Annotated in this window: 63 protein-coding genes, 1 pseudogene and 1 riboswitch (2 of these 65 running past the window's edge); of the genes and pseudogenes, 36 read left to right on the top strand and 28 right to left on the bottom strand. The window is 70.7% G+C overall.

Annotated elements, in window-relative coordinates; all coding sequences use genetic code 11:
• The 3 genes in view from NAG42_RS33940 to NAG42_RS33930 are tightly spaced (each overlapping or abutting the next) and all read right to left on the bottom strand, a layout consistent with a single transcriptional unit that may run on beyond the window.
• Positions 1-1637, bottom strand: partial view of a helicase HerA domain-containing protein gene (locus NAG42_RS33940; RefSeq protein ID WP_250036072.1) — the 5' portion only. The gene continues 1891 nt to the left of window position 1, outside the view; only the first 1637 of its 3528 coding nucleotides appear in the window; it begins with the start codon at positions 1635-1637; its stop codon lies off the left edge, out of view.
• Positions 1637-2275, bottom strand: a complete 639-nt coding sequence (locus NAG42_RS33935; RefSeq protein WP_250036070.1) for a hypothetical protein — start codon at positions 2273-2275, stop codon at positions 1637-1639. The genes NAG42_RS33940 and NAG42_RS33935 overlap by 1 nt, the downstream gene beginning before the upstream one ends.
• Entirely contained in the window at positions 2262-3329 is a 1068-nt protein-coding gene (locus NAG42_RS33930) for a DUF559 domain-containing protein (RefSeq protein WP_250036068.1), read from the bottom strand. The genes NAG42_RS33935 and NAG42_RS33930 overlap by 14 nt, the downstream gene beginning before the upstream one ends.
• A 557-nt stretch (positions 3330-3886) precedes the next feature.
• Between NAG42_RS33930 and NAG42_RS33925 the strand changes: the two genes are divergently transcribed.
• The 12 genes from NAG42_RS33925 to NAG42_RS33870 all read left to right on the top strand — a co-directional run bounded on the left by NAG42_RS33925 (position 3887) and on the right by NAG42_RS33870 (position 10561).
• Positions 3887-4372 (top strand): hypothetical protein, encoded by a 486-nt coding sequence (locus NAG42_RS33925; RefSeq protein ID WP_250036067.1) that lies wholly within the window; start codon positions 3887-3889, stop codon positions 4370-4372.
• 4 nt (positions 4373-4376) lie between these two features.
• Positions 4377-4733 (top strand): hypothetical protein, encoded by a 357-nt coding sequence (locus tag NAG42_RS33920; protein ID WP_250036066.1) that lies wholly within the window; start codon positions 4377-4379, stop codon positions 4731-4733.
• Between the two features lie 27 nt (positions 4734-4760).
• Positions 4761-5087: a hypothetical protein gene (locus NAG42_RS33915; protein ID WP_250036065.1), complete on the top strand. Its 327-nt coding sequence runs from the start codon at positions 4761-4763 to the stop codon at positions 5085-5087.
• Positions 5088-5113: 26 nt separating this feature from the next.
• Positions 5114-5488: a YbaB/EbfC family nucleoid-associated protein gene (locus NAG42_RS33910; protein WP_250036064.1), complete on the top strand. Its 375-nt coding sequence runs from the start codon at positions 5114-5116 to the stop codon at positions 5486-5488.
• Positions 5481-5795, top strand: a complete 315-nt coding sequence (locus NAG42_RS33905) for a type VII secretion target (RefSeq protein WP_250036063.1) — start codon at positions 5481-5483, stop codon at positions 5793-5795. Before NAG42_RS33910 ends, NAG42_RS33905 begins: the two co-directional genes overlap by 8 nt.
• On the top strand, positions 5792-6484 hold the full coding sequence (locus NAG42_RS33900; RefSeq protein ID WP_250036062.1) for a WXG100 family type VII secretion target: 693 nt from the start codon (positions 5792-5794) through the stop codon (positions 6482-6484). The genes NAG42_RS33905 and NAG42_RS33900 overlap by 4 nt, the downstream gene beginning before the upstream one ends.
• 64 nt (positions 6485-6548) lie before the next feature.
• Entirely contained in the window at positions 6549-6860 is a 312-nt protein-coding gene (locus NAG42_RS33895; protein ID WP_250036061.1) for a hypothetical protein, read from the top strand.
• Positions 6861-6940: 80 nt separating this feature from the next.
• A complete protein-coding gene (locus tag NAG42_RS33890; RefSeq protein WP_250036059.1) occupies positions 6941-8527 on the top strand; it encodes a Ycf46 family AAA ATPase in 1587 nt (528 codons plus the stop codon).
• Complete coding sequence (locus tag NAG42_RS33885) at positions 8524-8970, top strand: hypothetical protein (RefSeq protein ID WP_250036057.1); 447 nt, start codon at positions 8524-8526, stop codon at positions 8968-8970. Before NAG42_RS33890 ends, NAG42_RS33885 begins: the two co-directional genes overlap by 4 nt.
• Entirely contained in the window at positions 8967-9182 is a 216-nt protein-coding gene (locus NAG42_RS33880; RefSeq protein WP_250036055.1) for a DUF2997 domain-containing protein, read from the top strand. The genes NAG42_RS33885 and NAG42_RS33880 overlap by 4 nt, the downstream gene beginning before the upstream one ends.
• Positions 9163-9915 (top strand): ComEA family DNA-binding protein, encoded by a 753-nt coding sequence (locus tag NAG42_RS45165; protein WP_250036053.1) that lies wholly within the window; start codon positions 9163-9165, stop codon positions 9913-9915. The genes NAG42_RS33880 and NAG42_RS45165 overlap by 20 nt, the downstream gene beginning before the upstream one ends.
• Positions 9908-10561, top strand: a complete 654-nt coding sequence (locus NAG42_RS33870; protein WP_250036051.1) for a 4Fe-4S single cluster domain-containing protein — start codon at positions 9908-9910, stop codon at positions 10559-10561. Before NAG42_RS45165 ends, NAG42_RS33870 begins: the two co-directional genes overlap by 8 nt.
• 24 nt (positions 10562-10585) lie before the next feature.
• Here the strand turns inward: NAG42_RS33870 and NAG42_RS33865 are convergent, their stop codons facing one another.
• The 13 genes from NAG42_RS33865 to NAG42_RS33805 form a co-directional block, all read right to left on the bottom strand.
• Positions 10586-11770 (bottom strand): Gfo/Idh/MocA family protein, encoded by a 1185-nt coding sequence (locus NAG42_RS33865; protein ID WP_250036050.1) that lies wholly within the window; start codon positions 11768-11770, stop codon positions 10586-10588.
• A gap of 42 nt (positions 11771-11812) precedes the next feature.
• Complete coding sequence (locus NAG42_RS33860) at positions 11813-12859, bottom strand: substrate-binding domain-containing protein (protein WP_250036049.1); 1047 nt, start codon at positions 12857-12859, stop codon at positions 11813-11815.
• Between the two features lie 51 nt (positions 12860-12910).
• Complete coding sequence (locus NAG42_RS33855) at positions 12911-13927, bottom strand: ABC transporter permease (protein ID WP_250036048.1); 1017 nt, start codon at positions 13925-13927, stop codon at positions 12911-12913.
• Positions 13924-15441 carry a sugar ABC transporter ATP-binding protein gene (locus NAG42_RS33850; RefSeq protein WP_250036310.1) on the bottom strand — a complete coding sequence of 506 codons (1518 nt, stop codon included), beginning with the start codon at positions 15439-15441 and terminating at the stop codon, positions 13924-13926. Before NAG42_RS33850 ends, NAG42_RS33855 begins: the two co-directional genes overlap by 4 nt.
• A gap of 113 nt (positions 15442-15554) precedes the next feature.
• Positions 15555-16802, bottom strand: coding sequence for an ROK family transcriptional regulator (locus NAG42_RS33845; RefSeq protein ID WP_250036047.1), 1248 nt, complete (start codon positions 16800-16802; stop codon positions 15555-15557).
• A 243-nt stretch (positions 16803-17045) separates the two neighbouring features.
• Positions 17046-18149: a YihY/virulence factor BrkB family protein gene (locus NAG42_RS33840; RefSeq protein ID WP_250036046.1), complete on the bottom strand. Its 1104-nt coding sequence runs from the start codon at positions 18147-18149 to the stop codon at positions 17046-17048.
• A 247-nt stretch (positions 18150-18396) separates the two neighbouring features.
• The gene (locus NAG42_RS33835) at positions 18397-19206 is read right to left on the bottom strand and encodes an ABC transporter permease (RefSeq protein WP_250036045.1); all 810 of its coding nucleotides are present in this window, start codon (positions 19204-19206) and stop codon (positions 18397-18399) included.
• Positions 19207-19208: 2 nt separating this feature from the next.
• Positions 19209-19967, bottom strand: coding sequence for an ABC transporter permease (locus tag NAG42_RS33830; protein WP_250036044.1), 759 nt, complete (start codon positions 19965-19967; stop codon positions 19209-19211).
• Position 19968: 1 nt separating this feature from the next.
• Entirely contained in the window at positions 19969-20892 is a 924-nt protein-coding gene (locus NAG42_RS33825; RefSeq protein ID WP_250036043.1) for an ABC transporter ATP-binding protein, read from the bottom strand.
• A 34-nt stretch (positions 20893-20926) separates the two neighbouring features.
• On the bottom strand, positions 20927-21457 hold the full coding sequence (locus NAG42_RS33820) for a hypothetical protein (RefSeq protein WP_250036041.1): 531 nt from the start codon (positions 21455-21457) through the stop codon (positions 20927-20929).
• A gap of 2 nt (positions 21458-21459) precedes the next feature.
• A complete protein-coding gene (gene dnaG / locus NAG42_RS33815; protein WP_250036039.1) occupies positions 21460-23316 on the bottom strand; it encodes a DNA primase in 1857 nt (618 codons plus the stop codon).
• 11 nt (positions 23317-23327) lie between these two features.
• Positions 23328-24542 (bottom strand): deoxyguanosinetriphosphate triphosphohydrolase, encoded by a 1215-nt coding sequence (locus NAG42_RS33810; RefSeq protein WP_250036037.1) that lies wholly within the window; start codon positions 24540-24542, stop codon positions 23328-23330.
• A gap of 29 nt (positions 24543-24571) precedes the next feature.
• Positions 24572-24925 carry a VOC family protein gene (locus tag NAG42_RS33805; RefSeq protein WP_250036036.1) on the bottom strand — a complete coding sequence of 118 codons (354 nt, stop codon included), beginning with the start codon at positions 24923-24925 and terminating at the stop codon, positions 24572-24574.
• 325 nt (positions 24926-25250) lie between these two features.
• Between NAG42_RS33805 and NAG42_RS33800 the strand changes: the two genes are divergently transcribed.
• The 6 genes from NAG42_RS33800 to NAG42_RS33775 all read left to right on the top strand — a co-directional run bounded on the left by NAG42_RS33800 (position 25251) and on the right by NAG42_RS33775 (position 29958).
• Positions 25251-25598 carry a hypothetical protein gene (locus NAG42_RS33800; protein WP_250036035.1) on the top strand — a complete coding sequence of 116 codons (348 nt, stop codon included), beginning with the start codon at positions 25251-25253 and terminating at the stop codon, positions 25596-25598.
• Between the two features lie 10 nt (positions 25599-25608).
• Positions 25609-26703, top strand: a complete 1095-nt coding sequence (locus NAG42_RS33795; protein WP_250036034.1) for a DUF4388 domain-containing protein — start codon at positions 25609-25611, stop codon at positions 26701-26703.
• A gap of 36 nt (positions 26704-26739) precedes the next feature.
• Positions 26740-27228 carry a roadblock/LC7 domain-containing protein gene (locus NAG42_RS33790; protein ID WP_250036033.1) on the top strand — a complete coding sequence of 163 codons (489 nt, stop codon included), beginning with the start codon at positions 26740-26742 and terminating at the stop codon, positions 27226-27228.
• 71 nt (positions 27229-27299) lie between these two features.
• Positions 27300-27671: a hypothetical protein gene (locus NAG42_RS33785; protein WP_250036032.1), complete on the top strand. Its 372-nt coding sequence runs from the start codon at positions 27300-27302 to the stop codon at positions 27669-27671.
• 70 nt (positions 27672-27741) lie between these two features.
• Positions 27742-28824: a DUF2786 domain-containing protein gene (locus NAG42_RS33780; RefSeq protein ID WP_250036031.1), complete on the top strand. Its 1083-nt coding sequence runs from the start codon at positions 27742-27744 to the stop codon at positions 28822-28824.
• A gap of 57 nt (positions 28825-28881) precedes the next feature.
• Entirely contained in the window at positions 28882-29958 is a 1077-nt protein-coding gene (locus NAG42_RS33775; RefSeq protein ID WP_250036030.1) for an MFS transporter, read from the top strand.
• On the opposite strand, the gene dusB is transcribed toward NAG42_RS33775, so the two are convergent.
• Positions 29959-31077 carry a tRNA dihydrouridine synthase DusB gene (gene dusB / locus NAG42_RS33770; protein ID WP_250036309.1) on the bottom strand — a complete coding sequence of 373 codons (1119 nt, stop codon included), beginning with the start codon at positions 31075-31077 and terminating at the stop codon, positions 29959-29961.
• Positions 31078-31132: 55 nt separating this feature from the next.
• On the opposite strand from dusB, the gene NAG42_RS33765 reads away from it, so the two are divergent.
• Positions 31133-31597 carry a hypothetical protein gene (locus NAG42_RS33765; protein WP_250036029.1) on the top strand — a complete coding sequence of 155 codons (465 nt, stop codon included), beginning with the start codon at positions 31133-31135 and terminating at the stop codon, positions 31595-31597.
• A gap of 11 nt (positions 31598-31608) precedes the next feature.
• Here NAG42_RS33765 and NAG42_RS33760 read toward each other — a convergent pair whose 3' ends face one another.
• Positions 31609-32232 (bottom strand): Abi family protein, encoded by a 624-nt coding sequence (locus NAG42_RS33760; RefSeq protein ID WP_250036028.1) that lies wholly within the window; start codon positions 32230-32232, stop codon positions 31609-31611.
• 222 nt (positions 32233-32454) lie between these two features.
• On the opposite strand from NAG42_RS33760, the gene NAG42_RS33755 reads away from it, so the two are divergent.
• A complete protein-coding gene (locus NAG42_RS33755) occupies positions 32455-32940 on the top strand; it encodes an XdhC family protein (protein ID WP_250036027.1) in 486 nt (161 codons plus the stop codon).
• Here the strand turns inward: NAG42_RS33755 and NAG42_RS33750 are convergent.
• The 3 genes from NAG42_RS33750 to NAG42_RS33740 all read right to left on the bottom strand — a co-directional run bounded on the left by NAG42_RS33750 (position 32937) and on the right by NAG42_RS33740 (position 35241).
• Positions 32937-34316 (bottom strand): glycine--tRNA ligase, encoded by a 1380-nt coding sequence (locus NAG42_RS33750; RefSeq protein WP_250036025.1) that lies wholly within the window; start codon positions 34314-34316, stop codon positions 32937-32939. The genes NAG42_RS33755 and NAG42_RS33750 overlap by 4 nt on opposite strands.
• A gap of 71 nt (positions 34317-34387) precedes the next feature.
• Positions 34388-34882 carry a hypothetical protein gene (locus tag NAG42_RS33745; protein WP_250036024.1) on the bottom strand — a complete coding sequence of 165 codons (495 nt, stop codon included), beginning with the start codon at positions 34880-34882 and terminating at the stop codon, positions 34388-34390.
• Positions 34883-34899: 17 nt separating this feature from the next.
• Positions 34900-35241, bottom strand: a complete 342-nt coding sequence (locus NAG42_RS33740) for an antibiotic biosynthesis monooxygenase family protein (RefSeq protein WP_250036023.1) — start codon at positions 35239-35241, stop codon at positions 34900-34902.
• A gap of 34 nt (positions 35242-35275) precedes the next feature.
• Between NAG42_RS33740 and NAG42_RS33735 the strand changes: the two genes are divergently transcribed.
• The 7 genes from NAG42_RS33735 to NAG42_RS33705 are packed head-to-tail and all read left to right on the top strand — an operon-like array spanning position 35276 to position 39538.
• Entirely contained in the window at positions 35276-35536 is a 261-nt protein-coding gene (locus NAG42_RS33735) for a DUF6703 family protein (RefSeq protein ID WP_250036022.1), read from the top strand.
• Between the two features lie 48 nt (positions 35537-35584).
• Entirely contained in the window at positions 35585-36496 is a 912-nt protein-coding gene (locus tag NAG42_RS33730) for a metal ABC transporter substrate-binding protein (RefSeq protein WP_250036021.1), read from the top strand.
• Positions 36496-37275 (top strand): metal ABC transporter ATP-binding protein, encoded by a 780-nt coding sequence (locus NAG42_RS33725; protein ID WP_250036020.1) that lies wholly within the window; start codon positions 36496-36498, stop codon positions 37273-37275. Before NAG42_RS33730 ends, NAG42_RS33725 begins: the two co-directional genes overlap by 1 nt.
• Positions 37275-38144, top strand: a complete 870-nt coding sequence (locus tag NAG42_RS33720) for a metal ABC transporter permease (RefSeq protein WP_250036019.1) — start codon at positions 37275-37277, stop codon at positions 38142-38144. Before NAG42_RS33725 ends, NAG42_RS33720 begins: the two co-directional genes overlap by 1 nt.
• Positions 38145-38150: 6 nt before the next feature.
• Positions 38151-38498, top strand: a complete 348-nt coding sequence (locus NAG42_RS33715) for an ArsR/SmtB family transcription factor (RefSeq protein ID WP_250036018.1) — start codon at positions 38151-38153, stop codon at positions 38496-38498.
• Complete coding sequence (locus NAG42_RS33710; RefSeq protein WP_250036017.1) at positions 38495-38902, top strand: Fur family transcriptional regulator; 408 nt, start codon at positions 38495-38497, stop codon at positions 38900-38902. The genes NAG42_RS33715 and NAG42_RS33710 overlap by 4 nt, the downstream gene beginning before the upstream one ends.
• A 27-nt stretch (positions 38903-38929) precedes the next feature.
• Positions 38930-39538: a hypothetical protein gene (locus NAG42_RS33705; RefSeq protein ID WP_250036016.1), complete on the top strand. Its 609-nt coding sequence runs from the start codon at positions 38930-38932 to the stop codon at positions 39536-39538.
• Here the strand turns inward: NAG42_RS33705 and NAG42_RS33700 are convergent.
• The gene (locus tag NAG42_RS33700; RefSeq protein WP_250036015.1) at positions 39504-40055 is read right to left on the bottom strand and encodes a DUF6328 family protein; all 552 of its coding nucleotides are present in this window, start codon (positions 40053-40055) and stop codon (positions 39504-39506) included. The two genes, NAG42_RS33705 and NAG42_RS33700, sit on opposite strands and share 35 nt — an antisense overlap.
• Before the next feature lie 31 nt (positions 40056-40086).
• A complete protein-coding gene (locus NAG42_RS33695) occupies positions 40087-40908 on the bottom strand; it encodes an alpha/beta fold hydrolase (protein WP_250036014.1) in 822 nt (273 codons plus the stop codon).
• Between the two features lie 111 nt (positions 40909-41019).
• Positions 41020-41122: riboswitch (TPP riboswitch) on the top strand.
• Positions 41123-41193: 71 nt separating this feature from the next.
• On the opposite strand from NAG42_RS33695, the gene NAG42_RS33690 reads away from it, so the two are divergent.
• From NAG42_RS33690 to NAG42_RS33680, 3 genes are read left to right on the top strand one after another with little or no spacing between them, the layout of a single operon-like run.
• Entirely contained in the window at positions 41194-41778 is a 585-nt protein-coding gene (locus NAG42_RS33690; RefSeq protein WP_250036012.1) for an ECF transporter S component, read from the top strand.
• Between the two features lie 17 nt (positions 41779-41795).
• Positions 41796-43247, top strand: a complete 1452-nt coding sequence (locus tag NAG42_RS33685) for an ABC transporter ATP-binding protein (RefSeq protein ID WP_250036011.1) — start codon at positions 41796-41798, stop codon at positions 43245-43247.
• On the top strand, positions 43244-44044 hold the full coding sequence (locus NAG42_RS33680; RefSeq protein WP_250036010.1) for an energy-coupling factor transporter transmembrane component T family protein: 801 nt from the start codon (positions 43244-43246) through the stop codon (positions 44042-44044). The genes NAG42_RS33685 and NAG42_RS33680 overlap by 4 nt, the downstream gene beginning before the upstream one ends.
• Positions 44045-44062: 18 nt before the next feature.
• On the opposite strand, the gene NAG42_RS33675 is transcribed toward NAG42_RS33680, so the two are convergent.
• Both NAG42_RS33675 and NAG42_RS33670 read right to left on the bottom strand, forming a co-directional pair.
• Complete coding sequence (locus tag NAG42_RS33675) at positions 44063-45058, bottom strand: alcohol dehydrogenase catalytic domain-containing protein (RefSeq protein ID WP_250036009.1); 996 nt, start codon at positions 45056-45058, stop codon at positions 44063-44065.
• 68 nt (positions 45059-45126) lie between these two features.
• Positions 45127-45450 carry a DUF1330 domain-containing protein gene (locus tag NAG42_RS33670; protein ID WP_250036008.1) on the bottom strand — a complete coding sequence of 108 codons (324 nt, stop codon included), beginning with the start codon at positions 45448-45450 and terminating at the stop codon, positions 45127-45129.
• A 151-nt stretch (positions 45451-45601) separates the two neighbouring features.
• Between NAG42_RS33670 and NAG42_RS33665 the strand changes: the two genes are divergently transcribed.
• The 3 genes from NAG42_RS33665 to NAG42_RS33655 all read left to right on the top strand — a co-directional run bounded on the left by NAG42_RS33665 (position 45602) and on the right by NAG42_RS33655 (position 48347).
• Entirely contained in the window at positions 45602-46213 is a 612-nt protein-coding gene (locus NAG42_RS33665) for a TetR/AcrR family transcriptional regulator (RefSeq protein WP_250036007.1), read from the top strand.
• 80 nt (positions 46214-46293) lie between these two features.
• Positions 46294-47706, top strand: a complete 1413-nt coding sequence (locus NAG42_RS33660) for a sensor histidine kinase (RefSeq protein ID WP_250036006.1) — start codon at positions 46294-46296, stop codon at positions 47704-47706.
• Positions 47703-48347: a response regulator transcription factor gene (locus tag NAG42_RS33655; RefSeq protein WP_308201222.1), complete on the top strand. Its 645-nt coding sequence runs from the start codon at positions 47703-47705 to the stop codon at positions 48345-48347. The genes NAG42_RS33660 and NAG42_RS33655 overlap by 4 nt, the downstream gene beginning before the upstream one ends.
• Here the strand turns inward: NAG42_RS33655 and NAG42_RS33650 are convergent, their stop codons facing one another.
• Both NAG42_RS33650 and NAG42_RS33645 read right to left on the bottom strand, forming a co-directional pair.
• The gene (locus NAG42_RS33650) at positions 48348-49103 is read right to left on the bottom strand and encodes an ABC transporter permease (protein ID WP_250036005.1); all 756 of its coding nucleotides are present in this window, start codon (positions 49101-49103) and stop codon (positions 48348-48350) included.
• 56 nt (positions 49104-49159) lie between these two features.
• Positions 49160-49807 (bottom strand): annotated as a pseudogene (locus tag NAG42_RS33645) (ABC transporter ATP-binding protein); the annotation flags it as partial.
• Positions 49808-49960: 153 nt separating this feature from the next.
• Between NAG42_RS33645 and NAG42_RS33640 the strand changes: the two are divergent.
• The 3 genes from NAG42_RS33640 to NAG42_RS33630 are packed head-to-tail and all read left to right on the top strand — an operon-like array spanning position 49961 to position 53175.
• Entirely contained in the window at positions 49961-51670 is a 1710-nt protein-coding gene (locus tag NAG42_RS33640) for a CehA/McbA family metallohydrolase domain-containing protein (RefSeq protein ID WP_250036003.1), read from the top strand.
• On the top strand, positions 51667-52167 hold the full coding sequence (locus NAG42_RS33635) for a hypothetical protein (protein WP_250036002.1): 501 nt from the start codon (positions 51667-51669) through the stop codon (positions 52165-52167). Before NAG42_RS33640 ends, NAG42_RS33635 begins: the two co-directional genes overlap by 4 nt.
• 21 nt (positions 52168-52188) lie before the next feature.
• The gene (locus tag NAG42_RS33630) at positions 52189-53175 is read left to right on the top strand and encodes a 5,10-methylenetetrahydrofolate reductase (RefSeq protein WP_250036001.1); all 987 of its coding nucleotides are present in this window, start codon (positions 52189-52191) and stop codon (positions 53173-53175) included.
• Here the strand turns inward: NAG42_RS33630 and NAG42_RS33625 are convergent.
• On the bottom strand, positions 53145-53961 hold the 3' portion of the coding sequence (locus NAG42_RS33625) for a hypothetical protein (protein ID WP_250036000.1). It continues 422 nt past the right edge of the window; only the last 817 of its 1239 coding nucleotides appear in the window; its start codon lies off the right edge, out of view; the stop codon is at positions 53145-53147. The genes NAG42_RS33630 and NAG42_RS33625 overlap by 31 nt on opposite strands.

Raw genomic sequence — 53961 nt, 5'->3', positions numbered from 1 at the left:
CGCTCCCCCTCCGACCATTTGGCGTTGCGCAGCAGCACGAGCCGGCGCTTCGGCGTGCCCGCGTCGACGGCGGCGGCCATCGAAGCCTTGCGGATGCGGGAGAGCGCCGCGCTGTGGTGGTGCTCGTCGCTGATCGCCCGGAAGGACCAGTGCGCCTGATCCTCCGTCTGCTCGTTCAGCACGAGGCGCAACCGGGCGTGCAGTGCCGGGTCGTTGCTGGGCGGCGGGTCGACGCTGAACGCGTCACCCACCTCGCCGCGCTCGAGGATCCAGGCGGTGAGACCGGCGGCGAGCAGCGGCGGCATGACCCGGTCCTCGGTGTCCCGGGCGAGCGGCGTACGGATGTCGGCCTTGGCCCTCAGCTCGGCGAATCTCCGGTCGTACGCCTGAAGGTCGCTCTCCGGCACGACGGGCGGCGCGATCGGCTCGGCGGACCGCGGCTCACCCAGGTGCTCGAGCAGGCGCACCTCGTCGTCGGCGAGACAGGCCCGTACGTGATTGTCGATCTCGATCAGCAGCTGGCGCGGCGTGAAATCGCCGGCCTGGGCGAACGCGCTTCCGGCCACCGGCCAGGTCGGGAACGGCGGCTCGAACCCGGCCTCCTGGTAGCGCGGCTGGAAGCGCTTCTCGACGATCGCCCGGGCCAGGTCGGCCTGGCGGATCGGGGCCAGCGGGGCGGGAGTCCGGAACCGGTCGGACACCGTGTCGGTGGCGGCGGTCGAAATGATCGTCCACGAGTGCGGGATGCAGGCCAGGACCGTCAGCGTGCGCCGGGTCAGCTGCCGCAGCGTCATGAGCCCGTCGGCCATGCGCGCCAGCATCAATGCCTGTTCCGGGTCGACCACCGCCGCGGCGGCCAGCTGGGAGTCGCTCTGGATGGCCACCTGGGCGATCAGCGTGTCGATCTGGTCGATGGCGATCACCGACGGTCCGGTGAGCGCGAGAAGCCAGGACAGATCCTGGACGATCAGCTGCGCGGCCCGCGGTGCCCGGCGCATGCCCCAGACGTTGCGCTCGCCGGGCACGCTCTCCTCACCGGAGATGAAGTAGTTCTCGGCGAGGTCGCGGTGAGCCACGTCCTCCGAGGCGCTCAGGGCCAGCGCGCGGGCGGTCTCCTGGCTCGACCGGGCCACCTGCCGGTCGAACTCCCCCAGCCCCTCGATGAACGCGTCCAGGTCGGCCCGGGTCAGCTCGGTGTCGCCCATGACCGCGCGCCGAGATTTGCGGGGCGCGCCCACCATCGCCGACAGCCGGCGCAGCAGCACGGTCAGCTGGGTCTGGCCGGTGCCGGGCACCGGGCGCGACAGACCGTCGAGCATCGCGGCGAGCACACTGTCCCAGAAGCTGCCCGCGTCGAGCAGGCTGACCAGGAAGAAATAGCCGCCCTGGTCCTGCACCTGCTGACGCACCCAGCCCAGCAGGTGGGTCTTGCCGGAGCCGCGCTGACCGCGGACGACCAGGCCGATCGGGCTCGCGTCGGCGCTGGTCCGGGCATCGGCGTAGCCGTCGGAGATCTCCCGGAGGACGGGCACGTGCAGCCCGTCGACGTGGAACGGCAGGGGCCGCCAGATGTCGTCCGGCACCGGCGCCCAGTTGAATCGCAGGGACGCCAGCGCCGCGCGTTGCGCCTCGTTCATCACGCCTCGATCGCGAGCAGGTGCTTCTCCTGGCCGCCGACGTGCAGCGCCGCTTCGTGGTCGGCCGCGGTGAGGGTCTTCTGGTTGGACTCGGGGACCAGGGTCACGCCGTCCCGCCGGCTCAGCTCGCGCAGAGCCTCGTCGAGGTCGTCGCGACCCACGTCGGCGAAGAACGGGCGCAGGCGGGTCAGGCTCACCCAGTCGCCGGGCCGGTCGGCGAGGGCCTGATAGGCACTGACCACCCGCGGACCGAGGTCGGCTCCGCCCACCGGGACAGCCCTCATCTCGGACTGGGCGAACAGCTCGGTGAGGTTGGCGGCGCCGCTGCGCTCGAGGATCCGGTCGCGCAGGTTGGCGTGCAGGGCGGTCAGTGCCGCCCCCAAGGCCCGGGCGCCGCGCGCGTCGAAGTCGAAGTCGCTCTGCATCCGGACCCAGCCCTTGTCGTCCAGCTGCATCGCCACGGTGCGCCCGCTGCGGCGGCTCGACACGTAGTGCAGGCGGGCCAGCTTGTCGCGCTGCACCTTGCGGACGTCGAGCCCGTACCGCTGTTTGAGCTCGGTGTTGAGGACCTCGCGCGCCTCGACCATCAGGACCATGAGGATCGCGCCCTCGGTGGGGGTCAGGTCATCGCCGGCCATGGTGGTGTCCTTCCGCTGTATCGCGACGCCGGGCCCGCACACAGATGCCGATCTGGTGAACCACGGCGCCGACGTCATGAATGATCCGGGCATTGGTGAAGCGCAGAACGGCATGACCGTCCAGAGTCAATTGCACGTCGCGCCGCCGGTCCTGCTCATAGCGCACCGGATGACAGTGCTCAGGCCCATCGATCTCGACGACGCACCGCTCCCGCGGCCACCAGAGATCCAACCGTACGGCCGGGGTGAGCGCATTCGACCGGTAGTCCTGATTCCACCGCCGTCCGGCCGCCCACGCCTCTTTCGCCAGCGCGCACTCCAGCGCAGCCTCCACCGTGCTCGCCGGATGCGGCCGCCCGACCTCCGCCACGCTGCCCGCACCCGCGGCATCTCCCTCACCGCCGGTCAGCCCACGATCAGCGGCACTACCTCCACCGGCGGGGGATTCGAGACCGGCCGCGCCGCTGTCAGAGGGCAGGGTGCCGCTTTCAAGAGCGAGCCGGAGCCGTACGGCGGGAAGACGCTCATTTCTGGTGCCGAGCAACCACACGGCCGGCCCACCGACGCTCACCAGCCACTCGGCGCCGGCCACCACCGCGTCACCGCCCGGCCCGTCGACCAGCAGGACCGTGCGGCGCCGACCGAACGCCGCGGCGACCAGCCGGGCCAGCTCGCGGGCGCGGACCCGCAGCGGCGGTGCCGCCGGCGCCCGGTGGCCGGTCAGCGCGAGAACGGCGAGATCGATCAGGAACGTACGCGGGTAGCGGCCGGCCACGGCGAGCTCGGCGGCCAGCAGGCGAGCCGCGGCGAGCCCACCCACGTCGGCCCGGCCGTCACTCACGCCGGGCAACCAGGCCGGCAGGAGCGCGACAGCCGCCCGCTCGAGCTCGGCCACCGCGGCCTCGGCGAAGGCACCCGGGCTCGCACAGGAATCCGGCGCGCGGGTGACCAGGGGCGCCAGATCACCCGGCCCGGCCAGCACCCGAGCGAGATCACCGACGGCCACATCGGGAAGCGAGACCACCCGGTCGACCGGCACCTCAGCCACGATCATGCGGCGGCCGAATGATCCGGGAGAGCCGCGGTGATCAGTGTTCTCCACCCTTTCCAGCCGGTCCCCGGTACGTCCCGAACAGCCTACGAATCACCACCGGCCGGCGCCATAGCGCAGACAGCTGATTGCCGTGACCGACGTCCCATCATCGACTGCCGCGAGTCACCTTTCCGACTGTTTTCCTCCTCTTGATTCGACTGGATCATATTTGGCCGGAGAACGCCCCAAGAACAATACGGAGGTCAAATAGATTGCCGTCTCTTGTTACGCTGCGCGCGACCGACGACCTCCCGCGCCGAACGGACCGGCCCTTGCCGACGCGCCCGCGAAGTCCCGGCGGCTCCGGCGGCGGCACCCCGGACCCGCCATCCCACGGCGGCTCCCGGCCCCACGGCGCAAGCAGCGGGCGCGGGGCCGGCACCATTGCCGCTGCCCAGCAGTCGACACAGTCGGTGGCCCGACGCGGCCGAGCAGGCGCAGGGCACAACACCCCCGTCGACGGCTCTCAGCCCGGGCGGCCCGCGCCGTCGGCTGACGACCTCGCGCTCAGCGCGATCATGCGGACCTACGACCAACTGGGCGACACCCCGCCGCCGTTCAACCTCGCCCGCAACGACGACGCGTTCAGCACCAACGGCGCGCACACAGTCGAACGGCACGGACCCGATCTCACGATGAGGCGGGATCCGAGCACGCGAACCGTCGAAGGACGCATCTACGGTGACCCGCCGTGGCCAAGCAGGGAGTCCCGGTCGTTCAAGTGGACGGACCACACGACCATGAACCGCGAGGTCAACCGCTACGTGCAGGAGAACTGGGAAACCATTCGCAGTGACCTGGCGGCGAACGGAACCCACAAGGGCGGTTTCGACGCCCATCATCGCGTCGGCGAGGGCTACTACAACAAGGGCATGTACGGCGCTGGTCCCCCTCAAGCCGAATACGGAACGACCAGCCTGGTCAGTGTTCGCATCAAGCTCGTGCCCGGGTCGGATCCACCACAGCCGTTCATCGTCACCGCCTTCCCGACGGGGGTACTTTGAGCCCGTGGACCTGAGTCAGCTCCCCGAGCCCCTCCGCGCCCGCATGGCCGAGCGGGATGCTCGCCCTGCTCTGCGGAAGGTGCGCGACTTTCTTCAGACCTATGTCATGGATGCCGTCGACCTCGACGAGATGCGCGCGGATCTCTCGGACACGGCGGGTTACAGCACCCGGTCCCTGCACCAGGATCTCGAGGCCCTGGAGTGGGTTCTTACGGCCGAGCTTCCTACGGGCACATTGCTCCACCTGGTCGAGGACGACGCCAACTTCGGCCTGGACGAGGATCCGACCGATGCCGGCGCCACGGTGTTCCTGCGGCGGGTCGTCGACATCCTCCGTGAGGTGCTCGAGTCGGCGAGGTAAGGAATGCAGGGACCCCTGCACGCACGCATGGCCGAACAGGACGCATGGTCTTCGGCCGAGTGGGTCGGATGGCTGCTGCGGGGGCACGTCGCCGACACGGACGGCGATGATGAGATCCGCGATGAGCTGATGACGACCGCCCGGCACAGCACACGCTCCCTTCGCCGCGCGGTAGTTGCCGTCGACGTCGTGCTGGCCGAACAGCAACCACCGGGCACCTTGATCTTCATGGTCGCGGACGACGGCGGCCGGGCATTGGACGACCCGACCGACCGCGGAGCCGCCGAGTTTCTGCGGCGGCTGGCCGACTGGACCCGTGCCGCTGTCGAAGCCGCCGAGGCGGGACATCGATGATTGACGTGGCGCGGTAGAAAGAAGTGGTGACTGAGCCACTGCTGGATCCGGACAGTTCGCGGGAATACCTGCGGGACTGGAAAGGGCGTGTCGACCGGGCCGCGGCCGCCACTCAGGCCATGGCCGAGCGGCTCGGGGACCTGCGGATCAGCGCGGTCGACGGCAACGAGCTGGCCGAGGTGACGATCGACTCGAACGGCGTTCTCGTCGACGTGCGGTTCACCGAGCGGATCCACCGGGTCACCCCCGACGCGGTGTCGCGGGCCGTGCTCACCGCCCAGGGCATCGCGCGGCGGAAGGTGGCCGAGCTCAGCCGGCAGATCATCGACGAGACGATGGGGCCGGGCTCGACGGCCGGCCGGGTGATCGAGCAGCGGCTGCGGGGAGCGGCGGATGAGTGATGGGTTCCAGGTCGACGCGCAGCAGATCCGGGCGCACGCCACCAAGGTCGACGCGATCCAGCAGCGCTTCGCGGCCGTGCGGTCGGCGAGCACGGCCATCGTTCAGGACGACGCCGCGTACGGCCTGCTCTGCGGCTGGATGGCCGGCATTCTCGAGGCCCGGCACACCAAGCAGGACGAGCTTTACACGTACGTCGAGGAGAACCTCCGCCTGGCCTCGGACGCTCTCATCCGGACGAGTCAGGACTACGAGCGCGCCGACGACGACGCGGCCGACCGGTTGCGCCGGGCCGGTGGTCTCGGATGACCAATCTGATCGCCGTCGCGTCGACCGGGCCGGGCACCTCGGGCGCCTCGCTGGTCGACAGCTTCCAGGGGCTGCAGCAGTCGATCTCCGGCGGCGGCTGGGTCGACCAGGCGCTGGCCGGTGGGGCGTTCGCGCTCGAGGCCGCGTCGGCCGTGCTCGACCCGTTCAGCACGCTGCTGGCCAACGGCCTGGGCTGGGCGATGGAGTATTTCGAGCCGCTGCGCGAGGTTCTCGACAAGCTGGCGGGCATCCCCGAGCGGGTGGCCGCGCACGCCGCCACCTGGGAGAACATGGCCCGCGAGCTGTCCGCCATGGCCGGTGACCTGCAGGGCGCGCTGGCCGCCGACGTGCCCGACTGGACCGGCCCGGCCGCGATGACCTATCAGAGCCTGATGGCCAACAACGTCGACGCCCTGGGCGGGCTCTCGTCGCTGGCCGCCACCATGTCGGCGTCCACCCAGGCGGCCGGCAATCTGGTGATGTTCACCCGGGATCTCGTCCGGGATCTGATCGCCGACCTGGTGGCTCGGGTGATCGTCTGGGCCGCCGAGGCCTTGCTCGTCGTGACCATCCCGATCGTCGCCGCCCAGATCGCCTCGGCGGTGCTGAAGTGGGCGGGCCGCATCTTCGGCTACACGACCGCGCTGGTCACGAGCCTGACCAACCTGAGCCGCCTCGTGAACGGGTGACCGCGTCACTCCGCCGGGTCACACCGGTCGTCACGTCGCCGGGTGGCCGTGTCATGGTTCGGTGGTGAAAGATCAGCGTCGGGAGCCGGCCTACCTCGACGAGATGCGCGAGCTCATGCGTCAGGTGATCGCGGCCGACGACCCGTCGGTCCCCGCCGCCGCCATCCTGGCCGCCCTGCACGACCACCTGGAGACCGAGGACTTCGCGACCAGCCTCTATCTGGTGTGGGGCTGCCTGGGCGAGAGCGAGTGGGAGCCGGACCGGGCGGCCGACGCGGCCCGCGAGTGGCTGGCCCTGGACCACCACGACCGCGACGCGGTGCGCCGCCACTACGATCACTGGCTCTATCAGGTCTGTGGATACCAACGCCCTTGACGCACGCCGGTCCGCCCGGTCGAGGCGTGGCGTAATGTCGGCGCGGTGCGACGTACGGTGAGGCAGTGGGGAGGGCCGGGGTGACCAGGTCGTTCACCGAGACGCTGGCGCAGTTGTTGAAGGCCCGCTTCCCGGTTCTCTATCTGGAGACGTACGAGGAACAGCGCGCCCTGCATCAGGTGGCGGCCGTCGCCGGTGACGCCGCGCTGGTGCGCGTGCCCCGCGCCGTGTGGACCTGGTCGGTGACCGGCGGCCTGATCCAGCCCGACGGGAAGGCTCGCCCGGGTGCCGAGCGGGCCGTCGATGCCCTGCAGGCGATCCAGCGCGTCGACGAGCCGGCGATCTTCGTCTTCCGGGACCTGCACCCGCTGCACCAGGACGGGCAGTACCCGCAGAACATGGAGCTCGTGCGGCTGCTGCGCGATGTCGCTCAGGCTTTCCGCGGCGGCCGCAGCCCGCGCTGCCTGGTGCTGGTCTCACCGGTGCTGCACATCCCGGCCGAGCTCAGCAAGGACGTGACGATCGTCGACTTCCCGCTGCCCGGTCCGGCCGAGCTCCGCGGTCTGCTGGAGGCCATGATCCGGTCGAACACCGCGTCGGGTCGCCTGCGGATCGCCTTGGACGAGGCGCAACGGGAGCGCTTCGTGGCCGCGGCGCTCGGGCTGACCATGCAGGAGGCCGAGAACGCGTACGCCCGGGCCATGGTGAACGACGCGGTGCTCGACCTGGCCGACCTGGAGATCGTCCACGAGGAGAAGAGCCAGACCGTCCGCAAATCGGGCGTGCTCGAGTTTGTCGGCACCGGCATCCTGCTCGACGACGTCGGCGGTCTTCAGAAGCTCAAGAGCTGGCTGGTCAAGCGGAACGGGTCGTGGCTGGCCGAGGCGGCCGAGTACGGTCTACCGGCCCCGCGCGGCGTGCTGATCACCGGCGTGCCCGGCTGCGGCAAGTCGCTCACCGCCAAGGCGATGGCCACCGCGTGGGGGCTCCCGCTGCTGCGCTTCGACATCGGGCGGGTCTTCTCCGGGCTGGTCGGCTCGAGCGAGCACAACATGCGGACCGCGCTGCGCACCGCCGAGGCGGTGGCGCCCTGCGTGCTGTGGGTCGACGAGATCGAGAAGGGGTTCGCGGGCGGCACCGGCGGCGATTCCGGCACCGGGGCCCGGGTCTTCGGCACCTTCCTGACCTGGATGCAGGAGAAGAGCGCGCCGGTCTTCGTGATCGCGACCGCCAACGATTTCGAGGGGCTGCCGCCCGAGTTGCTGCGCAAAGGACGGTTCGACGAGACGTTCTTCGTCGACCTGCCCAGCCGGTCGGAACGCGTCGCGGTGTGGCGGGTGCACCTGGGCCGGGCCCTGAGCCACCGCCGCGCGGCCGGCGGGCTGGAGGCCGGCGGCGAAATGCTGACCGAGCTGGCCGGGTTGACCGGCGGATACTCGGGCGCCGAGATCGAGCAGGCCGTCACGGCGGCCCTCTTCGACGCGTTCTCGGAGCGCCGGCCGCTGAGCCGCGACGACCTCGTCCGCGCGGTGATGAGCATCGTGCCGCTCAGCGTCACCCAGGCCGAGCGCATCGAGGCCCTGCGCGGGTGGGCGAGCAACCGCGCGGTGTCGGCGACGGCGAACGACGACTGGGATCTCAGCAACAACACCGGGAGCTCATGGTGAGTGTGTCTTTGTTATTGGTGCCACTGGCGATGGCCGGGGTGGCCGCCGTGCAGGCTGCGGCGGCTCGCTCGGCCGACGGCCGGACGGTCCAGGTGCAGACCCGGATGCGAGACGTCACCCTGCTTTCGGCCGCGCTGCGGGACGCGGGCGGATCAGTCAGCACGCACGGTGACACGGTCACCGCCACGTTCGGTCCGGCCACGGCCGGCTTCACGCGCGGGGCCGACGGCATCTGGGCCGCGCACGTCGAGGGCATGGATCAGCAGCGGGCGGTCGAGCTCGTGCTGGCCGTCGACGCCGCCTACGGGCGTCAGGTGCAGCAGGCCGTCCTGACCCGGCTGCGCGCGCAGGCACCCGCGGCCGGGCTGCGGCTCGAATCGGAATCGGTGAACGAGGACGCGAGCGTGCGGCTGGTCTTCGAGGTCGGGCAGGAGCGAAGGTGACCCGCCCCCGTATCGTCGTGACGGTGAGCGGTGACGGCCGGGTCACCGCCGAGACCGTCGACATCCTGGGCGACCGCTGCCTCGACTACATCGCCGTCCTCGAGGATCTCGTGGACGGCCAAGTCAGCGCGAGCGCCTTCACCGCCGACTACACCCGGCAGACCGAGCACGCGCAGGAACAGCAGGTGAACCGTGACGTGGACCCCGCCTGACCCGGGCTATCAGCCGCCGCCTCCACCGGCCGGGCCGGCCAAACTGTCCTGGCGGCTCGGGCACAGCGCCTGGGTGCTGGCGCCGATCCTCAGCTTCGGCTGCCTGGCCGCGGCCGGCTTCCTCTATGTGGGCATCCGCGCCCGCAAGCCGTCATGGTGGATCCCCGGCGTCGCCTACAGCGTGGTGGCCTGGGTCTTCTTCATCCTCGGCGGCGAGGCGGCGGACGGCTCCACCATGGAGGACGTCTCGTACGGGGTGTTCTTCGCGTTGTGGGCGGCCAGTGTCGTCCACGCGCTGATCATCAACCCGTCCTGGCTGCGCTGGCGGGCGGGCCACCGGCCGTGGTATTCGCAGCCCCCGGCACCCCCGGTGGCCTGGGCCCCGCCGCCGCCCCCGGCTCCGCTGCCCCCGCAGATGCACGGCCTCGTTCCCGGGCCGCAGCAGTACTACGCGGGTCCGGTCGACGTGAACACCGCCGACGGGCCACAGCTGGCCACCCTGCCCGGTTTCGGCCCCGACCGCATCGCTCACGTGCTGGCTGTGCGGCAGGCGCGGGGTGGCTTCATCAATCTCCACGACTTCGCCGCGGCCGCGGGTCTGGCCCCGCACGAACTGGTCGCCGTCCGCGACCGGGTCGTCGTCAGCCCACCGCCGCCGGCCCCCGACCGGCCCGGACCCGGCCCGACCGGGGAAGGCCCGCCCGGACCGTACGGCCGCATCGTCGATGTCTGAGCCGCCACCCGTGCGGCTGGCCCGGTTTCTCGACCGCACCACCGCCGAGGGGCCGGGGGAACGCACCGCCATCTGGGTGCAGGGCTGCACCATTCGCTGTGCGGGGTGCTTCAACCCGCATTTGTTCGGCCCGCACGGCGGCGTGCTCGTGCCGCCGGCTGAGCTGGTCGAGCGGGTGCTGGCGACGGGCACCGACGGGCTCACCCTGCTCGGCGGCGAGCCGTTCGAGCAGGCGACCGCCTTGGCCGCGGTGGCCGCCGGCGTCCGGCGGGCCGGGCGCACGGTGATGACCTTCACCGGTTACGAGTACGAGGATCTGCGGCGCCGGGACGACGCGACGGCCCTGCTGGCGGCCACCGACCTGCTGGTCGCCGGCCCGTTCCGGCGCGAGTTGCTCGACCGGGAGTGGCCGTGGGTGGGGTCGGCCAACCAGCGGTTCCTGCACCTGAGCAACCGGATGCGCGAGGCGGCCGCCTCGCCCGACCGGCTCGAGGTGACGGTGACCGCGTCGGGCGAGGTCGCGGTCAACGGATGGGCCGACTCGGAGACGCTCGACGCGCTCCTGGCCGGCGGGCTCCGTCACGGGCCGGCCGGCGCGGGGCGCAACCGCGCCATCCCTCACCGGCCCGCGACGGAGGTCTCCTGAGGCGGGCCCCGCCTTTCGGGCGTGTCAGACGCGCTCGAGAGCCGGCTCCACCGTGGTCCACTGGGCCGACTCGGCCGAGCGGCTCACCGCGTCGAGCACGAGCTGCACCTGCAGGGCGTCGGCGAACGACGGGGTGGGCTGCTGACCGGTGGCGATCGCCTCGATCAGGTCGCGGACCTCGTGGGTGAAAGTGTGCTCGTAGCCGATGCCGTGACCCGGCGGCCACCACGCCGCGATGTACGGGTGGTCGGCCTCGGTCACCAGGATGCGGCTGAAGCCCTGCTCGGTGCTGGGCAGCGCGCCGTCGTAGAACTCGAGTTCGTTCTGCCGTTCGAAGTCGAACGCCAGCGAGCCGAGCGAGCCGTTCAGCTCGACCCGCAACGCGTTCTTGCGGCCGGTGGCGAAACGCGTGGCCTCGTACGTCCCCACCGCTCCCCCGTCGAGCCGGGCCAGGAACAGGGCCGCGTCGTCGACCGTCACGTCGCCCAGGCCGGTGCCGTCGGCCGCGGCCGAGAGGCCGGCCGAGGCACCGGGCAGCGGCCGCTGCTTGACGAAGGTCTCGGTCAGCGCCGACACCGAGCTGATCGACTGCCCGGTCACGAACTGGGTCAGGTCGATGATGTGGGCACCGATGTCGCCCAGCGCGCCCGAGCCCGCCAGTTCCTTGCGCAGGCGCCAGACCAGCGGGAACTCCGGGTCGACGATCCAGTCCTGCAGGTAGCTGGCCCGGACGTGCCGGATCGTGCCGATGCGGCCGTCCTGCACGAACTTGCGCATGAGCGCCACGGCGGGCACCCGGCGGTAGTTGAAGGCGCACATGGCGCGTACGCCGGAGGAAGCGGCCTGGGCCGCGGCCGCCGCCATCTCGCGGGCCTCGGCCACCGTGTTGGCCAGGGGTTTCTCGCACAGCACGTGCTTGCCCGCGGCCAGCGCGGCCAGCGCGATCTCGGCGTGCGTGTCACCGGGGGTGCAGATGTCGATCAGGTCGATGTCGTCCCGATCGATCAGCGTGCGCCAGTCGGTGGTGTGCCCCTCCCAGCCGAGCTTCGCGGCGGCGGCCGCCACCCCTTCCGGGGAACGGCCGCTCACCGCGGTCATCCGTGCCGACAGCGGCAGGTCGAACGCGTGGTTGACGGTGCGCCAGGCCACCGAGTGGGTGGCGCCCATGAACGCGTAGCCGACCATGCCGACCCGCAGCTGCTCCGACATCGAATCTCCTCCGGTTCCGATTAGCTCCGTCGAACGCCCAGCTCAGAAACCGAGCTTGGCGTACTGCGCGGCGTTGTCCTTGGTGATCGTCTCGGAGGCGAGAGTGATCTCCTGGGGCACCTGCAGCTCGACCAGGTCGCTCATGCCCTTGCCCTGCCCGATGAGCCGGGCCAGCGAGATGGCCGAGGACGCCATCGACGGGCTGTAGGTCACGGTCGCCTTGAGCACCGAGTCGTCCTTGGTGATCGCGTCGATCGCGGCCTTCGAGCCCGCGCCGCCGACCATGAAGAACTCGCTGCGGCTGGTCTGCTTGATCGCCGCGAGCACGCCGATGCCCTGGTCGTCGTCGTGGTTCCAGAGCGCGTCCATCTTGGGCAGCGCCTGCAGCAGGGCGGTCGCGGCGGCCTGGCCGGAGTCGGCGGTGAACTCCGCCGGGCGCCGGTTGGCGACCTTGAACCCGAACTCGGCCAGGGCGATCTTGAAGCCCTCGCTGCGCTCCTGGGTGAGCTCGAGCGAGTCGATGCCCGGGATCTCACCGATGATCGGGTTGGTCACGCCCTTGGCCTTGAGCTGCTGACCGATGTAGTGACCGGCCGCGGTGCCCATGCCGAAGTTGTCGCCCTTGATCTGCAGGCGGAAGGCGGCCCGCGACGGGAACGCGCGGTCGAGGTTGATCACCGGGATGCCGGCCTTCATCGCCTCGAGGCCGGCCGCGTCGAGCTCCTTGCCGTCGGCCGGCAGCATCACCAGCACGGTGGGCTTCTGCGCGATGAGCGTCGAGATCGCGGCGCGCTGGGCGGCCGCGTCGGTGCCCGACTCGACGGCCTTGAACTCCACGTCGGAGTACGCCGCGGCCTGAGCCTTGGCGTTGTTGGTGATCGCGGCGAGCCAGCCGTGGTCGGCGGCCGGGGCCGAGAAGCCGATGATGACCTTCTCGCCGGCGGCCGCGTTCGGGTTGGCGCTGGCGTCCGTGTTGGTGTTCACCTGCGCGGAGTTGTCGGGCTCATTGCTCGTGCAGGCGGTCAGAAGGGCGCCGGCACCGACGGCCGCGCCGCCGAACAGAATGCGCCTACGGGACAAAGCGGACATGATTCCTCCCAAGGGGGTACCCGGACGAGCGAACCGGGCGAGAAAAGAAAATCAGCGCTTGAACAATTGCGTGAGGGACTTGTAGCGGAACTGCTGGATCAGGACGGCGGCCACGATGATCGCGCCCTTCACCATGTTCTGGACCTCGGTGGAGAGGTTGTTGATGGCGAACAGGTTGGTGATGGTGGAGAAGACCAGAACCCCGAAGAGGGCGCCGATAATGGTGCCGCGGCCGCCGCTGAGCAGCGTGCCACCGATGATGGCGGCGGCGATCGCGTCCAGCTCGTAGAGGTTGGCCATGGCCGCCTGGGCACTGGTCGCCTGCGAGGTGAGCATGATCGCGCCGATGCCGCAGCACAGACCGGAGAGCGCGTAGAGCAGCATCGTGTGCCGCTTGACGTTGATGCCGGCGAGCCGGGCCGCCTCGGGGTTGCCGCCGACCGCGACCGTGCGCCGGCCGAAGGTGGTGCGGTTGAGCAACACCCAGCCCGCCGCGACGACGAGACCGAGGATCCAGACCAGCAGCGGGATGCCGAGCAACCGCTCGCTGGCCAGGCTGTTGATCGTGTCGTTGGCCGACACCTGGGTCTGCTTGCCGGAGATCTGAGCGGCCAGGCCCCGGGCCGCGACCAGCATCGCCAGGGTGGCGATGAAGGGCACGAGCTTCCCGTACGAGATGAGGACTCCGTTGACGAGGCCGACCGCGATGCCGACGACCAGCGCCGTGAAGATCATGCCGCCGGCGCCGTAACTCTGGGTCGCCAGCGTGGTGGCCCAGACCCCGGCCAGGGCGATGATCGCACCGACCGACAGGTCGATGCCGCCCCCGATGATCACGAAGGTCATACCGACCGTGACCACGCCGATCGCCGACGCCTGCTGCAGGATCGTCAGGAAGTTGTTCTTGACCCAGGTCGGGTCGCTGTAGAGGTCGGGCTTGGTGATGATGCCCACCACGATCAGGAGGACCAGCACGCCGACGAGCCCCAGATTGCGCAGGGTGTTCTCGTCGAGCTTGCGACGTTGCTGCTTGGCGGGCGCCTCCGGGGGCGCCGTCTGGGTAGTCATGCTGGCTCCCCTTCCAGAATGGACTCAGTTGTGAGCGATCCGGCCATGATCAGGTCGAGGACGGCGTCCTCGTCGATGTCCCCGGCCGGGGCCTCGTGGATGATCCGGCCCTCGCGCATCACCAGCACCCGGTCGGCCAGGCCGAGCACCTCGGGTACCTCGCTCGAGACCAGCAGCACCCCGACGCCGCGTTCGGCGAGGTCGTGGATGACCTGGTAGAGCTCGGCCCGGGCGCCGACGTCGACGCCGCGGGTGGGTTCGTCGAGCAGCAGCAGCTTGGTGTCGTCGAGCAGCCACCGGCCGACCACGACCTTCTGCTGGTTGCCGCCCGAGAGCGTGCGGATCGGGCGGTTGACGTCGCGCGGCCGCAGTTCGAGTGCCTCGGCGGTGCGCTCCGCGGCCTTGCGCTCGCCGTTCGTGTCGGTGAAGCCGGCCTTGGCGAAACCGGAGAACGAGGCGAGAGTCATGTTCTTGTAGACCGGCTCGTCGAGCAGCAGCGCCTGGCTCTTGCGCTCCTCGGGCGCCATGCCCATGCCCCGGCGCACGGCGCCGCCGACGCTGGTGATCCGCTTGCCGTCGAGGGTGACGGTGCCGGCATCCGCACGGCGCGCGCCGAAGATGGTCTCGAGCAGCTCGGACCGGCCCGACCCGACCAGGCCGGCGATGCCGACGATCTCGCCCGGCCCGACGGTGAGGTTGGCGTCGGCGAACTCGCCGGTGCGGCCCAGCCCTTCGACGACCAGCAGCGGGTCGCGCTGCTCGGCCGGGCGGCGGGGCGGGAAGACGTATTCGATGGTGCGGCCGGTCATCCGGCTGACCAGATCGCGGGTCGGCGTCGAGCGGGCCGGCAGGTTGGCCGCCGTGGTGCGGCCGTCCTTGAGCACGGTGACCCGGTCGCCGATCTCGCGGATCTCCTCCAGCCGGTGGGAGATGTAGATGACCGCGATGCCCTGCGCCGTGAGCTCCCGGATGATGCGGAACAGGTTCTCCACCTCATCATGAGCGAGCACAGCGCTGGGCTCGTCCATGACGATCAGCCGGGCGTCGTGCGAGAGCGCACGGGCCATGCTGACGACCTGCTTGCCGGCCGCGGGCAGGGATCGCACCGCCTGCTGCGGCGGGATCTCGGCGTGGCCGAGGCGAGAGAGGATCTCCCGGGTCCGGACGGCCGTGGAGCGCCGGCGGGTGAAGCCGAGCCGGCTGTCCTCGTGGCCCAGGAACGCGTTCTCGGCGACGGAGAGATCGTCGACGAGGTCGAGCTCCTGATAGATCGTGGCGATGCCGGCGCGCATGGCGGCCTGCGGGGTGGCGGGCGCGAACGGCTCGCCCAGCCAGGTGATCTCGCCGCCGTCGGCGTGGTGCACGCCGGCCAGCGTCTTGATCAGGGTGGACTTGCCGGCGCCGTTCTGCCCGAGCAGGCAGTGCACCTCGCCGGCGCGCACCTCGAGCTGCACGCCGTCGAGGGCGCGCACGCCCGGGAAGGTTTTGACCACATCGGTCAGCCGCAGAACCACGTCGCCGGGGCCTTCGCCCCGGTCGTCGACCGGCGGGCCCGGCACCTGGTCATCGGTCTTGAGGGCGGTGGAGGCGTCGGCCGAAGCGCCGTCGCGCGGAGAGGGAATGGTCATCACGCCTGCTCGAAAGCCGTGTCGCTGGCCAGCACGGCGGCGCCGGTGACGCCGGCCCGGCTGCCCAGCTCCGAAAGGACAACAGGGAGGTTGCCGGTGGCCAGAGGAAGCGACCGGCGGTAGACCACGCTGCGGATCTCGGCGAGCAGCACGTGACCCAGCAGGGCCAGGCCGCCACCGATGACGATCATCGAAGGGTTGGAGAAGGACACCAGCGTGGCCAGCACGCCACCGACGCGACGGCCGCCCTCGCGGATCAGGCGGATGCAGGTGACGTCACCCTCGGCGGCGCCGTCGGCGACGTCGCGGGCGGTGATGGTGATGACCGGCTCCGGACGATCGCCGTCCGGCCCGGCGCCACCCGGCTCCTCGGCCGCCTGGTTGGCGGCGGCCTGATAGGCGGCCAGGCGGTCGGCCAGCGCCGGGGACTCCCCGGAACGGGCGGCCGCGAGAGCCTCCCGGGCCAGGGCGAACCCACTGAACAACGCCTCCAGGCAGCCGGTGTTGCCGCACGAGCAGACCGGGCCGTTGGGGTCGACCTGGATGTGGCCGATGTCGCCCGCGCAGCCGTCGACCCCGCGATAGACCGTGCCGCCCAGGTGTATTCCGCAGCCGATGCCCGTACCGATCTTGACGAACAGGAAGTCGTCGACCGAGTGGGCGACGCCGCCGTGCCGCTCGCCGATCGCCATGATGTTCACGTCGTTGTCGACCACGGCCGGGCAGCCGTGTTCGCGAGCGAGAAGTTCCCGTACGGGATAGCGGTCCCACCCCGGCATGATCGGGGGTGACACCGGGACGCCGTCACGAAAGCTGACCGGGCCCGGAACGCCGATGCCGACCGCGTCGAGCCGGTCGTAGGCGCCGTCGGTGCGAGCCTTGTGCAGCAGCTCGTTGACCCGTAGCAGTATCTGCCGCGGCCCCGAGCGGATGTCGGCCGGCTCGCGGTAGGTCGCCACCGGCTCCAGCCGCCCGTTGGTCACCTCGATGTCGATCGAGCTGGCGCCCAGGTCGACCGCGGCGAATCGCAGCCGCGGGTGCAGCTCGACGAGCGTCGAACGGCGCCCGCCGCGCGACGCCGCCATGCCCGCCTCGGCGATGAGACCGGCCGCGACGAGTCGCTCGACCTCGGCCAGCAGCCGGGGCCGGGTGAGCTCCAGACGGTCCCCCAGCTCGGCTCGGGACACTGGTCCCTCGTCGCGCAGCAGGCGCAGGACCCGCAAGTGGGGAGCATCGGCCACGTGCACGAAAGACCTCCGGAGACGCTTAACACCGGGGTAACCCCTCGGTGTTGTGCTGGTCACAGTAGGCACGTTGGCCTTCGGAGTCCATACCTTCTCGAAGATCAATCCTAACTTTTGTCTATTGGAGCAAAAGTTCGGTTCGTTACCGGTCGTTTACCTCGCTCTGCTTGTCCGTACTCGTCACCCCGGTGCGCCCACGAGAAGACCCCCGGCCGAGGGTCACGGCCGGGGGTCTTTCGTCTCGGGTCAGTTGGTACTGAGGCCCTGTTCACTGCCCTTCTTGAGCTTGCGGTCGTCGCGCAGCTCGAGGAACGGCTCGTCCGACGGGTCGTGGCCGGCCGCGATCGCCCGGCCCCGTTCGAGCTCGGCGTCGAGCTCGGCACCGAGCAGGATCGCGATGTTCGAGATCCACAGCCAGACCAGGAAGGCGATGACACCACCCAGAGTCCCGTACGTCTTGCTGTAGTTGGCGAAGTTGGCCAGGTAGATGGCGAACGCGCCGGACGCGACCAGCCACAGCACGACGGCGAAGATGCCACCCGGGCTGACCCAGCGGAACCCACCGGTCTTGGCGTTCGGCGAGGCCCAGTAGAGGATCGCGAACATCAGGCTGACCAGCAGGATCAGCACCGGCCACTTGGCGATGCTCCAGACCGTCACGGCGACCCCGCCCAGGCCGATCTGCTCACCGACGACCCGGGCCAGATCCCCGGTGAAGACGACGATCACGGCCGAGAGGATGAGCATGATGCCGATGACCGCGGTCACGCCGACCCGGATGGGCAGCGTCTTCCAGATCGGGCGGCCCTCGGGCACGTCGTAGACGGCGTTGGAGGCGCGCATGAAGGCGGCCACGTATCCGGAGGCCGACCAGAACGCCAGAACCAGACCGATGATGGCCGCGAAGCCCGCCGTGCCGGTGTCCTTGACCTGGCTCAGGACGGTGTTGACCAGCTCCTCGATCTGCTGGTTGTTGGCGATCTCGCCCACCGTGTCCTGCACGGTCTGCTGGCCGTTGTCGCTCAGCAGCCCGAGGATCGACACCAGCACCAGCGCGCCGGGGAAGATCGACAGCACGCCGTAGTAGGTCAGCGCGGCCGCCCAGTCGGAGACGTTGTCCTCCGAGAACTGCTTGAAGGTCCGCTTCACCGCGGCCATCAGGCCCTTGCCCTTGAGCTCGGTCGGGCTGTCCGGACCGGCGTCGGGCGACGGCGCCGACAGGTCGTTGGCCTTGTCCTCGCCAGTTTTCGTGGTCGCGACGTCGTAGTCCTTTTGACCCTTCGACCGGGCGCTCTCCGCGTCAGGCGAGGTGGCCGCCTTCTCGTCGTCGTGCTTGTGACCCAGTTTCATCGTCTTCCTCCGGCGCCCAGCGTCTTTGTGGCGGATCGTCCCGCTCGTCGCCGCCACACCGCGGGTGAAGTGCGCTGACGACCCATAGGCGTGATGCCCGCCACCGTGGGCCCTTAATCCCCCTTCACCCCGACGACCATTTCCATCACGGATCAAAAACCGCACGTCAACGCCCCGCCCGGCGGCCCCAGCGCGTTTCCTGCACACCACACGGCCGCCGCACGTGGCCGGTTGCGCTGCGGCCGCGTCACTTGCAGAGCTGCTTCTCCATCCGGCGGCCCGCGACGGTCACCCCGAGGGCCAGCAGAACGAGCAGATAGGCCACGTCGAGGAGCTGGAGCCAGCCCGTCGTGCCGGTGCTCAGCGCCCGGATCAGGTCGACCGAGCGGCACAGCGGGGTCGCCTCGATCAGCCAGCGCACCGCCTCGGGATAGGCCGTCGGCGGGACGAAGGTGCCGGAGAACAGAAACAACGCGAACTGGCCGCCGGCGATGAGGTCGAAATCCTGCCAGCTGCGGATGATCGTGGAGACCGCCATGCCCAGAGCACCGAAGGCCAGACCGACCAGGAAGGTCGCGGGCATCATCACGGCCGCCCGGGCCCAGGTGGTCAGGTCCATCAGCGTCATGATCACCACGAAGGCCGCCGAATAGATCACGCCGCGCACCATCGCCCAGGCCAGCTCGCCGAGCGCGATCTCGATCGGCCGCACGGGCGTGGCCAGGATGCCCTCGTAGAGCCGGACGAACTTCATCTTGCCGAAGAAGTTGAACGTCGTCTCGGACAGCGCCCCGGTCATCGCCGACGCGGCGAGCATGGCCGGCGCCACGAACTCGGCATAACCCACCACCTCGCCGCCGGGCAGCGTGATGTCGCCGATCAGCGCGCCCACGCCGATGCCGATCGAGAACAGATAGAGCACCGGCTCGAGGAAGCCGGACACCATGACCACCCAGTAGGCCGAACGCAGCGTCGAGATGTTGCGCTCGGTCACCGAGGCAGCCCGCCGGCCCGTCCCCTCGAACGAGATCAGCCGGGGCATCACCAGCGTCACCATGATCAGATCACCAGCCTGCGACGGAAGCGGGAGTGGGCGAGGAGCGAACCGGCGGCGCACCAGGCCACCAGACAGGCCGCGTGGAGCACGCCCACCCAGCCCGGGCTGGTGCCCAGAGTCGCGTCGCGGCTCAGCTCGACGCCGTGCCACAGCGGCAACACGTAGGCCACCCAGCGCAGCAGCTCGGGCAACGACTCGACCGGGAAGAACACCCCGGAGAACAGCGACATGGGCAGCACCGCGAACCGGATCAGGATGATCAGATAGCTGTCGCTGGTGATGCTGGCCGCGTAGGCCACCGTGGGCGCGGCCACGGCCAGGCCGACGAACAGCGAGACGACCAGGGTGAGCGGCGCCCACCAGGAGTGGAGCGTGCCGAAGGCGGCCGCCACGGCGAGAAAGGCGACCGAGGTGATCAGGATGCGGAACAGCATGAAGGCGAGGTGGCCGGCGAGGATGTCGGCCACCCGCAGCGGCGCCGCGGCCTGCGCGAAATAGACCTTGAGCCACTCGAAGTAGCTGAGCACCGGCCAGGTGGCCTCGCCGACCGCCGCCTGCAGGGCGGTCGAGGCGATCAGGCCCGGGATGATCCAGTCGAGATAGGGCACGCCGTCGACGCCGGACGACACGTAGGCCCCCACGCCGACCCCGAAGCCGAGCACGGTGAGCAGCGGCATGACCAGCGTCGAGAGCGCGCTGGACTGCCAGGTGCGCCGGTAGTTGACGAGGTGGTATTCCAGAACGGAGAACACGGCGGTCATCTCAGTCGACCAGCGTCCGGCCGGTGAGGTGCAGGAAGACGTCCTCGAGGCCGGCCCGCCGCACGAGCACGCCGGCCGGGCTCAGCGAGCGCCGCTGCACCTCGGCCGTCGCCGCGTCACCGTCGGCCACGTAGAGCAGGATGCGGTCGGGCAGCACCTCGAGCCGCTCGCCGATGCCGGCCAGCTTCTCCGCATACGCCCCCTGGCCCTCGGCGTCGAAGCGCAGCTCGACCACCTCGCGCGTGGAATATCGCTCGATCAGCGCCCGGGGCGAGCCCTCGGCGACGATGCGGCCGCCGTCCATCACCACGAGCCGGTCGCAGAGCTGCTCCGCCTCATCCATGTAATGGGTGGTCAGCACCAGCGTCACGCCCTGCTGCTTGAGCCGGAACAGCCGCTCCCACACCAGATGCCGGGCCTGCGGGTCGAGACCGGTGGTGGGCTCGTCGAGCAGCACCATCTCGGGCTGGTTGACCATCGCGCGGGCGATCGTGAGCCGGCGTTTCATACCGCCGGAGAGCGGCTCGACCTTGCTGTCGGCCCGCTCGGTGAGCTGCACGAACTCGAGCAGCTCGTCGGCCCGGTGGCGGGCCTGTTTGCGCGAGATGCCGAAGAAGCGGGCGTAGGTGGTGAGATTTTCCCGGACGGTCAGCTCGATGTCGAGGTTGTCGAGCTGGGGGCAGACGCCGAGCTTGGCCCGGATGCGGGGGCCGTCGCGCCGCGGATCCATCCCGAGGATCTCGAGGACACCCTCGCTCGGCGGGGAGACACACCCGATCATGCGCATGGTCGAACTCTTGCCCGCGCCGTTGGGCCCGAGGAAGCCGAACGCCTCGCCCCGGCGCACGTCGACGTCGATGCCGTCGACCGCCGTGAAGTCACCGAACCGCTTGATCAGGCCCCGGGCGTGAATGAGGGATTCCACGCCCACGACCCTAAAGACGGGGTACGACAAAAACTCAGTCGGGCGCGGCCATCGTGCTCTGGGCCGTGGCCACCAACTGGTCGGTCAGCTCGAGCACGGCGGCCAGCTCCACCGGCGTGCCCGAGTCGTACCGGACCGCCCAGGTGAGCCCGTTGCGCCCGGCCACCCGGCGGCCCACGACGCGCACTCCGCCCGCGCCGGAGGGCAGCGGATGGTGGATCGTGTAGGCCACCGACTTGGTCACCCGGGTGCGCACCTGGTCGGGCAGGTCACCCGGATCCAGCAGCAGGAAGGTCAGGATCGGCCCGTCGACGAAGACCGTGTAGCCCTCGCGCTCCTCGGCGATCTCGGCCGGCGTGATCCGCAGCTCGCGCCCCGACCAGGCCGCCTTGTGGATGTCGTGCCAGCCGAGGAACTGCGGCGAGCCGGGCAGCCAGAGACCGTGGTTGGTCGCCACCACCGCCTGCTCGTCGGAGACCAGCGCCCAGGCCACGACCCGCTCCTCGGGAGAGAGCCGGGGCTTGAGCGCGGCGGGAAGGGACGGCCGTCGCCGGAGGAAGTTCACAGTTAACCTGCCGCTTGTTCGCGCAGGGCACGAGCCTGCTGTTCGAGCGAGAAGAGCTCGCCGGCCAGGGCCAGATAGGCGTCCTTGTTGGCCACCGGGTTCATCCGCTGCACCTTGGACTTGAGATCACGGATCCGGGTCGTCACCGCACCCCACTGCAGCCGGGCCAGCGTCTTGCGGACATAGACCGGGTCGACCGCGCCGTCGACCCGCAACGGCTCGACCGCCAGCTCGGAGATCAGCCCCTGCCCGGCCAGGTCGGTGCACGTGTCGCGCACCTTCTCGATCCAGACCACGCCGCCCGACGACACCGAGGACGCCCCGCCGGCCTCGTCGACCGCCACCCGGATCGACTGGTAGACCGGGTCGGCGTAGTTCTCGGCGCCGACCACGTCGAACATCGGGCCGGCCAGCACCGGCTCCTGCAGGGCCAGCTTGAGCGCCTCACGCTCGACCAGCCGCTGCGGGGCCTCGACGGCCGGGCGGGCCGGCGCTCCGGACGCGGCCGCGGCGTCACCGCGGATGGCCGAGTTGACCGCCCGCTGCACCGGCTCGAGGTCCATCCCGAGATCACCGGCGAGCTTGCGCGCGTACTCGGGCCTTTTCTCCCGGTCCTTGATCTTGGCGACCAGCGGGGCGGTGCGGCGCATCGCCTCGACCCGGCCCTCGACCGTGTCGAGATCGAACCGCTTGAGCGTCTGGCGCAGCGCGAAGTCGACCAGCGGCTCGCGGCCGGCGATCATGTCGCGCACGGCGAGATCGCCCCGGGCCAGCCGCAGCTCGCACGGGTCCATGTTGTCGGGGCTGACCGCGATGAACGTGCGCCCGACGAAACGCTGATCCTCCTCGAAGGCGCGCAGCGCGGCCTTCTGCCCGGCGGCGTCGCCGTCGAACGTGTAGATGATCTCGCCGGTGAAGCTGTCGCTGTCCATCAGCAGCCGCCGCAGGACGCCGATGTGGTCGATGCCGAACGCGGTGCCGCAGGTGGCCACGGCGGTCGGCTCGCCGGCCTCGTGACAGGCCATCACGTCGGTGTAGCCCTCGACGATCACCGCCCGGCCGCGCTTGGCGATCTCGCGCTTGGCGTGGTCGATGCCGTAGAGCACGTGCGACTTCTTGTAGAGCGGGGTCTCGGGCGTGTTCAGGTATTTCGGCCCGTCGTCGTCGTCGAAGAGCTTGCGCGCGCCGAAGCCGATCACGTCGCCCGACAGATCGCGGATCGGCCACAGCAGACGGCGGCGGAACCGGTCGATCAGCGAGCCCGAGCGGGCCGGTTTGGTGAGCCCGGCCGCGTTCAGCTCCTCGGCGGTGTAACCCTTCTGCCGCAGGTGCTTGGCCAGCGCGTCCCACGAGTCAGGGGCGAAACCGCAGCCGTAGCGCTCGGCGGCGTCGCGCCCGAAGCCCCGCTGGGCCAGGAACTCGCGAGCCTTGCGCGCCCCCGGGGTGCCGAGCTGGTCGCGATAGAAGTCGGCCGCGTCGGCGTGCGCCGCGAGCAGCCGCTGGCGCTGACCGGTCTGGGGCCGCGGGCCGCTCGGCGCACCGTCGGTCTCGTAGCGGAGCTGGATGCCGGACCGGGAGGCCAGCCGCTCGATCGACTCGATGAACGAGAGGTGCTCGGCGTCCATCAGGAACTTGATCGCGTCACCGCCGGCCCCGCAGCCGTGGCAGTAATAGACGCCGCGGGCGGGCGCGACGGTGAACGACGGCGTCTTCTCGTCGTGGAAGGGACACAGCCCCTTCAGATTGCCGCCGCCCGCGGAGCGCAACGTCACCGACTCGCTGATGATGTCGGCGATCGACGTGCGGTCGCGGACGAGCGCGATGTCTTCGTCCTTGACCCGGCCCGCCACGGCATACATCCTGCCTCGCCTCAGGGCCGGGCTGCCACCAGGGTCCCGTGCCAGGTCACCGCGGCCGTGTCGGTGAGCGACGCCACCTGGTCGATCACCACCCGGAGTGCCGCGGCATCACTCTCCGCTTCCTGGTAGAGAGGTCGGAAGATCGGATCAAGAGCTTCCGGCGTACGCAGGAGGGCCGCCACCAGCTCGACCAGGATGACCCGCTGCTGCTCGTACCACCCCTCGGCCGCGCGCGTCCTCATCACGTAGCGCAACGCCATGCCCTTGAGCAGGGCGCACTGCTTACGAACAGTGCGCGGCACGATCAGATCGGCGTCGTACCGGCGGACCGGATCGGTCCCGTACCGGCTCTGCGTCGCGCCGACCGCCGAGGCGACAAAACGGCCGGTCAGCACGCTGGTCATCCGTTTGAGGGCGACCTGTGCGCGGTAGCTGCCGTCGTATCGGGCGACCTCGATCACCACCGGGTCGGCCAGCAGCTGGTCGAGGGCGGCGGCCAGTTCGTCGGCCGGCTCGTCGGAATAGGTGGCGGCGACGTCGGCGCACAGGGCGGCCCGCTCGCCGGCGTCGTCGAGCAGCGGCCGCAGCTTGATGTACTCGCCGTGCACCCCGTCCTCGACGTCGTGCACCGAATAGGCCACGTCGTCGGCCCAGTCCATGACCTGCGCCTCCAGGCAGCGCCGCTCGCCCAGCTCGGCCGGCCGCACCCAGTCGAAGACCGGCCGGTCGTCGGCGTAGACCCCGAACTTGCGGCGGCCCGGCCCGAGCGGCCACGGGTATTTGCAGCTGGCGTCGAGCGAGGCCCGGGTCAGGTTGAGCCCGGCGCCGGGCACCTTGGCCTCGAGCCGGGTGAGCACCCGCAGCGTCTGGGCGTTGCCCTCGAAGCCGCCGCACGACTCGGCCACCTGGTGCAGCGCGTGCTCGCCGTTGTGCCCGAACGGCGGGTGGCCCAGGTCGTGGGCGAGACCGGCCACGTCGACCACGTCCGGGTCGCAGCCGAGGCGCTCGCCCATCTCGCGGGAGATCTGTGCCACCTCGAGCGAGTGCGTGAGCCTGGTCCGCAGGAAGTCGTCGGAGCCCGCCGTGTGTACCTGGGTCTTGGCCGCCAACCGGCGGAACCCGGCGGAGTGCAGCACCCGGGCCCGGTCGCGCTGATAGGGCGTACGCCCGTAGCCGCTGTCCTTGGCGGGCTCGGGGATCCAGCGCTGGGCCTCGAACGCCGTCATGGGATCAAGCCTAGGCGGCGACGGCCGGCCTATTCGCGCTTCGACGACAGCACGCAGAACTCGTTGCCCTCGGGGTCGGCCAGCACCACCCAGCTCACCTCGCCCTGGCCGACGTCGACGTGCCGGGCGCCCATGTTGACGAGGCGCTCGACCTCGGCCTCCTGGTCGTCGGGGCGCAGGTCGATGTGCAGCCGGTTCTTCACCGTCTTGGCCTCCGGGGCCACGCCGAAGAGCAGGCCGGGCAGTTCCTCGCGGCTGCGGCGGATCTCCACCTCGTCGGGCTGCTCGTGCACGATCACGTAGCCGAGCGCCTCGGACCACCAGCGGGCCAGCCGGGCGGGGTCCTCCGCGTCGACAACGATCTGCTCCCATTGGCTCGGCATACACGGTCCCTTCATCGAGAAGTGGCGATCATGTTACGCCGCCATGCCGATTGTGCCCTGTCGGCAACAGCACCCACCGAGGCCGGGACACGGCCCCGCGAGGCCACACCCCCGGGCGGCCGACCATGACGCACAGCGGGTGCGACTGCCCTTCCGGCCGCGGCCGGAGGATGGCCCACGGTGAAGGCGAGGCCACGTCCGGCGTGACCCAGCCCGAACCGACCGGAGGCTCGCCGGTGGCCGCGGCAACGAGGCACGGCACGGCGGGAGCAGCGCAGCGCTGAGGAGAGATGTGCCCGGCGTCGACCACTGTCTACAGGAGGCCATGGCGATTCCTGGCGCCGTCGGCGCCAGCATCGTCGACTACACCACCGGTTTCCCGGTCGCCACGACGGGAGCCGCACCGAATTCCGACCACGAGGCCGCGGCGGCCGGCACGGCCGACGTGGTGCAGGCCGCGAACAGCCGTGCGCTGTACGTCTCGGCCCTGCCGCACGACCTGCTCGAAGACCTGATCATCACGACCGCCGCGGGTTATCACCTGCTGCGCATGCTGCGAACCGACTTCGACAGCCGGCTGGTGCTCTATCTCTGGCTCGACCGGGTTCAGGGAAACCTCGCGGTGGCCCGCCGCCGCATGCAGAAACTCGCCGACGAACTAGTCGCTTCCTAACGGGGACGGGATGACAGTGACAGCCACGAGGACCGGTTCGCCGGGGCACCTGCTCACGCAGGTGGCCGGCGAGCGGGCGAGCGGCGTGCTGGTGGTCGGCGGCCACCCGGGCGGCGCGGTCTTCGTGCTCGAGGGGCGGGTCATCTACGCCGAGTCCCCGGCCGCGCCCGGCGTCGGTGAGCTGCTCACCGCGTCCGGCCGGTTGGCCGCGCGCACCTGGCAGAACGCCCTCGACCTGGGCACCTCCACGGCGCGGGTCGGGCGGCTGCTGGTCGAGCAGGGGCACCTGACCCAGGGCGAGCTGGAGCTCTGCGTGCTGGGTGCGATCTACGACGCGGCGTACTTCGCGCTCTCCCCCGCCTCGGCGCCGGTCGAGTTCCTGGCCGGGGCCACCCACTGGCTGGGCCCGGTCGTGCACGTCGACCCGGCCGCGGTCGACCGCGAGGTGAACCGCCGGGTACGCCTGCTCGACGAGATCTTCCCGGACGCGCGGGTCGACACGTCCCCGGTCGCGCCGGTGCCGCGCCCGCCGCGCGAGCGGGTCACGCTCACCGCACCGCAGTGGGAGCTGCTGGTGAACGCGGACGGCCAGCGCACGCCGGCCGATCTGGCGCTGCTGCTGGGCCGGGCGGGCTACGCCACGATCCAGGAGCTGCGCCGGATGGCCGCGATGGGCCTGATCGAGCTGCCCGAGGTGCGGCCCGAGGGACCCGAGCTCGTGCGGATGCCACGGACCCGGGGCACGGCGGTCGACGTGCAGCGCCCGGTGGTGCGGCCGGACGGCCCGGCGGTGCCGGTGATCACCGGGGCCCGGGCGGCCGCGGCGGTCCCGGCTCCGGCCATCGTCGCGCCACCACCATCCATCCCCCCGCCCCCGGAACCAGCCCCGGAACCAGCGCCGGAACCGCCACCGGATCCGCCGCGCCACTGGCCGGCCGACGAGACCAGCGGCAACCAGCCGGTCTACCGGCCGCCCCGGCTGGCCCGCCGGAAACCCGGGGCCCGGCTGCCCAAGGAGCTCGCCGGTGAATCCCCGCCGGTGCATCAGGGCACCGACGAAGTCCTGCTCAAGCGCATCCGCACCGCATTGCGGGCCCTGCGGTGACACGCGCACCCCCGCCAGCAGAAGGAGTGACCGAGGATGACGGTGGATCCGGCGGTGCTCGAGGAGCTCGACCGCCTGCGAGGCCGCCTGAACGAACTCTCCGGCAGCGTGCTGGCCACCACCGACGGACTGGTGGTGGCGCACGACGCGCACGGCATCGAGCCGGACAGCATCGCCGCGCTGGCCGCCGCGCACCTGGCGCTGGCCCGCCGCTTCGCGCACGCCGTGAGCCACGGGGAGCTGCGCGAGTCGGTGGTCGAGTGCGACCGGGGCTACATCACCTCGTACACGGCCGGGCCGAACGCCCTGCTCACCCTGGTCACGACCGGCGACGCGAACCTCGCGATGGTGCATCTCGAAGCGCGCCGATGCGTACGCCGGCTCGTCCGCATTCTCCGTCTGGACAACAAGCCGCTCGTGCGGCCGGAGATCCCGCAACAGCCGGGACCGGCTGGACCGCTGACCCGGCGCACCCCCATGGCCACCCTGTCGATCAACGCCCGACGTCGGCAGGCCGCGGGCTGACCCGCCCGCTCGTCTCGAACGGTCCGCCATCGAAAGCGGGCCGCCATCCCACCGCACTGGAGGACAATTCCATGGCCGACATGGACACCGCACTCAAAGAGATCATGGAGATCGACGGCGCCGTAGGCGTCGCGCTGGTCGACCACACGAGCGGCATGGCCCTCGGCACGGTCGGCGGCGGCAAGGAACTCGACCTGACGGTCGCCGCGGCCGGCAACACCGATGTGGTGCGGGCCAAGCTGCGGGCGATGGAGATGCTCAACATCACCGAGAAGATCGAGGACATCCTCATCACCCTGGACACCCAATATCACCTGATCCGGCCACTGACCAGCCGGGCCGGCAAGGGGTTGTTCCTCTATGTGGCGCTGCGTCGCGACCGGTCGAACCTGGCCATGGCCCGGCACCAGCTGAAGCGCATCGAGAACGACATGGACGTCTGAGGCGTCCCGCCGCTCGCCGCGGGGAGGGCCGTCCACGGCCCCTCCCCGCGGCGTCTGTACCGTCTGAGCTGTGCAGTTGCCGGAGATCGTGCGCGACGTGGTGAGCGGCGCGATCGGCTACGAAGCGGGCCTCGACGCCCTGACCGTCGCCCCGGCGGCGGAGGTCGACGCGGCGCTCGGCGCGGCGTTGCGCGAGGCGCTGGAGCGGCTCTTCCGGGGCGGATGGCAGCCCGCCGAGCTGCACCGGGTGGTGGCCCGGCTCGGCGATCCGGTGCAGGCCGGGCTGGTCGCCTCGGGCGCCGCGGCGTACGCGTCCCGGTTCGCCGAGGTTGATCCGCGCTGGCAGCAGCAGGTCGCCTCGCTGCCCGCCCCCGGCAAGCGCCCCGACCGCATCACCCTGCTCGACTCGTCGCTGGGACTGCTCCGTGAGCTGCGGCAGCTGCCGTCGGTCGAGGTGCTGATCCCGCCGCCCGGCACCCAGGCCGTGATCTCGGTGAATCGGCCGGACGACCGCATGCTCGAGCGGGTGCGCGCCCTGCTGGCCAAGGCCGAGGCGACCGACTTCCCGGCCGAGGCCGAGGCGTATTCGGCCAAGGCCCAGGAACTGATCGCCCGGCACAGCATCTCCGAGGCTCTGACCAGCGTGAACCGGGCCGAGGTGGTGCCGTTCGCGCGGCGGATCGGCGTCGACCACCCCTACGAGAGCGAGAAGGCCAGCCTGCTCGACGCGGTGGCCCGGGCCAACCACTGCCACACGGTGTGGTCGCCCGAGCTGGGCTTCTCGACCGTCTTCGGCTTCGACGCGGACATCGACGGGGTCGAGCTGCTCTACACGTCGCTGCTGGTGCAGGCCAACCGGGCGATGGCCCGTGACGAGCCGGCCAAGGGCAAGGCGCGGATCAAGGCGTTCCGGCGCAGCTTCCTGGTGGCCTATGCGGTCCGGATCGGCGAGCGCCTCTCCTCGGCCACCCGCCACGAGATCGCCCAGCAGACCCCGGATCTGCTCCCGGTGCTGCGAAACCGCGACCTGCGGGTCCGCGAGGTAATGCAAAAGGCCTTCCCCCGTACGGTGCGGTCGCGCGGCAGCCGGATCGACAGCCTCGAGGGGTGGGAGTCGGGCCGGGCCGCCGCCGACGAGGCCGAATTGCGTTGACAGGTCCGGCAGGATGAGGTCATGAGCCCCCCTGCTTGACGCTGAACCTTCTATGCGGTGCGCGCCTGTTCCGACGGTGTGCCCCTGTACCCGGTGTACGCGTTGCTGTTCGCGGACACCGGACTCTCGACGGCCCAGGTCTCGTCGCTGTTCGTGATCTGGTCGGTGGTGGCGTTCGCAGCCGAGGTGCCGTCCGGCGCGCTGGCCGACGCCTGGTCCCGCAAGCGGCTGTATGCGCTCGGTGAGCTGCTGACGGCGGCCGGCTTCCTGCTCTGGATCCTGTGGCCGTCGTACCCGGGCTTCGCCCTCGGTTTTGTGCTGTGGGGCCTGGGTGGGTCGCTCTCGTCGGGTTCGCTCGAGGCCCTGCTGTACGACGAACTGGCGGCCACCGGGAACGAAGCCGGATACGCCCGCATAGCCGGCCGGGCCAACACCCTCTCGATCCTGGCCATGCTCGCCGCCACGCTCGTGGCCGGCCCGGCCTGGCAGGCCGGTGGCTACGCCCTGGTCGGCGCCTCGAGCATCGCCGTCAAGCTGCTCGGCGGTGTGCTCGCGTTGCGGCTGCCGGAACGTCGCGCGGCCGGCGGCGACGAGGACTCCTACTGGGCCCTGTTGCGGGCCGGCGTCCAGGAGTCGGTCACCCACCGCCGCGTGGGCCTCGCTGTGCTGGTCGCCGCCCTGGTGCCGGGCTTCACCGCGCTCGACGAATATCTGCCGCTGCTGTCGCGGGACAAGGGCGCCTCGACGGCCGTCGTCCCCCTGCTCTTCGCGGCCACCGCGCTGGCGATGGCCGTCGGCAGCGCCCTGGCGTCCCGCCGCTTCCCGTTGCCGGCCGCCCTGACGATCGCCGCCGGGCTGGTGGCGGCGGGCGCGTTCCTCCCGCACTGGACCGGCATGCTCGTCATCGCGGCGGCCTTCGGACTGCTCGAATACTCGATCGTCCGCTCCGAGACCCGCCTGCAGGACTTGATCACCGGGCCGGCGCGCAGCACGGTGCTGTCGGTGGCCGGCTTCGGCGGCGAGGTCTTCGCGGTCGTGCTCTACGCCGCCTTCGCGGTCGACCTGCCGCTGGCGGTGCTCTTCGCCCTGTGCGCCGTGCCCCTGCTCGTCACCGCCGCGATCGCCCGCCGGTGATCAACCGCCGCTGTTCTCCATCTCGGCACCCTCGGGGACGATGTCGTCGTCGCGGCTGTCGAGCCACCCGTGGGGCAGCGAGACCTTGCCGGGCGCGTTGATCCGGCCGCGCGGCTTGCCCAGCTCGCCGACGGGGAACGGCTCGCCCGGGTCGAGCTTCTCCAGCAGGTCGTCCAGCTCGGCCAGCGACGAGATCATCGCGAGCCGGCGCCGCAGCTCGCCGCCGACCGGGAAACCCTTCAGATACCAGGCCACGTGCTTGCGGAAGTCGGCGCAGCCGTGCTTCTCGTCGCCGAGCGCGTCGACCAGCAGCTCCGCGTGCCGCGACATGATCTTTGCGACCTCGCCCAGCACCGGGAGCACGGGCTTGTAGTCGGCGCCCTCGGTGAAGGCGGCCTCCAGGTCGGCGAACAGCCACGGCCGGCCCAGGCAGCCCCGCCCGACCACGACGCCGTCGACGCCGGTGTGCTCGACCATGCGCAGCGCGTCCGAGCCCTCCCAGATGTCGCCGTTGCCCAGCACGGGCACGTCGAGTGCCTGCTTGAGGGTGGCGATCGCGTCCCAGTCGGCGTTGCCCGAGTAACGCTGCTCGGCCGTGCGCGCGTGCAGCGCCACCGCGGCCACGCCCGCCTCCTGGGCGGCCAGGCCCGCCTCGACGTAGGTCAGGTGGTCGTCGTCGATGCCCTTGCGCATCTTGATCGTGAGCGGGATGCCGTAGGGCCGCGCCGCCTCGACCGCCTGATGGACGAGCCGCCCGAACAGCTTGCGCCGCCACGGCAGAGCCGACCCCCCGCCGCGCCGGGTCACCTTGGGCACCGGACAGCCGAAGTTGAGGTCGATGTGGTCGGCCAGCCCGTCCTCCCCGACCATCCGCACGGCGGCGGCCGTCACGTCCGGGTCGACGCCGTAGAGCTGCAGACTGCGAAAGTCCTCGTCCTCGGCGAACGTGATCATCTGCAGCGTCTTGGGGATCCGCTCGACCAGCGCCCGCGTCGTGATCATCTCGCACACGTACACCCCGCCGCCCTGCTCACGGCAGAGACGCCGGAAGGCCACGTTGGTGATCCCGGCCATCGGGGCGAGCACAACGGGCGGTTTCACGGCGTGGTCGCCGAGCATGAGCGGTGCAGTCACGCCTACGAGGATAGTTGCCCCTTCTCCGTACGCTGAAAGCATGGAGGCCCGGAAGCTCAGCGTCTGGAAGAGCAAGTATCAGGTCACCGACCGTGGCCGGGAGATCGCCACCTGGGACAGCTCGGTCTGGAAGACCGGCGGCGAGTTCACCCTCGACGGCCGGCGGTTCCAGGTCCGCTCCAACGCCTGGGGCAGCAAATACGCGATGAAGGACGACACCGGCACCATCGTCGCCGCGGCCGACCGCGTGGGGCGCAAGCGCTGGACCGTGTCGGCCGACGGCCAGACCTACCAGTTCCGCCGCAAATCCTTCTGGGCCAGCGAGGAGGAGCTGGTCCTGGGCGACACCCGGGTCGGCTCGGTCCGCAAGGCCAGCTTCTGGGGCGGCACCGTCGAGGTCGAGCTCCCCACCCTCACCCCGGCCCTGCAGCTCTTCGTCCTGGGCGTCGTCATCAGCAAGTGGGAGGCCGAATCCGCCGCAGCCGCCTCCAGCGGCGGCGGCTGACCAGAGGCTGCCTACGCCGGTCGCCTGCTGAGGACACTGCGTACTGAACAATGCCTCTCGATCCACGACCCGCTGACCGGACAGATCCATCCGGCGAGTTCCAGGGCGGTGAGCCGGATGTCGTCGACAGGCCGGTTGAACATCGGCTCGTGGTGCGCGAGCCGGTTACGAGAGAGGTGCAGCACCTCGACTGCGTCTTGAACGACACGCCGTCGACGCTGCCCCGGAAAGACTTTGAACAGCATCTGCCGCCAGAGAGACTCGTCGTAGTGAGCGGCCAGCAGCACCCGCCAGAAGCCGAACGGAAGCTCGGCCACAACGCTGCCCGGCGTCTCGTCGAGGCTTCGGTGCCGCCTCACACGCTGTCGCGCGATACGAATGACCTCCGCTTGGCGGGGCTGTAAAAGTCCTCCAGGATCCAGATACCACCGCGGTTCGTCGAATCGTCGGATCGACCATGCCGTCAGGTTGTCGTGGATGGCGTTCCGCAGGACCACCTCGACGTGTCCGATCGTCGTGGCCAGCGCAGCCGACAGAGCCGCGCTCCAGACATAGAGATCGAAGCCGGACGCGATATCACCACCTCCGGCAACGACATACGGGCTCAACCGTTCCGGTGAGAGTCGACGGGTCATCGCCCTCATCTCGGCTGGTCCACGTGCATCGCATGGCCCCTTCCCCCCGATGTGGGCTAAGCTGGGCGCAGAAACCCCGGACAGCCTCTGCCTCGGCATGCGGCCGGGGTTCTTCTTTTCCGGCCCGAGTCCGACGCCGCCACATACTAGACGCACGACAACCTGTCGCACATCAAGGCAGGACCGGCCTGTGGACAGAAGCGGATCTGGCACAGTCGGAGCATGGGCGATGAGCGTGGGGCGGGCCGGCGGCTGGTGGTGGTTTTCGAGTCGGCGGTGGCTGAGGCCATCCTGCGGCTGACGCCGGACCTGGGCTTTCAGACTGTGCTGGTCGAGCCGGACGAGAGCCGGCTCCGCGGGACGCCCCGGCCGCACGGGGACCGGTTCGTGCGGGATCTCGCGGCGGCCAACCTCGACTCGCACACCGATGTCGTGCTCACCGATCACGACCGGGTGGAGGTCGGGGACATCCTCGTCGAGGCTCTGGCCGGCGAGACGCGCTACCTCGGCATCATGGGGAACCCCAAGAACGAAGGGCCGCACGTGGCGGCCCTTCGTTCCCTGGGTGTTGCGGAGGAGCAGATCGCCCGGGTGCACCGGCCGATCGGGCTCAACATCAGGGCCCGGACGCCGGCCGAGATCGCGCTGGCGACCCTGGCCGGGCTCATCGCCGATCGCAACGACCGGCCGGGCGGTTTCGTCTTCTAGCAGCCGGGCAGGCGCTTGATCAGGTAGTCCTCGATCTGGCTGAGGGCCACCCGCTCCTGCTTCATGGTGTCGCGGTCGCGGACCGTCACCGCGTCGTCGGTCAGCGTGTCGAAGTCGACCGTGACGCAGAACGGCGTGCCGATCTCGTCCTGCCGGCGGTAGCGCCGGCCGATCGCCTGCGAGTCGTCGAACTCGACGATCCAGCGCTTGCGCAGGTCGGCCGCCAAACCCTTGGCCTTCGGCGACAGCTCCGGGTTGCGCGACAGCGGCAGCACCGCCACCTTGACCGGGGCCAGCCGGGGGTCGAAGCGCATGACCGTGCGCTTGTCGACGCCGCCCTTGGTGTTCGGGGCCTCGTCCTCGTCGTACGCCTCGAGCAGGAACGCCAGCACGGCCCGGGTGAGGCCGGCCGCCGGCTCGATCACGTACGGCACCCAGCGCTCCTGCTTCTCCTGGTCGAAGTAGGAGAGGTCGACCCCGGAGTGCTTGGAGTGCGTCGTCAGGTCGAAGTCGGTGCGGTTGGCGATGCCCTCGAGCTCGGCGAACTCGGTGCCGCCGAACTGGAAGCGGTACTCGATGTCGACTGTGCGCTTCGAGTAGTGCGAGAGCTTCTCTTTCGGGTGCTCGAAGAAGCGCAGGTTGGTCTCGGAGAGCCCGAGGTCGAGATACCACTCCCAGCGCTGCTGGAGCCAGTAGTCGTGCCACGTCTCGTCACTGCCGGGCTCGACGAAGAACTCCATCTCCATCTGCTCGAACTCACGCGTACGGAAAATGAAGTTGCCCGGCGTGATCTCGTTGCGGAAGCTCTTGCCGATCTGGGCGATGCCGAACGGCGGCTTCTTACGGGCCGCGGTGGCCACGTTGTTGTAGTTGACGAAGATGCCCTGGGCGGTCTCGGGCCGCAGGTAGTGCAGGCCCTCCGCGCTCTCGGTCGGGCCGAGGTAGGTCTTCATCAGGCCGTTGAACATCTTGGGCTCGGTGAAGGTGCCCTTGTTGCCGCAGTTGGGGCAGTTCAGCTCCTGCAGCGAGGCCGGCGGCGAGCCGTGCTTGGCCTCCCACGCCTCCTCGAGGTGGTCGGCGCGGAACCGCTTGTGGCAGGACTGGCACTCGGTCAGCGGGTCGACGAACGCGTCGAGGTGACCGGAGGCGGCCCACACGTCGCGGGCGAGGATGACGGCGGAGTCGAGACCGACGATGTCGTCACGCTGCTGCACCATCGTGCGCCACCACTGGCGGCGGACGTTCTCCTTCAGCTCGACGCCGAGCGGACCGTAGTCCCAGGCGGAGCGGGTTCCTCCGTAGATCTCGCTGGAGGGGAAGACGAAGCCGCGGCGCTTGGCCAGGCTGACGACGGAGTCGATACGGTCGGCGGGCATGTTCCTCCTACGCCGGCTGGGTGTCGGCGGGGACCAAGGATCAGGATGGTGGATCAGGACAAAGGGAGAGATTACTCCCCGAGCTCGCACACCTCGAACGCACCCGTGGACGTGTTCTGGTCGAGCGACGCCTCGAGCTGCTCGGTCTGGCCGTCCTCGTAGGTCGCGTCGAGCGGCACCGTCCCGGTCATGCTGTTGAACGTGCCCGTCCGCCAAGCGGTGATGCGCTGCTCGCCCTCGACCCGGGTGCGGAACTCCGCGGCGGTCTCGTCGCGCTTCGCCCGGCCGCAGAGCTGACCGTACGCGTCGTCGTAGAGCCGGGCCTTGAGCGCGGTGAGGTAGTCGTCGACCGCCGACTCGGCCTGCTCGTTGAGCGCGCCCTGCACCGAGGAGCCGAGCCCGATCAGCGCGGCCACGCCCCCACTGCAGATGAGCACCACCACGCCGGCGCCGATGCCCAGGCTCAGGCCGAGGCGCTTGCCCTTGCCCTCGACCGGCGGCGCCGGGAACGGCGGCTGGACACCCGGCCCCGGCGGCGGGGCGGGAACGTGAGGCGCCGTCGTCATGGGGTCAACAGTAGTCGTCAGCGCCAGGGTTGAGAGGCCCGGTCGCTCTCGGCCACCACCACCGTCCCGCCCGGCTCGGCCGAGGCCAGGGTCTCGAGAGCGGACGGCTCGTCGACCGACTCGGCGAGCAGCGGGGTGGCGTGCACCTTGACGTCGAACGCCCCCAGGGCCCGCCGGTAGGCTCCGACCGACTCCCACTCGGTGACCAGGATCCACCAGGACGGGTCCTCGAGCGCGCGGGTCAGCCGGCCGGACAGATAGCCGGGGCGCTCGGCCAGGGCGGCCAGCGCGGCGTGCGCCCGGGTGAGAAAGCCGTCCTGAGTCTCGGGCGGCACGACGAAGCGGTTGAGCACCAACATGCGACGAGGGTACGCAGTGACGAGGAGTGACTCAGTGACGCCTACGCCATCCGACCATCTGCTGCGCCGGTTGACCCGGGTGAGCCCGACGGCGGCGTTCGTGGCCGCGCTCGTGGTGATGATCGCCGGCCTCTTCCTGCCCGGCATCGTGGGTGCCGCGCTGCTCTTCGTGCTGGCGCTGGGTCTGGCCGCGCTCACGTTCACGACATGGCCGGTGCAGACGGCCTCGACCCGGGTGCTTCGCCTGCTGATCCTCGCCCTGCTCATCGCCGTGGTGGTGGCCAAGGCGCTCTAGACACATGCGGTTTTGACAATCATTGTCATTCTCGGAGAGAGTGGTCGTATGCGCCGCGGCCTGCTCCCCTCCCTGCTCGTCTCCGCTGCCCTCGCGGGCTGCGGCGGGCCGGCGGGCGGGACGACGGCCGACGGGAAGTTCGAGATCGTCACGGCGTTCTATCCGCTGCAGTTCCTCAGCGAGCGCATCGGAGGCGACGTGGTCAGCGTCACGAACCTCACCAAGCCGGGGGCCGAGCCGCACGACATCGAGCTCACCCCGCGTCAGGTCGGTGACGTCGCCGAGGCCGGCCTCGCGGTCTACATCAAGGGTTTCCAACCAGCCGTCGACAAGGCGATCGACCTCGAGGCCGAGGACAAGGCGTTCGACGCCGCGTCGGTCGTCCCGCTGCTGCCGGCCGGGGGCGAGGACGAGCACGGCCACGAGCACGAGACCGCCGAGGGCGGTGAGGACCCGCACGTCTGGCTCGACCCGGTGCGCTTCGCCACGATCGCCGGGAAGCTCGGTGAGCGCCTGGCCGAGGTCGACCCCGGTCACGCCGCCGGTTACCGCGCCCGGGCCCAGGCCTTGGTCACCGAGCTGGGCACGCTGAACGGCGAGTTCACCGCGGGCCTCGAGACCTGCGAGCGGCGCGAGCTGGTGACCAGCCACACGGCCTTCGCTTATCTGGCCGGGCGCTACGACCTGCACCAGGTGGGTATCTCGGGGATCGACCCCGAGGCCGAGCCCTCACCGCAGCGGCTCGCCGCCGTGGCCCGCGAGGCCCGGGAGACCGGCACCACCACGATCTATTTCGAGACCCTGGTCAGCCCGGCGGTGGCCGAGACCATCGCCCGGGAGGTCGGCGCCCGGACGGCTGTCCTCGACCCGTTGGAGGGCCTCGTGGACGACCAGGGTGACTACTTCAGTGTCATGCGGCAGAACCTGACCGCGCTGACCACCGGATTGGGGTGTTCGTGATGAGCGTCGTGACGGTGCGCCACGCCGCGGTCGGCTACGACGGCCGCGAGATCCTGCACGACGTCTCGTTCGAGCTGGGCGCGGGTGAGGTAGTGGCGATCCTCGGGGCCAACGGCTCCGGCAAGTCCACCCTGATCCGGACGATCCTCGGGCTCACCCCGCTCACCCGGGGCGAGATCGACCTGTTCGGCACGCCGCAGCGCAGGTTCCGCGACTGGGCCCGCATCGGTTACGTGCCGCAGCGGCTGGGCGCCGGCAGCGGTGTCCCGGCCACGGTGGGCGAGATCGTCGCGTCCGGCCGGCTGGCCCGCCGCGGCATCTTCCGCTGGCCCGGCGCCGCCGACAAGACCGCGGTGCACGACGCGCTGACCGCCGTCGGCCTCCTCGACCGGATCAACGACCCGGTGACCACGCTCTCCGGTGGCCAGCAGCAACGCACTCTCATCGCCCGCGCCCTGGCCGGCCGGCCCGACCTGCTGGTGCTCGACGAGCCCACCGCCGGGGTGGACGCGGGCAGCCAGGAGGCGTTCGCCGCCGCGCTGGGCCGCTTCCAGGCCGGCGGCGGCTCGATCCTGCTGGTCGCGCACGAGCTCGGCCCGCTGCGCCCGCTGATCGACCGGGCAGTCGTGGTGCACGAGGGCCGGGTCGCCCACGTGGGCCCGCCGCCCGAGCCGGCCGGCCACCACGCCGAGCCCGGCCACGACCACGTGCACCCGCACGCCGTGCCCCAGGCGACCGGCATCTGCGTGGCCCCCACCGACCGGATCGCGGCCGGCTGATGGACCTCTTCCAGTACGACTTCATGATGAGAGCCCTGGCCGGTGCCCTCATCATCGGCCTGGCCGCGCCCGCACTCGGCATCTATCTGGTGCAGCGCCGCCTGTCGCTGATCGGTGACGGCATCGGTCACGTCGCGCTCACCGGTGTCGGCGTGGGCCTGCTGCTCAACCAGTCCCCGGTGATCAGCGCGGTGATCGTGGCGGCGGTCGGCGCGGTCGGGGTCGAGCTGATCCGCGAGCGGGGCCGCACGTCAGGCGACCTGGCGCTGGCCCTGCTGTTCTACGGCGGCATCGCGGGCGGCGTGGTGCTGGTCGCGCTGTCCGACGACGCCAGCAGCAACAGCCTGGTGCAATATCTCTTCGGCTCGCTGATCACCACGTCGCCGGCCGACATCGCGGTGATCGCGGTGCTCGGGGCGGCGGTGCTGATCGCCATGCTGGCCTTCCGGCCGGCCCTGTTCGCGGTCTGCAACGACGAGGAGTACGCGCGGGTCAGCGGTCTGCCGGTGCGGGCGCTCAACATCCTGATGGCGATCACCACCGCCGTGACCGTGACGATCGCCATGCGTACGGTGGGCCTGTTGCTCGTCTCGGCCCTGATGGTCATCCCGGTCGCCGCGGCGCAGCAGGTGACCCGCGGTTTCCGCACCACGATGGCCGCCGCGATGGCGATCGGGCTGGTCGCGGCGGGCACCGGTGTCGTCGTCTCGGCCGAGGCCGACACCCCGCCCGGCGCGACCACCGTCATCCTGGCCCTGGCCGTCTTCGTCGCGATCACCATCGGCGCCGCCGGTTGGCGCGTGGTCCGGCGGCGCGCCCACCCGGTGCGCGAGGTCGAACCCCCCGACGTCGTCCTGCAAGAGGTCTGAGGTCCGATGAGAACCACGCCCGAGGGACCCCGCCCGCCGGCCGGTCCGACGACGACCAGGCCGAGCGGATACGAGGCGTACGAGTCCGCCGGTGAGCTGCTGCGCGCCCTGTCCGCGCCGATCCGGGTCGCGATCGTGGCCGAGCTGGGCGCCGGTGAGCGCTGCGTGCATGAGCTGGTGGAGAAGCTGGGCGCGCCGCAGCCGCTGGTCTCCCAGCATCTGCGGGTGCTGCGGGGGGCCGGCGTGGTGCGGGGTGCGCGCCGGGGCCGGGAGATCGCATACTCGCTGGTGGACGATCACGTCGCGCACATCGTCGCCGACGCGGTCAGTCACGCGAGGGAGGTTCGCTCATGAGCGCCGAACAGAACGTCGCGCAGCGCAACACCAAACAGCGCACCGCGGTCAGTGCCGTGCTGGCCGACGCCGAGGGCTTCTACAGCGCCCAGGAGCTGCACGCCCGGCTGCGCGAACGCGGCGAGCGGGTGGGCCTGACCACGGTCTACCGCACGCTCCAGGGGCTGGCCGACGCCGGCGAGATCGACGTGATGCGCCCGCCGGGTGGCGAGCACCTCTATCGCCGGTGCAGCCAGGGCCACCACCACCATCTGGTGTGCCGCGACTGCGGCAGCGCGGTCGAGGTCGAGGGCCCGGCCGTCGAGTCGTGGGCCGACAAGGTGGCGAGCCGGCACGGCTACGTCAACGTCTCGCACACGATGGAGATCTTCGGGACGTGCCCGGACTGCGCCGCTCACCGATAGCTTGATCCACGTGGGACGCTGTGCGGCGTGAAGCTCTATGCCGACCGCATCCCCACCGCCGTACGTCAGCTCCTGACCGACATCATCGTGGTCCTCTGGGTCTACGCCTGGATCCGCGCCGGCCTCTGGGTCAACGACATGGTCGAGAAGCTGGGCGTCCCCGGCGCCAAGCTGGAGAGCGCGGGCGGCGGCATCGCCGACAACCTGAGCGACGCCGGCAGCAAGGTCGGCGGGGTGCCGCTGGTCGGCGACGAGCTGGTCAAGCCGTTCGAGGGGGCGGCGTCGGCGGCCCGGTCACTGGCCGAGGCCGGCCGTCAGCAGCAGGACGTCGTCGACACGATGGCGCTGGTCGTCGCCCTGATCGCGGTGGCCGTTCCGCTCGCACTGGTGCTCTTCGGCTGGCTTCCGCTGCGGTTGCGGTGGATGCGCCGGGCCGCGGTCGCCGCCGCCGTCCGCGACGAGCCCGCGGGCCGCGACCTGCTGGCCCTGCGGGCTCTGGCCAGTCAGCCGTTGAACAACCTGGCCAAGCTGGGCCCGGACATCGCCCAGAGCTGGCGCAACGGCGACGCGGCGGCGGTCGACGCGCTGGCCGAGCTCGAGCTCAGGAAACTCGGTCTGCGGGCTCGCCGGCCTTGACCTCGGTGTGGCTGACCTCCTCGTCCTCCTGCACCTCGTCCTCGTCGATCCAGTTGCGCCGGAAGAACGGGACAGCCGCCCAGAAGGTCAGGAAGAAGGCGGCGGTGATGCCGGTGAAGACGAAGGCGATCGGCCGGTCCAGGATGAAGTCGGTGACCAGCAGGACGGCGCTGACCATCGAGACGAGCAGGAAGAACAGGCCGCCGGTGGCCATCGCGTGGGCGTACCGCACCAATTCGGGCTTGCGGCCCTGACGGAACAGCGCCCGGTGGAACGCGACCGGCGCGATGATCATCGCGGTGGCGCCGGCCGCGGCGAGCAACGCCACCACGTAGACGTCCTTCTGGAACTGGGTGACCTCCGTGAACCGGTTGCTGAAGGGCAGCGTCAGCAGGAACGCGAACAGGATCTGGATGCCGGTCTGCGCGACGCGCAGCTCCTGGAGGAGATCGGCGAAGTTACGGTCCCAGCGCTGTTTCTCGGTCTCGTGCCGGACGCGCCCCTTGTCTGCCACCATGACGCTGCCGTTTCCCCTGCTTCAACAGAAATCAAACTAGGCCTATACGAGAGATGGCCGCCTCGGCCAGCGCGGTGGCGGCCTGCTCGGGCACCCAGTGGCTGACGCCGCGCATCGCGACCATCTGATAATCCGCCTCGACCCAGTCCCGGGTACGCAGGGCGGCGGTCAGGGTGACCACGCCGTCGCGGTCACTCCAGACGTACGTGGTGGGGACGCGGATGATGCCCGGACCGTCCGGGGAGCTGCCGGTCGCCGCGCGGTACCAGTTCAGGCCGCCGGTCAGCCGGCCCGGCTCGTCGCGCATCGCCTCGACGTACTTGTCGCCCCGCTCGCCGATCGGCTTGAACATGCCGCGCAGCACGGCGCCGTCCCGCGCGAGCAGGAAACGCTCGGCCACCGGGGACTGGAAGACCTTGAAGTACGACATCCGGGCGCGCTGAGCCGCGCGGGTGCGCAGGGCCAGACCCAGCGCCTTGGGGTGCGGCAACGAGACGGCGGTCAGCGTGCGAACCCGGTCGGGGTGGCCGGAGGCGAGCCACCAGCCGACGATCGCACCCCAGTCGTGGCCGATCACGTGCGCGCTCTGCAGGCCGAGCGCGTCGAGCACGGCCACCGCGTCGGCCGTGGGCTCGCTGAGGCGGTAGGCCGCCACCTCGGACGGGCGGGCGCCGGGCGAGGTGCCGCGCTGGTCCAGGGCGTACGTCTTGAGGCCGGCGGCGTGCAACTTGGGCGCCAGCAGATCGAACTCGCGGTGGTCCTGCGGGAAACCGTGCAGGAGCAGCACGGGATCACCGTCGGCGGGCCCACCCTCGTACACGTCGAAGGTCAGCCCGCGCGCCTTGATCTCCATATGTGATCACTCCCTCGCTGTCCCACTGATGCTCCCGGTGTTACTTTCATCGAAACACAGCAGCGAGGCTTCTTCGCAACGGTGGAGATCACCGCCGGTCGCGAAGAGACCTCGATCCGACAGGGGAGCGCACAGCGCTGAGAGTGCGGGCGACCGCAGACCCTCGCACCTGATCTGGGTAATGCCAGCGCAGGAAGTTCGGTCTTTTCTCCAGCCGCGCCGTGCCCGGGCCCACGCCCGGTCGCGGCGTGCGTCTCCTCCCGGTACCCAACTGGGAGGTTCGTTTTGACGTACGAAGGAAGCAACCGCTGGCGCACGATAGACATCGTGATCGCCTCGATCATCGCCGTGGCGTTCGGTGTGATCTTCTGGGCCTGGGGTCTGCTCTGGAACGGGCCGGCCGACGCCATCCCGCTGCCCGGCCGGGCCGTGCTCTACGGCGTCTGGCTGGTGCCGGCCGTGCTCGGCGCGCTCATCGTGCGCAAGCCCGGTGCCGCCTTCTACACCCTCTCGCTCGCCTCGCTGGTCTCGGTGGCGATCGGCGTGAGCTGGGGCTGGACCATCGTCGTCCAGGGCCCGCTGGAGGCGCTCGGCGCCGAGCTGATCTTCGCGGCGTTCGCCTACAAGGTCTACCGCCTGCCGGTGGCCCTGGCGGCCGGCGCGACGGCCGGTGTGGTGGCCGCGGTCTACGACGCGTTCGTCTGGTACGGCGGCACGTCGTGGGCCACGATGCGCCTGCCGTACATCGTCATCACCGGTCTGTCGGCGCTGGTCATCGCCGGGCTCGGCAGCGTGCTGCTGACCCGGGCGCTGGCCCAGACGGGTGTGCTCGACCGGTTCCCGGCCGGTCGGTCGCGAGCGCTCGTCTGATTTGGTTCGATTCATTTATGAGTGAGGTCGTCCTCCGCGGATTCGGCTGGCGTCATGCCGGCCGGCGCGCCTGGGCCGTCCGCGACGTCGACCTGCACATCGCGCACGGCGAGCGGGTGCTCCTGCTCGGTCCCTCCGGGGCCGGCAAGAGCACCCTGCTCGCTGCGCTGGCCGGCCTGCTGGCCGAGGACTCGGGTGAGGCGGCCGGCACGATCGAGATCGACGGCTCCGACCCGCGCGCCCGCGACCACCGGGATCCCGGGCAGGGGGCCGGCATCGTCTTCCAGGACCCGCAGACCCAGCTCGTGATGGCCCGCAGCGGTGACGACGTGGCCTTCGGCCTGGAGAACCGCGGCGTGCCGGCGGCGCAGATCTGGCCCCGGGTCAGCGACGCGCTCGACCGGGTCGGCTTCCCCTACCCGATCACCCGCTCGACCGCCGCGCTCTCCGGTGGGGAGGCACAACGGCTGGCCCTGGCCGGGGTGCTGGCGCTGCGGCCGGGCCTGCTGCTGCTCGACGAGCCGACGGCCAACCTGGACCCGGCCGGGGCGGCGCTGATCCGCGAGTCCCTGTCCGCCCTGCGCGAGCAGACCACGATCCTGGTCGAGCACCGGGTGGCCGAGGCGCTGCCGCTGGTCGACCGGGTGGTCGTGCTCGAACCGGGCGGTGGGGTGCGGGCCGACGGCGCGCCCGAGTTGGTGTTCGCGGCCTACGGCGACCGTCTGGCCGACGAGGGCGTCTGGGTGCCCGGCTTCACGATCCCGCCGCTGAAATCGGCCCGGACGCCCGGCCCCGGCCTGATCCGGGCCGAACAGGTCGCCGTCGAGCAGCGGCTGGCGCCGGTCTCGCTCGGGGTGGGCGCGGGCGAGGTGCTGGCGGTGACCGGGCCCAACGGGGCCGGGAAGTCGACGCTGGCCCTGGTGCTCGGGGGCCTGCTCGCCCCGACCGCCGGACGGGTGTGCGGCTTCGGCGACGACCGGCCGCCGCACCGGTGGCGGGCCGCGACGCTGACCGGGCGGATCGGCTCGGTCTTCCAGAACCCGGAGCACCAGTTCGTCACCGCCCGGGTCGCCGACGAGCTGGCGGTCGGCCCGCGACGACTGGGCAAGCCGGCCGCCGAGGTCGAGCGGATCGTCGCCGACCTGCTCGAACGGCTCCGCCTCGCGCATCTGGCAGCGGCCAACCCGTACACCCTCTCGGGCGGCGAAGCGCGACGGCTGAGCGTGGCCACCGCGCTGGCCACCGCGCCGCGCCTGCTGGTGCTCGACGAGCCGACGTTCGGCCAGGACCGGCGCACCTGGATCGAGCTGGTCACTCTGCTGGCCACGCTGCGCGACGACGGCCACGGCATCCTGGCGGTCACCCACGACGACGACTTCGTGCAGGCGCTGGCCGACCGCACCCACGCGCTGGGCACCGCCCGCCTGCGCGACCCGCTCCCCCACCGGCGCCCCGGCGGCCGCCCGTGACGCTGGCCCTGGAACCGATCGCCGACCCGTCGGCGCCCCTCGCCCGCCGCAACCCGGTGGCCAAGCTGGCGGCGGCACTGGTCTTCTCGCTGCCGCTGATCGCCACCCTCGACCCGGTGACCCCGGCGATCGCGCTGGCCATCGAGCTGGCGGCCATCCCGTTCTTCGGCGTGCGCTACGCGACGCTGCTCCGGCGGGCGTGGCCGCTGCTGATCGGCGCGTTCGGCCTGCTGATCACCATGGTGCTGTTCGCCGCCGACCGCAGCGGCACGCTGCTGCTCGAACTGGGCCCGTTCGACGTGACCACCAGCGTGCTGACGGCGGCGCTGGGCTTGATCCTGCGCCTGTTCGCGGTGGCTGTGCCGGGTGTGCTGGTCTTCGCCACCACCGACCCGACCGACCTGGCCGACGCCCTGGTGCAGAACGCCAAAGCCCCGGCCCGCTTCGCGATCGGCGCGCTGGCCGCCTTCCGGCTGCTGCCGCTGCTCGGCGCCGAGTGGCAGATGCTCACGCTGGCCCGGCGGGCCCGCGGCATCGACGCCGGCCGCAACCCCATCACGGCGTTGCGGCTCTTCGTCTCGACCGCGTTCGCCCTGCTGGTCGGCGCCCTGCGCCGAGGAGGCCGCCTCGCGGTGGCGATGGACGCGCGGGGCTTCGACTCCGCGCAACCCCGCACCTACGCCCGGAAACAGGTCTTCCGCCCGGCCGACACGGCGCTGGTGGTGGGGGCGGCCGCCCTGTCCACCCTGACGCTCGCCTTCACCGTCGCGCTCGGCCTGTTCCGCCCGATCATCTGACCGCCCGCCCGCAGGATCTCAGAAGTTGATCACCGTCTTGCCGATCGTCCGTCTGCTCTCGACCAGTTCGTGGGCTGCCCTCATGGTGTCCACGCGCAGGCCGTCGAGCACCGTGGTGGCGATGGGATGAATCCGGCCCGCGACGACATCCCCGGCCAGCTGGGCGAGGATGTCGCCCTGGCCGGCGATGTCGCCACCGGCCATGATCCGGCTGAAGACGTTCTCAGTGTGCAGGGAGATGGATCTACCGGCCAGCGATCCGAGGTCGAGGGGATCACTCAGGTCGATGACGGCAAGGTGGCCCAGGGGTCGCAGAATCTCGGCCATCCAGCCGAGATTGCCGGCGCTCCCCGACGTGGACAGCACCAGGTCGATCCGGCCGACACCGGCGTCTCGCAGCTGACCTGGCACCTCGGCGGTGTGGTCGACGACCACATCCGCCCCCATCCGCCTGCACCACTCGCGTGATTCGGGACGCGAGGCCGTGCTCGCCACCAGAGCGGAGGTCCTGCTCTTCAGCAGTTGTGTCGCCAGCGTCCCCACCCCGCCGGCGCCACCGACGATCAGCACCCGGTCGATTCCCGGCGCCAAGCCACCCTGATCCCGGAACAACGCCTCCCAGGCGGTGAGGCCGCCGATGGGCAGGGACGCCGCGTCGGAGAACGACAGCTGGTCCGGAATCCTCGCCACCACCCGATGGTCGACCGCGAGTCGCTGCGCCCAGGCGCCGTCTCGTCTCATATCTCCGGTGCCCATCACCCGATCGCCGACGGCGAAGCCCGTCGCGTCCGGTCCCACGGCTTCCACCACCCCCGCGAACTCCCACCCCAGAATGATGCGCCGGCCCGGTTCCGCGCTGCGGGTCCGCCGGATCAACGCTTCACCCGGATTGATGCCCACGGCACGGACCCCGACGAGCAGATCCGCGTCGCGCAGCCCAGGTTCGGCGGTGTCGATGAGCTCGATGGCGAACGCGTCGAGCGAGTGCGCCTGGTGGTAAGCAAGGGCTTTCATGTGACGCTCCTTCGAGGGCCATGTCCACGGCCCTCGTGGTCGATGACTTGGTGTCTCCGGGATACGAGTCAGGCCGCCGGGGAGACACCGGGCACAAAGATCAGCCGGCGGCGCATGGCGGTCGCGGCGATCTCGCGGGCCGGGGCGTACTCCGGGGAGTCGTACCAGGCCTGAAGGGTCTCCATGTCGGGCCATTCGACGACCGCGACCGCAACCCCGGCCTCTCCCTCGGCGACCGTGGGCGAGGCTCCCCAGACGACGAAGCGGCCGCCGAATTCGCCGACCGTGACCGGGGTCAACTCGGCGTAACGCTGGGCGCCCTGCGGGTCGAGGACCTCGAGAACTTCGGTGATGCTGTACGCCGGCGTGCGGCCGGTGGTGACGTCGGACATGGGTGTTCTCCTCAAGTTTTGATGTCGTGCAACATCAAAATTATGATGTCGGTCAGCATCATTGAATGTCAAGCTCTTTGATGTCGAGTAACATCACAACGGGCGAGAGGCCACCCGCAACGGGTGCCGTCCGGTCGAGGAGGTGGCCGAGGTGCCACGCATCACCCAGGAGCAGAAGAAGCTCAACCGCGAAAAGATCGTCCGGGCCGCGAGCGAAGGCTTCAGATCGCACGGCGTCGACGGCATCGGCATCCAGGAGCTGATGAAGACCGCCGGCATGACCAACGGAGGGTTCTACAACCACTTCTCCTCGAAGGAGGACCTCGAGCTCGAGGTCTACCGGCAGGGCTTCACCGACTCACTGGCCGCCCTCGCCGAGATCCGCGAAGCACATCCCCGCTCCGCCCAGGCGGCCCTGCAGGACATGGTCGACCGATACGTGACAGCCGCCCACCGCGATCACCCGGAGACCGGCTGCCCCTCGGCCGCCCTGGCCGTCGACGCCGGACGGCACGGCGCCCCGGCTCAGGCCGAGTATCGACGCGGGCTCGAGGGATACCTCAGCAGCATCACCGAGATGGTGCTCGACCGCGCACGGCAAGCCGGCACCGAACCGACCGCGGCCGAAGCCCGCGAACAGGCGCTGGCGATGTTCTCCCAGATGGTCGGCGCGCTGATCGTCTCCCGCGCCGTCGCCGAAGCCGACCCGGCGCTGGCCGATGAGATCCTGACAGCCAACCGCAAACGGCTCCGACGAAGGTAGAACACGGACGGAGGCGTGCGTCTGCGGCGTATGACTTTCGGCAGTAGTGGTGGGTGCGTGGCCGTCGATAGCCTGGCCGGATGCGGGGACGGCGGGAGTGGGTGGCCGACGGGCTGCTCGGGCTGGTGCTGATCGCGCCGGTGCTGGCCAATCAGGTGATGAGCGCCGACCCGGCCGGTGTCCTGGCGGCTCTCGCGACGGCGGCGGTCCTGGTGGTCACCGTCCGGCGGTGGCCGATCGGGGGCTGGCTGGTCGTGCTGCTGGGCACGCTGGCCGACGGGAACTTCGTGTTCGCGCTGCCGGTGATGAGTTACCTGGTCGGGCTGCGGACCGAGCGGATCCGTACGGTGGCTCTGGCCTTCCTGGCCATCGCGGCCGGCGGCAGTGCGCTCAACTTCGCCGTGCTCGACACCAGTCTGGCCCAGTGGTTCTTCCTGGTCATGGCGCTGCTGCTGCTCGGCGTCTTTCCGTGGCTGGCCGGGCGCTATCGGGCCCAGCACGCGCGGCTCGTGTCGGCCGGATGGGAGCGGGCCGCCCGCCTCGAATACGAGCGCCGCATGGTGGTGCGGGAGGTCCGGCTGCGGGAGCGCGCCCGCATCGCCCAGGAGATGCACGACTCGCTCGGCCACGAGCTGAGCCTGATCGCGCTCAACGCCGGCGCCTTGGAGACCACGCCCGGTCTGCCGGCGAAGCAGAGCGCGGCCGCCGGGCGGATCCGCGAGTCGGCTGCCACCGCCACCGACCAGCTTCGCGACATCATCGGTGTGCTGCGCGACGAGGACGACCACGCCCCGCTCGAGCCGGCCGGCGAGTCGGTCGAGACGCTGGTGGCCCGCTCCCGCGACGCCGGGATGACGATCACGCTCGAGTGTGCCGGCGAACCACCGGCGGTCGCCTGGCCGGTCGTGCGCGAGGCCCTCACCAACGCGAGCCGGCACGCGCCGGGCGCCGCCGTGCGGATCACCCTCACCGGCTCGTCGGTCGAGGTAGTCAACGACCCGGGCGATCGGCCGGCGAGCGGCCCGGCGACGGGGCTCGGCCTGATCGGGTTGCGGGAACGCGTACGGCTGGCGGGCGGGACCCTGACCGCCGGGCGCACCCCCGACGGGGGTTTCCGCACCGCCGCCGTGATCGACGACGAGGTGCCGCCGGAGCCGACGCCGGTGACCACCGAGCTGCACGACGCCCGCCGCCGGACGCGCCGCAGCCTGGCCGCGGCCATCGTCACCCCGCTCGTGCTGGCCACGGTCACCGCGGTCGGCTACTACCCGTTCGCGGTGGCCGGCTCGGTGCTCGACGAAGCCACGTTCGACACCCTCGAAGAGGGCGCCCCCCGGGCCGAGCTGGCCGAGGTCCTCCCGCCCCGGCAGGCGCCCGGCGACAAACCGCGGGGCTGCGAGCTCTACACCGACGGCAACTTCCCGATGGCCGACGCCGCCTACCGGTTGTGCTTCTCCGGCGGCCGGCTCACGAGCAAGGAACGACTGAAGTGAAGGTGCTGATCGCCGATGACGAGGCGATGATCCGGGCCGGCATCCGGGCGATCCTCGACAACGACCCCGGCATCGAGGTGATCGGTGAGGCCGCGGACGGGATCGAGGTCGTCGACCTGGTGCGGCGGCACCGGCCCGCGGTCGTGCTGCTCGACATCCGGATGCCGCGCCGCGACGGGCTGGCCGCCGCGGCGGAGATCCGCCGGCTCGCACCGGAGACCGGGGTGCTCGTGCTGACCACGTTCGGCGAGGACGAATACATCGTGCGGGCCATCGCGGCCGGCGCGGCGGGCTTCCTGCTCAAGTCGAGCGACCCGCGCGAGCTGACCGCGGCGATCCGGGCCGTCGCGGCGGGCGCGGCCTACCTGTCGCCGCGGGTGGCCCACCGGGTCATCACCGAGCTGGCCGGGGCCCGCCTCGGCGCGGGCGCGGCCGCCCGGTCGAGAGTGGACACCCTCACCGATCGGGAGCGCGAGGTGCTGGCCCTGGTCGGTGAGGGACTGTCCAATGCGGAGATCGGGCGGCGGCTCTTCCTCGTCGAGGGCACCGTGAAGGCGTACGTCAGCAGTCTGTTGAGCCGGCTCGGCGTGCGCAATCGGGTGCAGGCGGCGATCGTCGCCTACGAGGCCGGGCTGCTCTGATCAAGCGTCGCGCCGGTTGAGCTCGCGGTAGCCCACCGCGAACGCCGCCACCGCCCAGGCCGCCACGATCACCAGGCCGAGACCCGGGGCGTACGGGTCGGTGTCGCCCAGCAGGAAGTGGTTCCCGGCCACGCCGGGCAGCCCGTCGGCGATCGCGGTGAGCACGGCGATGTCCGGCACCTGCAGCAGCGGTGGCACCACCACGACCAGCATGAGCAACACGACCAGGGTGAGCACCGGGCCGCGCAGCGCCGCGCCCAGTCCGACCGCGACCACGCCCAGCAGGGCCAGATACGCGCCGATCTTCAGCGCGGTCGGGACGATGCCGCCGGCGTCGCCGAGATCACCCAGCACTGGGAACGCGACCACCCCGCCGACCACCCCGGCGACGGTGCCGCCCACGAATATGACGGCCGCGACGACCGCGCTCTTGGCCAGCAGCAGCCGGAACCGCGACGGGATCCAGGTCAGCGTCGCGCGGCTGGTGCCGGTGGAATACTCGCCGGTCATGGCCAGCATGGCCAGCGCCACGAAGGCCAGCTGCGCGAAGCTCAGGGCGAGCACCGCGATGCTTCCGGCGGGCACGAGGCCGTCGCGGAACAGGCCCGGGTCGAGGTCGCCGTTCTCGGCATAGAGCGCGTACTGCCCGGCGCCCGCGGCCATGAGCACGAGCGCGGCGACCAGGGACCACCACACCGTACGAATCGTCCAGAGCTTGATCCACTCGGCGCCGATCGCCGCTCGCAGCACGGTCATCGCAGCGCACTCCCGTCGGTCAGCGTGTAGTAGGCGTCCTCCAGCGAGGCGTGCCCGGCCAGGATCCGGTCGAGGGGCGCGTCGGCCAGCAACCGCCCGTGGCCGATCACGATCAGATGGTCGGCGGTCACCTGCATCTCGCTGAGCAGGTGACTCGAGACCAGCACGGTGCGCCCCTCGGCGGCCAGGTCGCGGGTGAGCCCGCGGATCCAGCGCACGCCGTCCGGGTCGAGGCCGTTCACCGGTTCGTCGAGGATCAGCACCGGCGGGTCACCCAGCAGCGCCCCGGCGATCCCGAGCCGTTGCCCCATGCCCAGCGAATAGGTTCCCGACCGCTTGCGCGCCGCCCCACCCAGGCCGGCCATCTCCAGGACCTCGTCGACCCGCCCGGGCGCGATCCCGTTGCTGCGGGCCATCGCCCGCAGGTGGTCGCGACCCGTACGGCCCGGGTGCGCCGCCTTGGCCTCGAGCAACGCCCCGACCTTGCGCAACGGCCACTCGTACGCGGAGTAGGGCCGCCCATCGAGGAGCGCCCGCCCCGAGGTGGGCCGGTCCAGACCCAGGATCATGCGCAGGGTGGTCGACTTGCCGGCGCCGTTGGGCCCGAGAAACCCGGTGACCCGGCCCGGCCGCACTTCCAGATCGAGCCGGTCGACCGCGAGCGTGGCGCCGAACCTCTTGGTGAGTTGCTCCAGGGTTATCAACATGTGCCGGACGGTAGAACCGCAGGTGCCGTCGCCACCCGACCCGAACGGCAGTCGCCCGTACTGACGAAAGTCATGCTCAGGACACGATGCGTTGATCTGTCGCCGCGAATGTGGGCCGACGAATGCATCAATCAGTGGGAGATCATTGATATGGGTCACGGCCACGACCATCACCACCACGACGACGTGCACCAGGGCACCGATCTCGCTCCGGCGATGGACCTGAGCATCCCGGACAGCGAGCTGTCGCCGTCCGATGTGTCCCGGCGCGGCTTCCTGCGCGGCGCCGGCCTGCTCGGCGCCGGCGCGGCCGCTTCCGTGCTGGCCACCCCGTCCGCCGCTCAGGCGGCGGGCCTGCCGCACAGCCACGGCCCGGCGGGCGGCGGCACCGAGAAGGGCGGCTTCAAGTGGCTCTCCGGTGACCACCACATCCACACCCAGTACAGCTCGGACGCCCAGTACCGGGTGATCGACCAGGCCCGGCACGGCCACGCGTTCGGCCTCGACTGGGTCGTCATCACCGACCACGGCAGCGTCACCCACGCCAAGATCGGCGTCGACAAGGTCAACCCGGACATCCGCGCCACCCGCGACGAGCTGCGCGAGCTGCTCACGTTCCAGGGTCTGGAGTGGAACATCCCGGGCGCCGAGCACGCGACGGTCTTCGTGACGCCGAGCCGGAACGAGGTCGAGGTCCTCAAGAAGTTCGAGCAGAACTACGACGGCTCGGCGCTTCCCGCGACCAACACCACCGAGCAGAACGAGGCCGCCGCGATCGCCGGCATCAAGTTCCTCGCCTCGCAGGTCAAGGCGCGCAAAGTGGACGGCGCGTTGTTCTTCGCCAACCACCCGGCCCGCCGCGGCATCGACTCGCCGCACGAGATCCGCAACTGGCGGGACGCCGACCCGACCGTCGCCGTCGGCTTCGAGGGTGCGCCCGGCCACCAGGCCGCCGGCATCCCCGCCCCGAACGGGCGCGGCGGCGCCCGTGGCTACTACGACAACAACCCGTCGGCCGCCTCGTTCGCGGGCTACCCGCTGGAGAGCTACCGCACCTGGGGCGGCTTCGACTGGATGACCGCCACCGTCGGCGGCCTCTGGGACAGCCTGCTGGCCGAGGGCAAAGCCTGGTGGATCACGGTCAACTCGGACTCGCACGTCAACTACCTGGACCAGTCGGACCGGGGCCCGGACAGCAACTTCGAGGTCAACGGCAAGTACAACGACCCGGTCTACACCGGCAAGACGCTGACCACGGCAGGCGACTTCTGGCCCGGCTTCTACGGCCGGACCGCGGTCGGCGCCTCCTCGTGGGGCTACAAGCAGGTCATGGACGGCCTGCGCGCCGGCCGGGTCTGGGTCGACCACGGCCGCCTGATCAAGGGCCTGGACGCTCGCGTCCGGGTGGCCGGCGACCGCCGCGGCTCGTCCGGCACCCCGCTCGGCGGCGTCGTGCACGTCAAGCGCGGCACCACCACCGAACTCACGCTCGACATCGACCTGCAGGACGTGCCGAACTGGGCGCAGTTCATCCCGGTCCTCAAGCGGGTCGACGTCATCGTCGGCACGGTCACCGGCCCGGTCGCCGACAAGGACGCCTTCACCGCCCCGGACACCAAGGTGGTCAAGTCGTTCGAGATCTCCCAGGCCTCGGGCAAGGTGTCGATCACCTACTCGCTCGGGCGTCTCGACAAGCCGTTCTACGTGCGCGTGCGAGGCACCGACGGCAAGCGCACCCAGCCCGGCCTGATGGGCGCCTCGGTCGACGCGTACGGCCCCCGGCTGGACGTCGTCGGCGACGCCGACCCGTGGGGCGACCTGTGGTTCTACACCAACCCGATCTGGGTTCTGCCCAAGTGACCCTGTACCGCTCGGTTGCCGTCCTCCCGAGCCTCGGCGTCTCGCTGGGGCATCGGGAGGTCGGCGCCGCCGACCACTGGATCCTCTCGCTGGAGCCGGCTCCGTCGCTGGCCTGCACCCACCTGGTGAAGTCGCCGTTCCCGCACGTGGCGATCAGCCTGGTCGGCTCCTCGTTCGACGGGACGCCGGCCGAGCTGCGGGCGGCGGCCGACGAGGCGGCGGCCGGCCGGTTCGGCCGCGCGGTCGTCTTTCCCGGGTCGTCCGAACTGACCGGCACGCTGACCGTGGCCGAGGTGCTGGCCACCACCGCGATCGACCGGGTCGAGGTGCTCGGCTCGGGGGTGGCCGACGCCGCGCTCAAGCTGGACACCCGCGACTTCGTCCGCCCGCAGTATCGGGGTGGCGACCTCGTCCTGGTGACGATGCCGGCCGTGGGCGGCACGCTGGTGCCGTTCGAAACGCGGGATCCCACCCCCTGCTGCGCCGACCACGCCTAGCTCGTTCTCTACGCTGGGACCGTGTCTCGTAACTCGCTGCAGTCCACGCTGGCCGAAGCGACAAGCGGGGTGATGCTCTTCAGCATCACCCCGCCCCGCCGCAACACCGCTCCGGAGCGGGTCAAGGAGATAGCCGAGATCACCGTGCGCCGGCTGTCCGGCCTGGATCTCGACGGCCTGATCCTCTACGACATCGACGACGAGTCGGACCGCAACGCCGACCAGCGCCCGTTCCCCTACCTGCCGACCCTCGACCCGGCCGCGTTCCACGCCGACCACCTGGGCGACTGGGACAAGCCGACGATTATCTACCGCTGCGTCGGCAAGTACACCGAACCGGAACTGAGCGGCTGGCTGACCTCGGCCGACGAGTCGACGACGCTGGGCGTCTTCGTCGGCGCCTCCTCCGGCGGCAAGCCGGTGCGGACCAGCCTGCGGCGGGCCCAGCAACTGCACCACGACATCCGCCCGTCACTCCCACTGGGCGCGGTGGTGATCGGCGAGCGCCACGCCCGCCACGGCGACGAGCACCTGCGCATGCTGACCAAACAGGAGCGCGGCTGCGGCTTCTTCATCTCGCAGGTGGTCTACGACCTGAACGAGAGCAAGAACCTGGCCTCCGACTACTTCTACGCCTGCCAGGAGGCCGGCATCCGCCCCCGTCCCCTGATCTTCACCCTGTCGCTGTGCGGCTCCCCCAAGACGCTCGAGTTCCTCGCCTGGCTGGGCGTCCAGGTCCCCGCCTGGCTGGCCACCGAGCTCCGCCAGTCCGACGACCCGCTGGCCGATTCCCGCCGCGAGTGCCTGGCCATGGCCCGCGACCTGAAGGCCTTCTGCGAGCGCCTCGGCCAGCCCTACGGCTTCAACATCGAGAGCGTCTCCATCCGCAAGGCCGAGATCGAGGCCTCGACCGAACTGGCCCGCGAGATCGCCGCCTTGATCCGCACGCCGCCCGATGCCGACGTCTTCGTCAACGCTCAGGAGACAAAGGCCTTGAGGACGTCGTAAACACTGTTGCCGGCAACGCCGAGAGCGATGGCACCGCCGCAGCGCTTCAACAGTTGACCGACCGCTTCACGCAGGCCTGATTGACGGGTATCACGTCTCTCGACGGCCTTCGCGATAAGTTGCCGCAGAGGCTTCAGCTCCGGATCGTCCCAGGGAAGATCCTCTGCCTGAAGGAGGCGATCCAGCGCCTTGAGGACATCGTCATCGGCCGGACGAGGCGCAAAATTCGTCGTCTGGCCGATGAGATCGCCTTCCACGTAGTTGACGTTGTTACTGGAGCCTTTGTAGAAGTTGGACTTCGGCCCGTACTTCCCGCTCATGCTCGCCTTCCTCTCGCGGCCTCGCCTGTTCTCGTCGCTACAAAGTTGCCAAACGCGACCAGCATCCGTCAGCCGTAGCATCGACGTCTCAGGCAAGGATCCGTCGGGTGCGGTTCGCAGGATATCGACGACCGATGTCTTTCCCTTGACGTCGACAAGCCCCCACATCAGACAAGCGCGTAACGCACGAAGCATCACCGGACGACGCATTGGTCCGAACGACTCGGCCACGTTCGTCAGCAGAGTTCCATCCTGGTCGGCAACCAAGGCATCCACGAGAACCTTCAAGGCCGCAGACTCATCGGGGTCGCTGTCCGCACTCACGACCGGAACAGCGAACCGAACGGAATAGACCCTGCTACGCGGATCCCAGTCCTTGATGCCGCCGTCAGCGAAGGCGACTCGACGGGTGTTGCCGCCAACTTGCAGGCGAGCGATGACCAGCCGGTAATCCGCCAGGGGTCTC

The sequence above is a fragment of the Paractinoplanes maris genome, from assembly GCF_023544465.1.
GTDB lineage: Bacteria > Actinomycetota > Actinomycetes > Mycobacteriales > Micromonosporaceae > Actinoplanes > Actinoplanes maris.
The sequence above is the reverse complement of the archived record's forward strand: the minus strand, read 5'-3'. Positions and strand labels throughout refer to the sequence as shown.

What these genes read in the sequence shown, in the direction of transcription:
- NAG42_RS33935 (WP_250036070.1), bottom strand. Translation starts at nt 2,275, where the DNA reads ATGGCCGGCGATGACCTGACCCCCACCGAGGGCGCGATCCTCATGGTC.
- NAG42_RS33930 (WP_250036068.1), bottom strand. Translation starts at nt 3,329, where the DNA reads ATGATCGTGGCTGAGGTGCCGGTCGACCGGGTGGTCTCGCTTCCCGAT.
- NAG42_RS33925 (WP_250036067.1), top strand. Translation starts at nt 3,887, where the DNA reads ATGCGGACCTACGACCAACTGGGCGACACCCCGCCGCCGTTCAACCTC.
- NAG42_RS33915 (WP_250036065.1), top strand. Translation starts at nt 4,761, where the DNA reads ATGGCCGAACAGGACGCATGGTCTTCGGCCGAGTGGGTCGGATGGCTG.
- NAG42_RS33905 (WP_250036063.1), top strand. Translation starts at nt 5,481, where the DNA reads ATGAGTGATGGGTTCCAGGTCGACGCGCAGCAGATCCGGGCGCACGCC.
- NAG42_RS33900 (WP_250036062.1), top strand. Translation starts at nt 5,792, where the DNA reads ATGACCAATCTGATCGCCGTCGCGTCGACCGGGCCGGGCACCTCGGGC.
- NAG42_RS33870 (WP_250036051.1), top strand. Translation starts at nt 9,908, where the DNA reads ATGTCTGAGCCGCCACCCGTGCGGCTGGCCCGGTTTCTCGACCGCACC.
- NAG42_RS33865 (WP_250036050.1), bottom strand. Translation starts at nt 11,770, where the DNA reads ATGTCGGAGCAGCTGCGGGTCGGCATGGTCGGCTACGCGTTCATGGGC.
- NAG42_RS33860 (WP_250036049.1), bottom strand. Translation starts at nt 12,859, where the DNA reads ATGTCCGCTTTGTCCCGTAGGCGCATTCTGTTCGGCGGCGCGGCCGTC.
- NAG42_RS33855 (WP_250036048.1), bottom strand. Translation starts at nt 13,927, where the DNA reads ATGACTACCCAGACGGCGCCCCCGGAGGCGCCCGCCAAGCAGCAACGT.
- NAG42_RS33840 (WP_250036046.1), bottom strand. Translation starts at nt 18,149, where the DNA reads ATGAAACTGGGTCACAAGCACGACGACGAGAAGGCGGCCACCTCGCCT.
- NAG42_RS33835 (WP_250036045.1), bottom strand. Translation starts at nt 19,206, where the DNA reads ATGGTGACGCTGGTGATGCCCCGGCTGATCTCGTTCGAGGGGACGGGC.
- NAG42_RS33830 (WP_250036044.1), bottom strand. Translation starts at nt 19,967, where the DNA reads ATGACCGCCGTGTTCTCCGTTCTGGAATACCACCTCGTCAACTACCGG.
- dnaG (WP_250036039.1), bottom strand. Translation starts at nt 23,316, where the DNA reads ATGTATGCCGTGGCGGGCCGGGTCAAGGACGAAGACATCGCGCTCGTC.
- NAG42_RS33810 (WP_250036037.1), bottom strand. Translation starts at nt 24,542, where the DNA reads ATGACGGCGTTCGAGGCCCAGCGCTGGATCCCCGAGCCCGCCAAGGAC.
- NAG42_RS33805 (WP_250036036.1), bottom strand. Translation starts at nt 24,925, where the DNA reads ATGCCGAGCCAATGGGAGCAGATCGTTGTCGACGCGGAGGACCCCGCC.
- NAG42_RS33800 (WP_250036035.1), top strand. Translation starts at nt 25,251, where the DNA reads ATGGCGATTCCTGGCGCCGTCGGCGCCAGCATCGTCGACTACACCACC.
- NAG42_RS33795 (WP_250036034.1), top strand. Translation starts at nt 25,609, where the DNA reads ATGACAGTGACAGCCACGAGGACCGGTTCGCCGGGGCACCTGCTCACG.
- NAG42_RS33790 (WP_250036033.1), top strand. Translation starts at nt 26,740, where the DNA reads ATGACGGTGGATCCGGCGGTGCTCGAGGAGCTCGACCGCCTGCGAGGC.
- NAG42_RS33785 (WP_250036032.1), top strand. Translation starts at nt 27,300, where the DNA reads ATGGCCGACATGGACACCGCACTCAAAGAGATCATGGAGATCGACGGC.
- dusB (WP_250036309.1), bottom strand. Translation starts at nt 31,077, where the DNA reads ATGCTCGGCGACCACGCCGTGAAACCGCCCGTTGTGCTCGCCCCGATG.
- NAG42_RS33765 (WP_250036029.1), top strand. Translation starts at nt 31,133, where the DNA reads ATGGAGGCCCGGAAGCTCAGCGTCTGGAAGAGCAAGTATCAGGTCACC.
- NAG42_RS33760 (WP_250036028.1), bottom strand. Translation starts at nt 32,232, where the DNA reads ATGACCCGTCGACTCTCACCGGAACGGTTGAGCCCGTATGTCGTTGCC.
- NAG42_RS33755 (WP_250036027.1), top strand. Translation starts at nt 32,455, where the DNA reads ATGGGCGATGAGCGTGGGGCGGGCCGGCGGCTGGTGGTGGTTTTCGAG.
- NAG42_RS33750 (WP_250036025.1), bottom strand. Translation starts at nt 34,316, where the DNA reads ATGCCCGCCGACCGTATCGACTCCGTCGTCAGCCTGGCCAAGCGCCGC.
- NAG42_RS33745 (WP_250036024.1), bottom strand. Translation starts at nt 34,882, where the DNA reads ATGACGACGGCGCCTCACGTTCCCGCCCCGCCGCCGGGGCCGGGTGTC.
- NAG42_RS33740 (WP_250036023.1), bottom strand. Translation starts at nt 35,241, where the DNA reads ATGTTGGTGCTCAACCGCTTCGTCGTGCCGCCCGAGACTCAGGACGGC.
- NAG42_RS33730 (WP_250036021.1), top strand. Translation starts at nt 35,585, where the DNA reads ATGCGCCGCGGCCTGCTCCCCTCCCTGCTCGTCTCCGCTGCCCTCGCG.
- NAG42_RS33725 (WP_250036020.1), top strand. Translation starts at nt 36,496, where the DNA reads ATGAGCGTCGTGACGGTGCGCCACGCCGCGGTCGGCTACGACGGCCGC.
- NAG42_RS33720 (WP_250036019.1), top strand. Translation starts at nt 37,275, where the DNA reads ATGGACCTCTTCCAGTACGACTTCATGATGAGAGCCCTGGCCGGTGCC.
- NAG42_RS33715 (WP_250036018.1), top strand. Translation starts at nt 38,151, where the DNA reads ATGAGAACCACGCCCGAGGGACCCCGCCCGCCGGCCGGTCCGACGACG.
- NAG42_RS33710 (WP_250036017.1), top strand. Translation starts at nt 38,495, where the DNA reads ATGAGCGCCGAACAGAACGTCGCGCAGCGCAACACCAAACAGCGCACC.
- NAG42_RS33700 (WP_250036015.1), bottom strand. Translation starts at nt 40,055, where the DNA reads ATGGTGGCAGACAAGGGGCGCGTCCGGCACGAGACCGAGAAACAGCGC.
- NAG42_RS33695 (WP_250036014.1), bottom strand. Translation starts at nt 40,908, where the DNA reads ATGGAGATCAAGGCGCGCGGGCTGACCTTCGACGTGTACGAGGGTGGG.
- NAG42_RS33685 (WP_250036011.1), top strand. Translation starts at nt 41,796, where the DNA reads ATGAGTGAGGTCGTCCTCCGCGGATTCGGCTGGCGTCATGCCGGCCGG.
- NAG42_RS33675 (WP_250036009.1), bottom strand. Translation starts at nt 45,058, where the DNA reads ATGAAAGCCCTTGCTTACCACCAGGCGCACTCGCTCGACGCGTTCGCC.
- NAG42_RS33670 (WP_250036008.1), bottom strand. Translation starts at nt 45,450, where the DNA reads ATGTCCGACGTCACCACCGGCCGCACGCCGGCGTACAGCATCACCGAA.
- NAG42_RS33660 (WP_250036006.1), top strand. Translation starts at nt 46,294, where the DNA reads ATGCGGGGACGGCGGGAGTGGGTGGCCGACGGGCTGCTCGGGCTGGTG.
- NAG42_RS33650 (WP_250036005.1), bottom strand. Translation starts at nt 49,103, where the DNA reads ATGACCGTGCTGCGAGCGGCGATCGGCGCCGAGTGGATCAAGCTCTGG.
- NAG42_RS33640 (WP_250036003.1), top strand. Translation starts at nt 49,961, where the DNA reads ATGGGTCACGGCCACGACCATCACCACCACGACGACGTGCACCAGGGC.